The organism is Dyella sp. 2HG41-7, from assembly GCF_021390675.1.
In the GTDB taxonomy this organism is placed as follows: domain Bacteria; phylum Pseudomonadota; class Gammaproteobacteria; order Xanthomonadales; family Rhodanobacteraceae; genus Dyella_B.
The window spans coordinates 2,521,896-2,579,566 of sequence record NZ_JAJEJV010000004.1 but is presented as its reverse complement, the minus strand read 5'-3'; the positions used below and the strand labels follow the sequence as shown (position 1 = coordinate 2,579,566).

Genomic DNA, 57,671 nt, shown 5'->3' with positions numbered 1-57,671 from the left:
CTTGAAGCATGCTCACGAATTCGGCGAGAGGGCGTGTCGCATGTCCAATCGTGTAGAACGGGATGCCGGTCATGCTGGGTTCTATCGGTTCTGAACCCTCTTATTGTGAACGCTCGCCGGTGAAGGTCTTGCAGTGCAAGGAATGTTGGCATCGAAAGGTTGGGGTGGTTTCCCAGAAGGGGACAAGGCGAGGAATCAAGCGCTTATTGCGGCATGGATCTAAGTGAAAAACATATATATTTCAACGAAATATATGATTTATTTAGAGTGATTGTTATTCGGGGGCGTGGGGACAAAGCGCTCCGACCGAAGGGTGGCGCCGCAGAGCGAAGCCAGTGCTTCAAGGCCTAGCGAAAACCGCCGATATCCATGCATATGAATCGCGTTATCTCCACGTCTGTTCCATCCACTTTTCTGGGCGCCTTGGTCGCTACCCTCGGCCATGCGCGCACGTTGGAAGCGTTGGTTCGCCCGCTGCTTGAGCTGCTGCAGTCGGCCACCGGCATGGAATCGACCTATGTGACCAAACTGGATGAATCGGCAGTTGTTCTCCAAGTGCTCTTTGCACGCAACAGCAATCGTCTGACCGTGCCGGAAGGCTTGTCCGCGCCGTGGGAAGAGACGCTTTGTAAACGGGCTTTGGATGACGACCGGTTCTATACCGATGATGTCGCCGGATATTGGAGCGATTGCGCCGTGGCGCGCACGCTGGGCATGGTCACTTTTTTGACTGCCCCGATTCGCGGAAAAAACGGCGAACTTTTCGGTACCCTCTGTGCGGCAAGCGACGAGCGCAAACCGCTGTCCGATATGGCGAACCATGTGCTGACGCTTTTCGCGCAATTGATCGCTGCGCAGATCGAGCGCGATAAATTGATGGCGGCACTGCACGAAGCCAATCATTCGTTGGCGGCAACGGCGTTGACGGACGCGGTGACGCAACTGCCGAATCGTCGCGCCCTGCTCGATGAAATGCAGCGCCGTCTGGCGTCACATCGGGACGAGCAGGCATTGATCGTGGCCTTTATCGACTTGGACGATTTCAAGCCGATCAACGATCGTTTCGGCCACGATATCGGCGATCAATTGCTGCAAACGGTAGCGAAGCGATTTCGACGCATGTTGCGCGATGGCGATATGGCCGCGCGTGTCGGCGGCGACGAATTCGTGGTGCTGGCCGTGGAGCAGCGAGAGCGCGCCGCTGAGGCCGCCTCGGCATTGTCGCGACGGTTGGAGGGCGCAACGCGGGGGCGCTTCAAGCTGGATTCGGTGCTGATCGATTACGACGGTGCGAGTGTTGGCGCGGTCGTAGCGGAACTGCATTGTTCCAATCCTCAAGAACTTCTGAATCGCGCGGACGAGGCGATGCATGCCATCAAGCGCTCGCGTAAACATCACGCCGCCTTGCCGGCTTCATCCATCGCCATCGCTCGCTACGCCTGGCCTGTTATCGAGTAATGCCAACCGTCGGCACATCTCTTCGATCTTTCGCTCGACACTTGTGCAATTGTCATACAATATGATGGGATGACGTCGATATATTTCTGGAGGCTGGACGGATGCGTCAGCGGTTTCGACTCACGATTCGTGTATGGCTCGGTCTGGCCCTTTTTTCGACGCTGTGCGGCAACGCGGTAGCCGAGCAGCAATGGACCGCGGTTTGGAGCGCGGCGCCGCTGCGCAACCCGATTCAACCGAACGTCGAATTGCCGCAACCGCCAACCAATCAATCCATACACGCACAAACTGTGCGCGAATTTGTGCGTCTCGGCGCGGACGGAAGCTCGCTGCGCATTCATCTGGACAATCGCTACGGTGCAAATCCGGTGACGCTGCGGCACGTTACGCTTGCGCGTGGTGCGGGCGAGGATGGCGATGCTATCGATCCTTCTTCCACGGTACCGGTAACGTTCCACGGAATGAATCACGTGGTGCTGCCGGTGGGCGGTGTCGTCGAGAGCGATCCGGTCGCTTTTACGGGACATGCAGGCGAACGTATCGCTCTGAGCTTGTTCGTTCCTGATAGCGTGCAAGCGGCTTCGTGGCACGTCGATGCGCGCTATCGACAATTTCTTTCGGCCTCGGGCGATCACACCAAGGATGCAGTCTTTCAAGGTGCGGAACCGGTTGCCGGCTACGACTGGCTGACGCGCGTCGATGCGTTCGCCAAACCGAGCACGCACGCCATTGTTGCGTTAGGCGATTCGATTACGAATGGTTTTCGCGCCAGCGCGGGGCATGGCTATCCGGAGTTGCTCGCCGCGCGCCTTCGTGCGGCCGGCTGTGTCGATCCGGTTCTCAATGCCGGCATCGACGGTAATCAGGTGGCGGCGGGTTTGGGGAATTTTGGTCAGGGCGATCGCATGATCGATCGCTTGCCGTACGACGTGTTGAATGTCCCTGGTGCACGCTATTTGCTGGTGCTTGGCGGTATCAACGATGTCGGCGAACCAACTATCGCGGCGCGTAATGCCGGCAAACCGCTGCCGGACGCGGATGCGCTCGCACAGCCCGTTATCGCTGCGCTTGGACACATCGTGGAGCAGGCGAAGGCGCACGGGTTACACGTGTACGGTGCGACATTGCCGCCGTTCGGGGGAACTCAAGGCGCGTACTCGCAACAAAGCGAGCAGGCACGCCAGGCCATCAATGAATGGATACGACGTCAAGCGCCCTATGACGCGGTGATCGATTTCGATGCGGTGTTGCGTGACCCCTCGCATCCGGAACAAATGCTGCTGGCTTTCGATAGCGGGGATCACATTCATCCCAACGACGCCGGCTATCGGGCCATGGCCGAGGCGATTCCGCTGGCGCTGTTTCAGTGTTCGGCGAAAGCGGCACTCGGCGAAGCGCCGCTGTTGCCGTCGGGCCCGGATCCGTGGGTGACGCAACGCGATGGTGTTTATTACTACACCAGCACCGAAGGCAATCGCATTTCATTGCGTAAAACCACAGATATGACGCGGCTCGCCGATGCGCAGCCCGTTGTGGCGTGGCGCGCACCGGAGAGAGGTCCGAATTCCACGTCGATCTGGGCTCCTGAACTGCATTATTTGAGTAACAAGTGGTATCTCTATTATTCCGCCGCCGACAAAGCGCACGACGATGACGCGCATCGTCATGTATTTGTGTTGGAGAACGGTTCGCCCGATCCGACGCAAGGCCAGTGGCTGGACAAAGGCATGCTCAAAACGCATCTCACCGGCATCGACGGCACGGTGTTCGATCATGCGGGCAAGTTTTATTTCGTCTATTCCGCATATGTCGGCGATCACAGCGACTTGATCATCGCGCCGATGACCAATCCTTGGACGTTGGGCGAACCGCAAGTGGATATTGCGCATCCCACGTTCAGTTGGGAAATGCAGGGCGGTCGCAAAATCATGGAAGCGCCCGAATTTCTCGAAGGGCCGCGTGGTACGTTGTTCCTCACGTATTCGGCCAGTGCATGTTGGTCGGACGGCTATTCGCTGGGTCTTCTGCAAGCGAATCCCGACGCCGACCTGCTCGATCCCTCGGCATGGCGCAAATCGCCGACACCGGTGCTCACCAGTTCGACCAAGCTTGGTTTCTATGCGCCAGGACACAACGGTTTCTTCAAAACCCCCGATGGAAAGGATTGGATTCTTTTCCATGCCAATGGCGGCCCAGGCTGGAAATGCACGTCGCGACGCGCGCCGTACATCAAGCCGTTTCGCTGGGATGCGCAAGGGCGGCCCGATTTCATGACCGGCGCGTAGCTTGTGCTTGCACAAGCATTTAGATCGTGACAAATTGGCGCTTGTTGCGCCAATGCCGTCGCCGCAGCGGAGGGCTGCCGTGGATATTTTGATCTGGATTCACCACCAGCTCGCCGACTTTTTCGGCTTGGGGCCCGTGTTCGACATGTTCGCGTCGGGCAACTATCAAAAGCTGCTCACGGTGGACGGTTTCGGCAGCACGATCGCCCCAATCGTTCCACTGTTGCTGGTGGTCGAACTCCTGCGCGGCATCTTGCTTCGCAAAGTTAAACGCGAGGACTATCAGGTTCCGCTTTTGACGATGGTGTTGAATCGCATTATCGGCACCTTTCTCACCATCGCCATGGTTGGCTTCTGCATCGGGTTGTTCAACCGCCTTGCGCCGTTCCAGGCCGGGCTTACATGGTACGGACTGCTCTACGGCTATGTGGTGTGGGAGCTGGCTCATTTTGTCTATCACTTTCTGGCGCACAAGGTGCGCTTGCTGTGGTGTTTGCACTCGACTCACCATGCGCCTGTCGCGATGAACCTATCGGTGAATTTCGCGCATATTTTTCTGGAAGGTCCCTATGCCGATTTTGTTCGCACCAGCATTTGCATGCTGTTGGGGGTGAGTCCGCCGCTGCTGATTCTGATCATGATCATCGACAGCTTTTGGGGCAGTCTGATCCATGTAGGAGAGAATGTGCTCAAGGAAGGGAAGCTTGGCGTGTTTTATCGCGTGGTGCTGACGCCGTCGCACCATCGCGTCCACCACGCGCGCAACGTGCTTTATATGGACACCAACTTCTGCAACTTGCTGCCGATCTGGGATCGCATTTTCGGCACGTATATGGAAGTGCATGACAATGAGCGGATCGAATACGGCATCACGCGGCCGGTAAAGCCCTACAGCGTGCTGGACGCTTACTTGGGCGAATTTTGGTTGCTGGGGCGGGACGTATGGCTCGCGCCGGGAATCGGCAACAAGTTGCTGTACCTGGTGATGCCGCCCGGATGGAGCCATGACGGCAACCATCACACCGCCAAAGTCGCCAAGCAGGCGCTACAGATGCAGCAAGCATCTGGAACGCATGCCGAGGCCAGCATCTAGTCCTCGCTAACCCGCATTGGCACTGTTGCTGGCAAGCGAATTGGGCGAAACGTTGCGATAGCAGCGCGCGACAAGCGCTATTGGCAGCGCAACGGCAAGCATGATCAGCGCGTAGGCGACAAAGCCGCGTTCGTCGTGACGTGGCGAGCGATCTACGACGTTATACAGATTGAAGGCGAAATTGCTCGCCGTATGAAAGAGCAGGGCAATCAGAATGCTTTGGCGATTGCTTGCATAACCCCAGACAATCACGATGCGCAGCCCGATGGTAAAGACGATAAACGCCCAGAACGGCATAAACGACTGCGTCAGGCCGGGCGTGAAAAACAGCGGGATGTGCCAGCAACCCCAGATCACGCCCAACACTACGGCGGAGCGAAGCAAACTGCTGCGTTGCTGCAAGCGATCGATCGCGTAGGCCCAGCCGAATTCTTCGTTGACGGAACCGCCGAACAGGAACAGTTCCACATACAGTAGCGGAGCATGGCTTGGCTTTACCTGGAAGGCGAACGGCGGACCGCCGTGACTCGCCAGCCACCACATCGCAAGACCACCCACGACCGGCACAAGCAACATGGCGGCGAGAAAATAGACGGGCCCCATGCGATAGCGCAGGCTTCGTCCGGCGAATTCGCGCACTTCCGGCCAGCGCCCATCGCGAAAAGTCGCGACGAACGAAGCGATAAAAGGCCCAAAGGAGCCGGCGAACAGACACACCAATTGCGCACCTTGTCCCAGTTGCAAGACGCCGCGACTGGCCAGTATCGGAAAAAGCCAGAACACCCATGTAATAGCGAAGGCGAGCGCAAAGTAAAACCACGCCGGTGTGCGAAAAGACGTATGCATGGATGCGCCCTCTTTGCGTTGCTCGCGGACGTGCCCCTGGGCACGACGATGGCTTTCCAATGCAGCTTGTCCCTGCCAACGAAGGAAGACGACTGCCAAAAGACACTCCTGCCAAATGGCATGCCGTGACTTGGCTTCAAACGCATCGCAGATAATCACGCATAATCGTTCGTGTCGATGCAATTCATAAAATCAGCTACGGAAAAAGGGACACCCATGCGCCCCATGCATTTCATATCAGGCTTGCCACGATCCGGTTCCACATTGTTGGCGGCGCTACTGCGACAGAATCCCCGGTTTTACGCGAATATGAGCGGCCCGCTCTCAGGCATGGTCAACGCCATGTTGGGCGAGATGAGCGATCGCAACGAGTTTTCGGTATTCATTACCGATCAGCAACGGCGGCGCGTGCTGCAAAATCTGTTCGAGAGCTATTACGGTCCGGAATACACCGCCGAGGTCGTCTTCGATACCAGTCGCATATGGTGTTCGAAATTGCCGGTGTTATGCGGGCTTTTTCCGAGCGTGAAAATGATCGCCTGCGTGCGTCACGTATCGTGGGTGATCGACAGCGTGGAGCGTTTGGTCCGCAATAACGCACTGCGCCCGTCCTCCATTTTCAGTTACCAAACGGGAGGCACCGTTTATACCAGGGCCGAAGGACTCGCCAACGGCGACGGCATGGTGGGATACGCATATAACGCGTTGAAGGAAGCCTTTTACGGAGAACATGCGCAGCATTTAATGCTGCTGCAATACGAGACGTTGGTGCGAGATCCAGCCAGGGCGATGGCGGCCGTTTACGACTTCATCGGCGAGCCGGCTTTCAAGCACGATTTCGACAGCGTGCAATTCGACGCCGACGAGTTCGACGCGCGCGCCGGTACGCCGGGATTGCACGCAATCGGCAAAAAAATCGTGGCGCAGGAACGCACGACCGTGCTGCCGCCGGATGTCTTTCGGCGATTCGAAAACGACGCGTTCTGGTTGAATGCGCAGGCGAATCCGCAGTCGGTGCGAGTGGTGTAATCGTTCTCAGCGCACGGGCAAGCGGTTGATGGCGTTGCGATGCGTGCTACCCGACGAAAAATGGTTGATGGCGTCTCCGAACTGGATCACGATAGTTGGAGGGGCGCAGACGCATAGCTCGAGCGACGCACATACGCTGACGAACGTTGGCGCGCGAGAGCGTTTCGCTTCAGGGGTTTTATCGGCGGCATCGAATGGCCGCGAATTTCAGTCGCGATCGCTTCTTGCCCGAAGCGATTCGGCGCGCTGCAGGGGAAAATCGAATGAACCGCATTTATCGACTCGTTTGGAATCGGTCGCTGGCTGTCGTGCAGGTGACTTCCGAGCTTTCGCACGCGCCAAGTTCGCCCTCCGGGAAATCCGCCACGCGCGCGCTGCGACGTCATCCGCTTGCGCTGGCGATCGCCACCTTGGCATTCGCCTTTGTGAGCCTGCCTGTGTGGAGTCAAACCTGCACGCCCGCCAATCCATCCGGTTGCGGCGCGGCGGGTGGTGTTGGCGGTCGTCCCGGTCGCAGTCCTGATGGCGGCGCGGGCAACGGCGTCGGCGGCGATGCGATCGTATGGAACCCAAACACCAGCGAAAGTGCCGGCAATACCGCTACCAACGGCGTCGGCGGCAGTGGCGCAAACGGCGTCTTCCATGTGGGTGCGACAAATATCACGGCAAACGGTGGGGCCGGCGGTGGGGTGGGCGCGACAGGTTCGACGGGTGTCGGGGCATCGGTAACCGGCGGCACCGGAGGGGCGGGCCAAGCGGAGTCCGGGTCGAGCATCGTGGGTGGCGGTGGCGGTGGCGGCGGCGCCGGCGTTTACATCAATGATGCCAACTCGGCGCCGATTGTTGGAAGCACGACCACCATCGCTGGCGGTACGGGTGGCAGGGGCGGCGACGCGACAGCCACGGTGTCGAATGGCAACGCGACGAATGGCGATCCTGGTGGTGGCGGCGGCGGCGGCGCGGGCGTGATCATTGCTGCAGGTGCCGGCGGCGTCTCCCTGATCAATAACGGCAGAATGCTGGGTGGCGCGGGCGGCAATGGCGGCAATGGCGGTTATGCCGGTAGCGGCGGCGGCGGTGGCGATGGTCTGCTGGTGCTCGGCGCCGGTACCGCTGTTACCAATAACACCACCGGTTCGATTATCGGCGGACTTGGTGGTAATCCAGGCATTTATCAGGACGGTGGAAATCTACCTGGTGGCTACGGCGGTGGCGGTGCTGGCGTCAATCTTGTTGGTGCAGGTTCGTCGCTTGAAAACGCGGGCACGATTCTCGGCGGCAACGCCAACACGGTTTCTCCGATTCCCAGTGCGCAAGATGGCCAGCCAGGTGTCGGTGTGCGGGGGTGGGGCGGCGTTACCGTTATCACCGACGGCACCATTGACGGCGGCAACAATGGCGACGTGCAGGCGGACTCGGTGCTGTTTTCCGGCGGCGGCAACCAGATCGTTTTGCTATCGGGCGCCTCCTTCGTCGGCAACATTCAGAGCATCAGCGGTTCGACGAATGGCGGCGACATTTTTACGCTCGCCGGTGACGTCAATGGATCGCTCAATGCCGGACTGATCGTTGGGTTTCTCAGCAATACTAAAACAGGCAACAGCAACTGGACGCTGACTGGCGTCGGTAATGCCGGCATCAATTGGACGATCCAGCAAGGCGAGCTGACGGGCACCAGCAGTGCGTTCGACGGCAGCCTGACATTTGTAAGCAATGGTATCGGCACGCCAGCGGTGGATTTCAATCAGACGTCCATTGGCAGCTACAGCAGCACGATCAGCGGTGCGGGCCACCTCATCAAAGACGGTACCGGTTCGCTGACGCTTTCCGGCGACCTGTCCACATTCAGCGGCGCGTTCACGATCAACCAGGGCTCGGTATTGGTGACCGGCACCGGCACTATGCAAGGCGCCGACGTTTCCGATGGCGGTACGTTTGATATCAGCGGCACCAGCGGCGCTACGGGAACCATTGCCGGCCTTTCCGGCAGCGGTAACGTGACGCTCGGCGCGCATACGCTGGTGATCGACAGCGCCGCCAACGACAATTTCAGCGGCGCGATCAGCGGCAATGGCGGCGTTACGCTTAACGGCGGCACGCAGGCATTTTCCGGCAATAACGCTTATCTTGGCGGCACGACCATCAACGGCGGAACACTGCTGGTGTCGGCCGACGCCAACCTCGGCAACGCTAGCGGTGCGGTGACACTCGATGGCGGCGTGTTGGAAACGACCGCCGTTTTTACCACGGCGCGCAGCTTTTCCCTGGCCAACAGCACCGGCGGGACGATACAGGACGATGCCAATTTCACCATCACTGGCAACGTGACCGGTACTGGCCGACTTACCAAAACAGGCACGGGCACGCTGATACTCGCGGGCGCCAACTCCTACACCGGCGGCACCACCATCAGCGCGGGCACACTGCAAGGCGACACGACAAGCCTGCAAGGCAACATTCTCGACAACGCCGCCTTGGTATTCAATCAAGCCACCAACGGAGCTTACGGTGGCGTGATCTCCGGCAGCGGTTCGGTGATCAAGAACGGCACGGGTACGGTCACGCTCAGCGGCGTCGATACGTATAACGGCGGTACGACCATCAACGCTGGCACGTTGCAGGGCAATACCACCAGCTTGCAGGGCAACATCCTCGACAACGCCGCATTGGTATTCAATCAAACCAGCACCGGTCTTTATTCAGGCGTGATCTCGGGCAGCGGTACGCTGACGTCGGCCGGTACGGGGACGCTGATACTCGATGGCGCCAATACTTATAGCGGTCTGACTTCCGTCGCGTCCGGCTCCACGTTGTTGATCGGCGACAGCACGCACACCACGGCGACCGTAGGCGGCGACGTGAGCGTCAACGGCGGCATGCTCGGCGGTTACGGCACGGTCCAGGGTAGTGTCGTGTTGTCCAACGGCGCCGCGCTTGCGGCAGGGAGCGCGGGCGCCATCGGCACGTTGACGATCAACGGCGATCTTACGGTCGGCAACGGCTCGCAACTCGATTTCGATTTCGGTGCGCCGGGTCCTAACTTCAGCACCCCAGGACAAAGCGATCACGTGGTGGTGGACGGCAATTTGTCGATCGGCAGTTCCACGCTCAACGTCAACAACGTCGGCAGCATGGGGCCGGGGTTGTATAACCTTTTCACTTGGGGCGGCACGTTGAGCATCACCGGTGGCGGTTTTGCGCCGCCCAGCGGCATGTCGTTGCAGATTCTCACTGTCAACAAACAGATCAATCTGGTCGACACGCAAAACCTCACGCTGGACGAATGGGATGCGAACGGATTAGCTGGCCCCGGTGTCATGGGCGGCGGTAGCGGTACGTGGTCGGTGACGTCCAACACCTGGTCCGACACCACCGGTCAATTCGTCGGGCCGATGTCGCCGCAACCCGGTTTTGCGATCTTCGGCGGCGCATCGGGCACGGTGACGGTTGACGATAGCAGTGGCAGCGTCGGCGCCACGGGCATGCAGTTTGTCAGCGATGGTTATCACCTTACCGGTGGCGCCATCGATCTTGTCGGGCAGGGCGGCGTTGCGCCGGTGCTTCGCGTTAGCAGTGGCGACACTGCCATCATCGACAATGAACTGGACGGTACCTCCGGCTTCAACAAAACGGATGGCGGCACGCTCGTGCTCACCGGGACCAACCTGTACACCGGTACGACCACGCTAAGCGGCGGCTATTTGTCGGTGTCTTCGGACGCAAATTTGGGTGCGAGCGGCAATCCGCTGGATTTCGAAGGCGGCACGCTCGAAATCACCGGCACCAGTTTCAGCCAGACGGCGCGCAACATTACGTGGGGTGCTCCGGGCGGCGGTTTCGATATCGACGATGCCGCCAATACGTTTACGGTGTCGCAGGCGCTTGGCGGTGCGGGCGGGTTGCTAAAGAGCGGCGCGGGCACGCTCGTGCTTGTCGGCAACAATACTTACACCGGCGACACCATCATCAGCGGCGGCACGCTGCAACTTGGCAATGGCGGCACGGCAGGCGCGATCACGGGCAATGTCGTGCTTGGCGGCGGCAATTCGACGTTGATCTTCGATCACTCAGGCACCGACTTCTTCTATGGAAACATTTCGGGCAGCGGCTCGCTGATCGATAAGGACCACACGCTCGCATTAGCCGGTAACAACACGTTTACGGGCACGACCTATGTCGTTGGTGCGCCGGGTTCTGTATTAGAAATAGGAATGGGTGGCCCAGGCGGCAGCCTCGCAAGCTCCGTATACATTGGCGCGGGCAATAAACTTGCCATCTCGCCAGGCCAACACTTCGGCGCTGTAATGCCAGGAGTTATCAGCGGACCGGGTGCGTTCGACCAGGTGTCCGGCACGACGATCCTTACCAATGACAACACCTACACGGGTGGTACGACCATCGATGGCGGCACACTGCAGCTAGGCGAAAACGGCACGACCGGTTCTATTGCCGGAAACGTTGCGATCAATAGCGCAGGTACCTTGAGCTTTTCGCATTCCGGCAGCGAAACCTTTTCCGGTTCACTCTCGGGCAACGGTAACTTGAATGATTTCGATTCAGGCACGCTTACATTGACGGGCAATAATTCGTTCAATGGAACGACGACCGTCATCTCCGGTACGTTGCAATTAGGAGACGGCGGCACAACAGGAAATATCGCAGGCCCGATTCAACTCCGGTCGGGCACCGCGTTGGTGATCGACCAATCCGGCATCACCAACCAGAACAGCATCATCAGCGGCAACGGCAGCCTGACAAAATTGGGGTTGGGCACGTTGATTATGGATGCTGTCAATACCTATACCGGCGGCACCACGATCAGCGCCGGTACACTGGAAGTGGGCGACAGCAATACACCCAATGCATCGATCGAAGGCGCCGTCGACGTGCAAAACGGCGGCACCTTGCGCGGTCATGGCACAGTCGCAGGCAACGTCACCAATGACGGCATCGTATGGCCGGGCGGCTCGATGGGCACGTTGACCATTCAAGGCAACTACACGCAAAACGCCGATGGCACGTTGCAGCTCGATGTGACGCCGACGCAATCCTCGATGCTTAAAGTCACCGGCAACGCGAGCCTCAACGGCACGCTCGATCTTATTTTCGCACCGGGTACTTACAACAATAGCAAGATCGACCTTGTGCAAGCCGGTTCGGTGATGGGCACGTTCAAGACCGTCAACGGCACCGTGCCTGGGTCGCTCAATTCGCAGGTCAGCTATGACGCTAGCAGCGTCGCGCTGGTGCTGGCGCAGCAATCGGTCACGCCGCTCGGCGGCAGTCTCTTCGGCAATCAGATGCGCAGTGTCGACGTCGAAAATCAGCAGGACATGAACGCCGTTCTCGATGTTGCAATGATACCGCGCGGCACCCAATGCGACGGCGATCGCGCGCCGTCGATGCAGAACGTGACGGCGGCGTGCGGTAGCGGCGCATGGGCGCAATACTCCGGTTCAAACATTGTGTTGGACGGTTCCAACGGATCGAACGGCACTGCCTTCGGTTTCGTTGGAGGCGCCGACTATGAAGTGGGCGATGTCGTTCACGTTGGCCTTGAAGCGGGTGTCGACGAGTTGAACGGTAACAACCGCCAAGGTGGCAACAGTCGCGTCGACAGTGCGCACGGTGGTTTCTACGCCTATGCCGATGCCGGCCCGGCCGTGCTGTCGGCCCTCGTCGACACGACGCACAGCGATTACCACTTCAATCGCGCCACCGGCATTGGCATGGCGACGTCGACGCCGGGCGGCAACCTGTTGTCGGCGGCCATGCAGGCAGCGTGGCCGTTGCAAGTATCGCAATGGCAACTGACGCCCGAAGTCGGCGCGCTGTATCAAAAGCAGACGTTGAGCGGCTTTGCGGAAACGATCAACAGCACCAACCAAAATGCCGCGAGTTTTCCAGTCGATGGCATGCGCACGCGTTACACGGCCTTGCAGCCGTACGCCATCATGGCCATCGAGCGACACTTCGTGGCGCAAGGCGTGACGTATGTGCCCGAAGTGAGCCTGGGTTACCGCTACGACACGCACAGCATTGCAACGCCGACCGTACAAGTCAGCGCGCAAGATGGCACGGTGTTCGATTTGCCGGGCGCCACGCAGGGGCGGGGCATGGGCACCGCCAACGCACGTATCACGGCGGAGGCCGGCGCGTCATGGAGTTTGTATGTGGACTACCAGGGGTTTTTCGGTAGCCATCTGCAGGACAATGCTTTGAGCTTCGGATTCACCAAGCACTTTTAAAGTGCTTGGTGAAATCTTGGAAGCTCAAAGAAACTTGGCGAACGTATCGATGGGACGCACGTTCAAGGCGTCCATATCCCAGGCTAGCAAACGCGCAATGGCAAGCGTGTCTTGATTGATTTGCCGACGGTGCGCCGAGAACGAGCGCAGCATCCGGTCCTGCCATCGCGATTGCGCCTGGAGTTCGAACACAATCACCGTTGCCGCCAGACGCGTGAGATCGGACGTCATGCCGAGGTTGATTGCCGCACGCGCTACCGCCATTAGGCGATCGCGCGAAACCAGTTGGCTTACGCGTTTTTGGATGGAGAAACACGCCGAGCCGCGAAGATCGCCCGGTTCAAGCAACGCGTGGTAAAGCAACGCCTCCAAAACGCGCTCCACGCGACGCGCCAGGCGTTGCTCAAGCGGTTCTTGCTCCACCGCATTCACGCCGAAGGTTTTCACTTGGGCGGGCTGCGCTTGAAACGAAGGATCACTCAATGCTTGGGGGCGATTCCTGGCCGGTCTGAAGGGCACCACGTTGCTCGGGCTGCCGTCCTCCGTTTTGGCCAGGAGTTTGGTGGTCGTCATAGCGTTTTCCAGTCAGTCGGACGTGTTCTCTTACGTCCCTGGAAAGGCTATCGGCCATCGGTGGGGTCACTTGAATTTGGCTTTAAATCGGCCGACCTAGCCGGGTTTGCCGTCCGCGCGCGGCATCAGATAAATCCACAACGAACGCAGCACCCAAGGCAGAAATGCCACCAGCCAGCCGCATGCGGCAATCAGCAGCCAGGTAAGCTGATGGGCGCCGAACTCCGCGCGCACGCGCAAGACGACGACGATTTGCAACAACACGAAGCACAGCCAGGGTATAGCCGTCATTTGCAAAGGTCGCCCGGAGTGACCATGTGTTACACGCGTCACCATCGCCACTAACATCGATCCGAAATAGCCGATGGTCATGATGTGCAGCGGTGCATAACCGAGGATGGCTGTATGGCCGAACATCAACCATGCGCTTTGCACCGCATAAAGCACAAACGCAATGGGCAGCCATGCGAAAGAGAGATGCAACACGGCCAGCAAGCCCGGATGCGTGCTTTTCCACGGTTGCCATGCGCACGCATGCCAAGCGAAGACAAACGCCAACGGCGCGTCCGCAAGCCAACGCCACGCCTGGTGGCCGCGCAGCTCCAAAAACGTATGCGCCAAAAGCAACGCCCACACAAGCGGTATGCTCCATGCAGGGCGCCGCACGACGTAATTCGCCGCGACATTGCCACTGAAAAACGGAATCATGCGATGGCATACGGTGAAGTAGATGGGCAACAACAGGCCGAAAGTGCCCAGGTCGATTGCAATCGGCATAAGCACCGGCGAAGCGCCGAATAAATACGCCAGAAACATCAGCAGGCCTGCGGTACCTACAGTTAGTGCAACCATGCACGACCATGCATGGATAGGGCGTTGTTCGGCCGCGCGCAGCACGTTACCGAGGATCAAGAGAGTGGCAACATAGCCTGCCGCCATCACTTCGATACCGAGGCTCAACGCCCAAGGCCATCCAAGCAGTCCCGCATTCGCAATCAGATAGCCGCCGAATACCGCGCCGGCCACGGGGATGTAGTGCGCGCGCGACAGCGCCGGTCGATTCAACCAACGCGGAAACACCGTCAATAAAAAACCGAATATGAAAAGCGGAAGCATGCCGTATTGCGTCAATATGGCGTGCGCCGATACCGGTGAAATGGGTGGCGTGGGCCATCCGATCCAACCGAAACGCCAAGCGGCGAGCTGCAGCGCCCACCAGCTCATACTGGTCAATACGGCGAGCGCGCCGGCGAAGAACATCAGACGATGCGGTGCGGCGAACAAAGTTGGGAATGGCTCCGTCGACAAATCGACGGCGCGCGGCTGCGGGTCACGCATCATGGGAAATACCTGAAAACAAGGATTAAGCGGCCGTCACTTCGACAGCAGGCTGCGACCGATCGTGCGCAATTGCGCTGGGTTGCGCAGCACCAAGGTGCGACCATCGACATCGATTAACCCTTGCGTGCGAAAACGACTGAGTACGCGACTAACGGTCTCCGGAGCAAGCCGTAGATAATTGGCGATATCGCCGCGCGACATGCTCAATAGGAAATGCGTGCCGGAAAAACCGCGTGCGGCATAACGCTCGCCGAGGTCGACCATAAACGCCGCCATTCTTTCATCCGCACTGTGATCGCCCGCAAGCAGCGTGGCGTTACCAAGTTCCTTGCTGATCAGTCGAAACAAATGATGCTGGATGGCTGGAATGCGCGAGGCGAGCGCACTCATGGCTGGAAACGAAAAACGACAAAACTGCGCGTCCTCTAATGCGACGGCGTCGCACGGGAAATGGTCCGGGTAAATCGCATTGAGACCGATGACTTCGCCGGGTAAATAGAACCCGAGCACATGTTCGCGACCTTCCTCGTCGGTCAGACAGGTTTTTACGGTGCCGGCGCGTACCGCGAAAATCGCTCGGAACGGATCGCCGTTTCGAAAAATAGTTTCGCCTTCGTGATAGGGGCCGAAGTGCTCCACAAGACAATGCAACTGGGCAAGCTCTGGTTTGCCGTAACCTACCGCGAGGCATGCGCCGCTAAAAGCGCAGGTGTTGCAAAAATGCTCGGCATCGCCATCGTCGGCGATCGGATTGTACGTGTCGGGTGACCTGCCGGCTTTGTGTTCCGAACGCATGGGTTTGAATAAACCTGGGTCAGCGACGACTTTCATATGGTACGTGAATTGTTGGCGAAGTGTGGCTGACAACCGCATTAGGTCCCATGCGCATGGTGGTGGTGTTCAACAGATATCGGCGTCGCGGACGCGAGAATCGGTCGGAACAGATATACACGTAGCGAGATGATTCTCAGTGTGAAGGAACTGGCGGGGTGACCGCCTTGATCTAGATCAAGTGGTACGCGAGTGGTGCGGTCAAGGGCGATGCTTGCCATCACGGGCAAGAGAATGCCGCGCGCGGGTGAGCCCTACGCAAATCGGATCAGGCAGAACAATCCTGCTGCGATTTGAATAAAAGCGATCGGCGATTTCTGGATTCAAATGCGAGTCATGCTCATCGACGGATGAATCGTTTCACTTTCACGACGATGGCATAAAGGTTGCCGAACGCATTGAGTCGCATGCATTTGATTTGGATCAAGGCATGCCTCGAACGCCGATGATAAATTTGCGCCGAGGAATTTCGTTAAAAATACCGGTAAAAATCAGGGTGAATAAGGAGTCGGCGTTTTGCGCAATGTGATTTGGACGGCCGTAATCAGTCGATTCAATGCGCAGCTTTCGCCTTGCGACGGCGACCCGATCTTCGTATATTGCGGATTGGGCGATTTCACTGTTGGCGTTGGTCTCACCAATTCACCATTGGTAGAGGGTTGATCCCATGAGGAAGGTCGACTGTCGTTTCAGCGATTTTCTCGCAGCCTCCCGTCGCATCGCCGTCTTTGTCATGATCGCCGCTCTTTTTGCCGTCAGTGGCCGCCTCCAGGCGCAAGCGCAAAGCACCGTCACCGCATCCGATTCGACCGCTACGCGCGTTATGGCCTGCACCGCTTGTCACGGCGAGCAAGGGCGGGGCAGCGGCGACGATTATTTCCCGCGTCTGGCAGGAAAACCGCCCGGTTATTTGTATAACCAACTAGTCGCGTTTCGCGATGGCCAGCGCAAATATCCGCCCATGAATTATTTGCTGGCGTATTTGCCGGATACGTATTTGCGTGAAATGGCGGACTACTTTGCCGCGCAGCAAACACCTTTTCCTGCGATGCCGAAAACCAATGTGGGCGCACAAGTGCTGGCGTTAGGGAAAAAGCTGGTGCTGACCGGCGACGAGGCACGGCATATCCCCGCGTGCGTCGCCTGCCATGGTGTGTCATTGACAGGTGTTGCGCCCGATATTCCTGGCCTGCTCGGCCTGCACAGCAAGTACATCAGTGCCCAGCTCGGCGCCTCCCGTTATGGGACGCGCATTGCCAACAAACCTAACTGCATGCAGACACTGACGAGCCGGTTATCGGAGGCGGATATCACGGCGGCGTCAGCGTATCTTTCGTCGCTTCCCGCACCTGCGAATCCCGCTCCCGCCCCGGCCGGATCGTTGAAGCTGGCGCTTACCTGCGAAGGTACGGAGACGAAATGAGCAAGCTGTCGCCAATTTCGGAACGCCGCGCATTAGGTACGTTTGCGTTGCCATCGCTTCTTTGTTTCATGCTTGCGGTACAACCTGCGAAATCGCAGGACACGTCGACCGTTGCCCAAGGCGAGTACCTTGCGCGAGCGGGTGATTGCATCGCGTGCCATAGCAATCCGGGCGATAAGCCGTTTGCCGGCGGCCGAGCCATGGCGACGCCATTCGGCACGCTTTACTCGCCGAATATTTCGCCGGATGCGGCAACGGGCATAGGCGCCTGGAGCGCGGATGAGTTTTACGCGATGTTGCATACCGGGAAAACGCGATCCGGGGCGTTGCTCTATCCGGCGATGCCGTTTGCGGCCTATACCAAGGTAACGCGCGCGGATTCCGACGCCATTTTCGCGTATTTGAAAACCGTGCCGCCGGTGCATCAAGAAAATCACGAACAGGATTTGCGATTCCCTTACAACAATCGAAACCTGCTACTCGGCTGGCGCACGCTCTATTTTCAGGAGGGTGAATACAAGCCAGATTCCTCGAAATCGAGCGAATGGAACCGTGGCGCATACCTGGTGGAAGGGTTGGGACACTGTTCGATGTGTCACACCGCCATCAACGCACTGGGCGGCAGCTCGCAGGCGCAAGCGTTTCAGGGTGGCCTGATTCCGATGCAGGAATGGTATGCGCCATCGCTGACCTCCAATCGCGAAGCAGGGCTTGGCGACTGGAGCCTCAAGGATATTTCCGATCTTCTTCAAGCCGGTGTATCGACGCGAGGAGCGGTCTACGGGCCGATGGCGGAAGTCGTCTACAACAGTCTGCAGTATTTGTCGGACGCCGATATTCACGCCATGGCGGTATATCTCAAAGCGTTGCCATCCACGGGCGGCACCGCGCCGGCGACGGAAGCGCAAACGCAGGACAAGCTTCGTCTTTATCCCTTGGGTAAAAAAATCTACGCGGCGCAATGCGCGACGTGCCATGGAACGAATGGGGAAGGGCGCGGCTGGGATTTTCCACCGCTTGCCGGAAATCAGTCGATTCAGATGACCTCCTCGGTCAATCCGATTCGAATGGTGCTCAATGGGGGATATCCGCCAGGAACGATCCGCAATCCGAGGCCTTACGGCATGCCGCCGTTTGCGCAAACGTTGTCGGACGAAGAGGTTGCGGCGGTCGTGACCTACATTCGAACGGCGTGGGACAACCGCGGAACGGCTATCACAGCGCAGGATGTCAACGCATTGCGTTCGGCTCCACTCAATTAGCGAGGTGCGAGATACCGATGGTCGAGCATACGGACAAAAACGCACAGGCCGACGATGCGCGCGTCGAGGAGATTGTGCGCAGCGGGCCTCGCGGCGCGCTGATGGTCGCCGGTATCGCTGTGGCCATCGTGATAGCGCTGTGGTTTCTTTTCTACTTTTTGGTTTTTCTCCCGCGTGGCGTGATTCATTAAAAGGGAACGCTCATGGCCCAAACGTTTTCCGGAGAGTCGCACGATACCGCCGCACTGGCGGCGCGGATCGAGCGGCGATGGGCTTTTTCGGTGATCGCCATCATTGCATTGCTGGTTGCGGTCGTTATTTTTACCGGCCTGCATTGGGCGATGATGCCGCCCTCCCGCGTTGAGACGATCGATCCGTCGACCTTGCATGTGTCGGGCGAATTCGTCGAAAGCAACCTTGGGAGCGCCGTCGAACCCGACGGCTCGGTCACTGTGCGTTTGGTGGGCCAGCAATATTCGTTTACGCCGCAATGCATGGTGGTGCCGTCAAAGACGCCGATCGTCTTTCGCGCGACGAGTGCGGACGTGATTCACGGCATGCTGATTACCGGCACCAATATCAATTCGATGGTCGAGCCTGGTTACATCTCGACCTTCAAAACTGAATTTGAAACTACCGGTAATCATTTGATGCCTTGCCATGAGTATTGCGGCGTGGGTCATGAGGCGATGTGGGCGAATGTAAAGGTCGTCGATAAAGAGGCCTTTTTGAAAATGGCCAACAGCACGAGGAGACCCACTTGTGATCTTTAACAAGCGACTCGTCCTTGCTCATTTCTGGCTGGCATTTGCCGTCTTCGGCCTCGCCATTCTCCTTGGCGAGTGGCAGATGTTTATTCGCAGCCCCTTGCATGCCTGGTTGCACAACCCGGATATCTACTATCGATCCGTCACGGCGCACGGCACCGTTATGGGTTACGTCTTTCCGACGCTGGTCGCGATGGGATTCGGTTACGCCATTTGCGAGTTGGCGCTCAAGCAATCGCTGATCGGTGTGCGCTGGGCGTGGGCTGGCTTCTACATGATCATTGTGGGATCTGCTGCAGCCATAGTGCCTGTGGCCCTTGGCCTGGATTCGGTGCTCTATACGTTCTATCCGCCGATGATCGGTAACGCGTTCTACTACATCGGCGTGGTGCTGGTCGTGGTGGGATCGTGGATTTGGGTTGCGCTAATGGGCGTCAATCTCTACGCGTGGAAACGCGCCAATCCGGGTGCGCCTGTTCCACTTGCCATGTTCGCCAATGTGGCCGGCGCTTACCTTTGGGGTTGGACGGCGGTGGGCGCGGCGCTTGAGTTGCTGTTTCAAATATTGCCTGTCGCACTCGGCTTTTCGAGCACAATCAATGCGGGACTTTCGCGCGTCCTGTTTTCGTGGACGCTCCATGCCATCGTCTATTTTTGGCTGATGCCGGCTTACATTGCTTTTTATACGATCGTTCCGCGTGCGATCGGCGGCCGTCTTTACAGCGATACGATGGCTCGAATTTCGTTCGCATTGTTTCTGGTGTTTTCGATGCCTATCGGCATCCACCATTTGTTCGCCGATCCGCAGGTGGGTTCGGGTTTTAAATTTATCCACTCCGTATTTACGGCGATGGTGGCGATACCGACGCTGCTGACGGTTTTTACCATCTCCGCTTCCGTCGAAATCGCCGCCCGGTTGCGGGGTGGAAAGGGCGTATTCGGTTGGCTCAAGGCACTGCCTTGGGATCATCCGCAAATGCTGGCGCTGGCGTTCTCGCTGGTGATGTTGGGCTTCGGCGGCGCGGGCGGCTTGATCAATATGAGCTATCAGCTGGATTCGACCATTCACAATACGCAATGGGTAACGGGACATTTTCATCTGATTTTCGGCGGCGCGATCGTCATCATGTATTTCGCCATTGCCTATGATTTGTGGCCGCAGCTTACAGGGCGGGCGATGCGCGACCTCGGGCTGATTCGTGCACAATTGTGGCTATGGTTCATCGGCATGATCGTCACGACGTTCCCGTGGCACTACGTCGGCATACTCGGTATGCCGCGGCGCATGGCTTATTTCGATTACACAGCGCCTGGAATGTCCGTTGAAGGTATTTCGGTAATCATTTCGACATTTGGCGGCGCGTTGCTCGTCATTTCGGCTGCGTTGTTTCTTCTCGTGCTTATTCGCAACCATTCGACGGGCGCCGTTGAGACGCAGCCGTACACCTTCAGTCGAGCAGTTCACGAACCCACGTCGCTCCCGTTGGCCTTGAATGGCCTGGGACTTTGGGTGGCATTGATGATCGCGCTGACGATTACGAATTACGGCTATCCGATCATCCAGCTTTTGAATGCGCATGGAGGCAAGGTTCCCGCGGTATTTGTCGGAGCGGACCGATGACCGACCAACGGCAGCGTCTTGTATCGCTTCGAAATCCTTGGTTTACGGGGAGCGTCGGGGCGGTTCTCTTATTGTTTGTTTTTTCGGCCTTCGTGGGATTCGTTTGGCTGCCCTCGGCGCAAGACGATGCGTTATTCAAAGGTCTGTTGAATGCCATCTGCAGCGCTGCAGGGGCGCCCAGGGCTTGGCTGAGCGAAACAAGTCCGCCGGTTTTGCCGAAGTCGCCAGTATCGAGCGTGGTGCTGACGCCTAAAATGCTTGGCGGTCGATCCAACGGCACGGCTATCGGTAGGGGCGCGACGTTAGCGCTACGTTGCACCATGTGTCATGGCGCGCGTGGGGTGAGTGCGGCGAATACGCCGAATCTGGCGGGGCAATTCGCGCCTTCGATTTACAAAGAGCTTCGCGATTTCCAAAGCGGCGCGCGTACGAGCGCCGTGATGGCGCCGATGGTGGTCGGCCTCAGCGACCAGGATTTCCGCGACCTGTCGGCGTATTACGCATCGTTGCCGCGCGATCGCGCGCCAGACGCGAATCAGATGCCCGATATCGTCGCCACCGGTTCTCCGATGCGTAACATTGCCCCGTGCGGTTCCTGTCACGGCGACCTGGCGAGCAAGCTGGGCGCGCCGTGGCTTGGTCCGCAGCCTCGTGATTATTTAAAAAATCAGCTCGAATCTTTCGCGAGCGGCAGTCGCCACAATGACATCAGCGCTCAAATGCGAAATGTCGCGCGCCATATGACTGCGGATGAGATCGACGCGTCTGTGAGTTACTACGGGGGAAATAAATAGGTCTCCGAGGGCATCTTGGAGCCCGTTAGGCGGACATTGCTCGTGCGCCATTCTGGCGGGCCACCATTTTGGGCGATGCGATGCAGTGTGCGCTTCCGGTTTGTGGCAGGCTTATCGCCGAATACATGATCCGTATTCGCGAACCTGCCCACTCCGGTCGACCTATTCATCATGACGCTTTCGCCAGATCCGCAATCCGTCGCATCGCCCGTTCAACGGTCGCTGATCGTTATCGCTACAGGCGTGGTGTTTGCGTTGCTGTATTTCGGCAAGGACGTGCTGGTTCCGATTATCTTGGCCTTGATCTTGGCCTTGCTGATGGCGCCGTTCGTTCGTGTGCTGCAGAAGGTCAGGTTGGGCCATGCGTATGCCGTGTTGATCGCGGTTTTATTGCTCGCCACGGTGGCCGCCGGACTTATGACAGTCATCGGCTCCCAGGTCGTGCATTTGGCGGAAAGCCTTCCCCAATATGAAATGACCGTCCAAGCCAAGCTGCAGGTCTTGCACGATCTAACGGTGGCTCGACTGGAAGCGATGAGCGGCGAGGCTGGCAAGGTGTTCAACGCCTTTGGCGGCCAGAGCGGTGCAGGACAGATTCAACAAGCGCCTGTTGTGCCTGCCAATGCCAATGCGATAGACGTTTCGGCGTTCGCCACCCCATGGGGCGCGATACGAAGGGTGTTGTCGTCGCTGTGGAGTCCGCTGGAGACGGCAGGCATCGTGTTGGTCGTGCTGGTGTTTGTGTTGCTCGAATACGAGTCCTTGCGCGATCGTTTTATTCGCGCGATCGGCGGCGCCGATTTGCGCGCCACGACCGCGGCCATCAATGACGCCGGCGAGCGTCTTTCTCGGTTCTTCGTATCCCAGTTTTCCGTCAATTTCGGTGTGGGCATTGCGATATGGCTGGGTTTGGCGGCGATTGGTTTGCCCAACGCGCTGCTTTGGGGCGCGCTGACCGCGGTGTTGCGTTTCGTGCCTTACGTCGGCGTGTGGATCGCCGCGCTGCTTGCGGCGTTGCTCGCTGCGGCCGTCACGCCGGGATGGTCGCTGATGCTGATGACATTGGGTTTGTTTGTCGTTGTCGAAGCGCTGGTGAGTCAGTTGCTCGAACCTCAGTTGTACGGACATGCTACGGGCCTGTCGCCGCTCGCCGTGGTGGTGTCGGCCATCTTTTGGAGTTGGCTTTGGGGCCCGATGGGGTTGGTGTTGTCGACGCCGTTGACGCTTTGCCTCGTGGTCGTCGGAAGGCATGTCAGAGCATTTACGCTGCTGGGCATTCTGCTTGGCGATACACCGGCGCTGACGCTGCCGGAGCGCTTCTATCAACGCGCGCTTTCCGGCGATGCCGATGAAATCATCGCGGCGGCGCGCACGTTTTTAAGGCAATGGTCGTTCGCACGCTACTGCGATGTCGTGCTGCTGCCGGCTCTGCAGCTCGCGCAGATGGATCTGGCGCAAAAAGCGATTGGTCCCGAGCAACTGCTCAAAGCCAGAACGGCAATCGTGAGGGTGCTCGAGGTCGTTGGAAGGGAGACGCCATCGGAGCCGCGTTGGCGCCGACGTGCGTCCGTTTTAGAGGACGATAATCTCGTTCATTACTTGCGTCAGCAACGCGAGCATGTCGCGGGACGTTGGCAAGGTCCGTTGGCCGTGGCGCCGGGAACCATCGTGCTATGCATGGGCAGCGGCAATCGCTATGACGATATGGCGACAGAAATACTGGTGCGCATACTCCGCGAACTTCGCGTCGATGCACGACACGTCTCCGTCAAAGACATCGAAGATTTCGAAGCGGAGCATCATCCGGAAGCGACGCGCAACGCCGTTTCCATGATTCATGTCGTCAATGCATCAGGCGCTGGCGCGTGGGAATCCAGCGACGCTGTCGCAGGGCAGATGCGCGAGCGGGAGCGATTTGCGAATGTGGTGATCGTTGCCGTGTTTCTTCCCAATCTTTTGGAAGCCCAGGAGCCGCCGGAGCTGGGCGAGCATATCGATCGCATCGCACGATCCTTCGAGCAGGCGGCGCAAATCACCCTCGAGAAGTCGGCGAAATAACCGACGGCGAGGCGCAAACATTTCACCAGGCGCGATGCTCTGCGTCGTCCGAAGATGAGACGCCATGGAAGGGCGTGATTTTTCAGCGCCCTAATTCCCGTCGCCGCCATGATTAATTCGAGGCAAATCGCACTTTTTGTGCATGGCCGCATATTTGTCGAATTCTTGAGCAGTTCTTATAAAAATATCATCGTAATATCAATATTATAAATAATATATTGTAAGTCAAATATATATTCTGCGTCGCAAGTTGACACCGGTGACAATGACTCGCAAGCTGATCGCCGTTCCGGTGCGGGGAGGCACAGTGAACGCAGTCATCGACCCTCTGGATCGACCAGCGAGTGTTCCGACGATGCCGTTTCTGGCGGCGGATGTCGGCGGTACCTATGCGCGCGTCGCCTTGATGCGGAACTCGCGGGGCGAGGGCCGCGAGGTCGAAGTTTTGGCCTATCGCAAGTTTGCGTGCGCCGAATTCGGTGGACTGGCCGAACTGTTGCAGACCTTCGTCGACGTCGATGCTCGGACGACGGTTCGTCACTGCGTGATCGCCTGCGCTGGTCAGGTCATGGGCGACGAGGTGGTGAACGACAACTCCGCGTGGCCCATCCACTTGTCGCAAGTTCGCCACGCGATGGCGCTGGACGATATCGCCGTTCTCAACGATTTCGAGGCGCTGGGATACAGCTTCGACCATCACGATCACGGCGACGCGCGTCTTCTTTGCGGACCGGACGTGCAAGTCGATGGCGCGACCTTGGTGATTGGACCAGGAACCGGACTCGGCGCGGCCGTTTATTTGCCGGGTTCTGCGGGTGGCTATGTGCTGGCGACCGAAGCCGGTCAAATGGATTTCGCGCCGAATTCGATTCGCGAACGCGAGGTGCTCGCGCATCTGGCGCCGAAAGGTGGCTACGTGGCGTACGAGCGCATCGTGTCTGGCCCTGGATTGCTGACGTTGTATTCGACGCTGTGCGCATTGCAACGCGCCACGCCAACGCTTTTAACACCCGAGGCCGTCACGGCTGCCGCTGCGTCACGTAGCGACGCGCAAGCCGTGGAAGCGGTGGAAATCTTTTGCGCAACGCTGGGAAGTTTTGCCGGCAGCCTCGCCATGACCTTTATGACATCGGGCGGCGTGTATCTGGCCGGTGGCTTTCTGCATTCGTTGTTCGCTTTGCTTGAATGCAGCGCATTCGAAGAACGATTTCTGCACGGGCGCAGCGCGCGCGCATTTCTCACGCAGGTTCCAGTGTGGGTGACGGAGCACGGCCGCAAAGGCGTATTGGGCGCAGCCAAGTGGTATCTGAGGCGCGGTCTGCATGGGGATGCGGAAGCGGCGAGTAGGCAATAAGCAGTTGCAAAGGAACACGTAGAGGGAGCGGTCGAGACGTGCAGCGTCGCGGCCGGATGAACCGGGATCGGCATGACAACGGTACGCCGCGCAATAGGCGTCACTAGGGCGTACGCGTTGTAGACATCAACCAAGAGGTAAGGCTCATGTACACGCTACATCGCAAGCACCCCTTGTCATTTGCCATATCGATGTCGTTGTTCGCCGTCGTGGCGACATCGGCGATGGCGTCGCAGCCTCAAGGCGCCCAAGACGCGTCAGCCTCCACCACGCAAAACACATCGACGCCGCCGTCGCCCGATGCCAAGAAGGCGGAAGACGAGGCCAAGAAAAAAGCGGCGACGCTGGCGACTGTCAACGTCGTCGGCGTGCGCGCGTCGCAGATGCGCGCGATCGAATTGAAGAAGGATGCCCCGAATATTCAGGACAGCATCACCGCCGAAAGCATCGGCACGCTGCCCGATGTCACGATCACCGACGCGCTGCAGCGCGTAACCGGCGTGCAGATCAATCGCGATGCGGGCGTGGGTACGACGGTGGATGTGCGCGGCTTGCCTGAAGTCGGCACCATGCTCAATGGCGAGGCGTTTATCACCGCGGATCAAATCGATTCGCAACAGCCTGATTTCACCATGTTGCCGGCGACGCTGTTTCATAGCGTGGACGTCATCAAGTCGCCCACCGCCAGCACTACCGACGCCGGCATCAGCGGCTCGCTCGATTTGCATACGTATCGTCCCTGGGATTTGCCGAGCGGATTCACGTACAGCTATTCCGCCGACGGTGAGCGCGGGCGCACCAGCAATGAATGGGGGCCAGAGGCGAACGGTCTTATTTCGTACAACGCGAATGGTCGCTGGGGATTGCTGGTTTCCGCCGATTACTCCGATACCACGCGAACGAATTCGACCGAAGGGCTCGATCAATACGGCGTGGTTTTGAACGGCGAGAATGCGGCCAGCGCGGGCGGTTACAACGGCTTCCTGACACCATGGAACAGCGCGCCGATTCCGTCGCAGATTGTGCAGAACCCTGACGGCAGCGTCGATGTCAACGGTGACGGAAAATCCAACGGCGTGTTTATGGGAAGCCAGGACATCAGCCTGTACGACGTCACCACCGAACGTAAGCGCAAATCCGGTAATGCTTCGTTCCAGATGGATCTTGGCAGCGGGCTCAGCCTCACCAGCGATTACTTCTACTCGCACCAAGCGCAACTCGATCGCAACTTCGGCATCCAGTTCAACTCCACCAACTGGCAGGGCGCAACCTACGTGCCGCTGCAATCGCGCAACACGGGCAGTCCCATTGCCGGTTCGTACGGCACGCCGGAGCCGGGTTGGGACGGCATGCAGTTGTATACGACGCAGGTTTACGAAAAGTGGCCGGGCGACGTGGAATCGTTTTCGCAAATCATGCGAAAAGAATCGTATGCACAGAACTTCAATATGCAGGTGGACTTCGACAACGGCGGGCCATTCACTGGCAGCGTGCGCGGCATTCGCGATACGGCGCGTCAATCGCTGGTCGAAACCGATATCAATATTTCCGACTCGGACGGCGGTTTGTGGCCGAATGTGCTGAACCCTGGGGTGCCGGCCAACGCAGTACCTTACGGCACCTTTATCTATCCCAGCCAACTCGGCGGAAATCGCGTGTTCAATGCGAACGGCGTTCCGCAGAATACCGTTCCGATCATCGCGAATTTCACCGGTCGCGATCTCACGGTAAGCATGCCAGGAACGCTCGCCAGCCAATTCGCCAATCCTTTGGGTTGGACGATGAAGACGCTGGAATCCTCCGGCGATTACGATCGCTCGGTCGGTCTCAACGCGCTTCGCTTCGATGGGCATTACGATTTCGGCGACGGTATCAAGCTCGACTTCGGCGTGCGCAATGCGATTCGCAGCGCGAACAACGTCGGATTCACGTTGGAGACGCCAGTTTACGCCGGGATCGGTGCCAGCGATCCGAACGGTTGCCTGGTGCGATACGTGGGCGCCGACGTGGTGCTCAACAGCGGGTCTTGCACCGCCGGCAATGCATTGGGCTACTACCGCGCGGGCGTGGTATCCGCGTTGCAACTGCCGAACACGCCGGCGCCGCTCGCCAATAACTGGAAGGAATACGCCAACCTGCTTGGATCTGGCATCACCTTCTGGGCGATCGATCCGCACGCCATGGACGACCCAGAGTCGTATTGGAAATCCCTCTATCCCAACACCACGCGCGTGGGCGAGCCAGGCACGACCTGGGGCGTGGGTCTGAAAGAAACGACCGGCTATCTGCAAGCGGATTTCGAAGGGATGATCGGTAGCATGCCGTACAGCGGCAACGTCGGCGCGCGCGTCATAAACACCAATCTAAACGTGACGCAGCATTTGACCGGCGCGCCAGGCGCTTATGGCGACGAACCAGCCGATGCCGGCACGCAGGTGACGCGTCGCGAATATCGCGATGTATTGCCGGCCCTCAATTTCGCGTTGGATCTCACCGATGCATTGAAACTGCGTCTGGCGTATTCGAAGAACATGATGCCGCTCGATCTCAGCACATGGGGCGGCGGCTTGCAGTTGAACTACTCGCTGGTGGAAACGCCGACAGGCCCGCTGTTCCGCGTGTCGGAGGGTACGTCGACGGGTAATCCGAACCTCAATCCGTGGCGTTCCACGAATTACGGCGCGTCGCTGGAGTACTACATCAATCCCACCAGCATGATCAGCATCGCGGGATTCCGCATCAACGTCGAAAGCTTTATCAAAATGGGTAGTGTCATCAATTGCACGCTGCCGGATGAGGATGGCGTGGTTCGCGATCACTGCATCACCATCACCGAGCCGGTGCAGGGCACGGGCAACAGCATTCAGGGCGCGGAGTTCGATTATCGTCAGGGATTCACGTTCTTGCCCGGATTCCTGTCCAAGACGGGTATCGAGCTCAACGCGACATATGCGCCAAGCAATACGGGTGAAAGGGATCTGTCGGGAAGCAAGATTCCCTTCCAGGACAATTCGACGCAATCCGGAAACCTTATCTTGTGGTACCAAAGCGATCGCTTCCAGGCGCGCGTGGCGTACAACTATCGTTCCCGTCGAGCTGTGTCAGAAGATGTCGGCGGCATCACCGGCATGGAGATGTACGAGGCGCCGCAGAAGTATCTCGATGCGTCCGTGTCGTACAAGATCAATAAATACGCCGAGGTCTTCCTGGATGGCACCAATCTCACCAATGAATATCAGCGGTATTACCTTGTGTGGCCCGATCAGCCCGCGCACTCGAATTTTTCGGAGCGCATGTTTATGTTAGGCGTGCGTGGGCAGTGGTGAGATGTAATTTCAAAGCGAGACGTCATTCCGGCGAAGACCGGAATGACGTCGGGTAAGTCCAACTCTGATCAACAATAAGGCTGACATGCTGGACTCCCAATCCACACGTTCCACCCGCGAAGGCGATTTCCGCCGTTCCATCGGCCTGTTCTCGGGAACGGCGATCAATATGACCCAGATGTGCGGCATCGGGCCGTTCATCACGATTCCGATCATGGTTGCCACCATGGGTGGACCGCAGGCGGTGTTGGGTTGGATTGCCGGCGCCATCCTTGCAGTAGCGGACGGTATGGTCTGGGCGGAGTTGGGCGCCGCGATGCCCGGTTCGGGTGGAACGTATGTTTACTTGCGCGAGGCGTTCCAATATCGCACCGGCAAGTTGATGCCATTTCTATTTATCTGGACGGTGTTATTGACAATACCGTTGCTGATGTCGACCGGCATTATCGGCATGGTCGAATATTTGGAGTTCTTCTTTCCGCATTTGGGCTGGTGGCAGGTGCACCTGATCAGCCTTGTGTCCACCGGCATCGTTACCTTGCTGTTGTACCGACGCATCGAATCGATTCGCACGATGACGATCGCGCTGTGGGTCATTATGTTGCTCTCGGTGATAGGCGTGTCAGCGGCGGGCTTTTCGGATTTTCATTCAAGCTTCGCATTTGCGTATCCGGCCAATGTATTCGGCGGTCACTTCTTCGTGGGGCTTGGCGCGGGGCTGATCATCGGCATCTACGACTACCTCGGTTATTTCACCACGGCGTACATGGGCGACGAATTGCGCAATCCGGGGCGAACCATGCCCGGGTCGATCATCATTTCGGTGATCGCAATGATGATTGTGTATCTCACGCTCAATATCAGCGTGCTTGGCGTCGTGCCGTGGCAACAAATCGCGCAATCGCAATCGGTGGCGTCGCTGGTGGTGGAGCATAGCTGGGGACATATGGCCGCTTCGGTCATGACAATCCTTATCATCGTGACGGCGTTTGCGTCGGTGTTCGCCGGGCTCTTGGGCGGTTCACGGGTACCGTTTCAGGCGGCGCACGAAAAAGTCTTCTTGTCCGTGTTCGGCAAGTTGCATGCGAAACACGGGTTTCCGCATGTGGCCTTGCTGACGATGGGCGTGGTGACGGCGATAGGCACGTTTTTCGATTTGACCGAAGTCATCAATATGCTTCTCGCCGCCACGATTATCGTGCAGTCCATCGCGCAGATCGCTGCATTGGTGGTGCTGCGTAAACGCCAGCCGACGCTCTATCGTCCGTACAAGCAGTGGTTGTATCCGGTGCCGTGCGCGATTGCGCTGTTGGGTTGGATTTATGTCTACGTGTCGGCGTCGGCGATGTCGCTGATTCTGTCTGGCGCGTGGATAGCCGTGGGCCTGGCGGTGTTTGCGATCTGGGCCAAGATCAATCGGTCTTGGCCGTTTGCGCCGGTGGAAATTCGCGAAGCCTATCTTGAGAATGACTGACGCCATGCGAATCGTTTTCAAACCGCTGTTGATGGCGATGGTTGCGCTGGTAAGTGCGCCACTTGCTCTTGCTGATGCTGGTTCCGAGTCCACGCAAGTCCACGAGCGCGCGGGTTCCATTACCGCCATCGCCCATTGGCAAATTCAATCCAGTGACAAAGCGCAGCAAAGCGGCGCGGAGATTTCCAAAGCTGGTTTTTCCACCGATGGATGGTATTCGGTAAGTGGCCGCGCCACGGTGATGGCTGGTCTGCTGGAAAACGGTACGTACAAGGATGAGTTCTACAGCGACAACCTGCAGGCGGTGCAGGTGCCCGACGCCAGCGGCAACTTGTTTGTGAATCCGTGGTGGTATCGCACGGAATTCACACTTGCCGAAACACCCCGCGGTGCGCACACGTTGCTGCGCACCAACGGCATGATCGCGAGCGCCGATGTGTGGGTAAACGGACACCTTGTGGCCGATCACGCAAATGTCGCCGGTGCCTATCCCGTGCATGACTTCGATGTAACGCCATGGGTGCGTGCCGGCTCCAATGTTCTTGCGCTAAGCGTGCATCCGGGCGATCCGAGGAGAAGCCTTTCGATCGGTTGGGTTGACTGGAATCCAACGCCGCCTGACAACAATATGGGTCCATGGCGCGGCGTCGATATCGTGCAAACCGGGCCGGTGGCGCTGCGCTTTCCGCACGTGACATCGACGCTGTCGTTGCCGGATCTCTCAAATGTTGCACTAGCCGTGAAGGTGGAAGCGCAAAACCTCGATGCGGTGGCGCGCGAGACGACCATTACCGGCGTGGTCGCAGGCGTTTCGCTGCACAAGACGATTCACCTCGCTCCCAACGAGACGCAGACCGTTGCGTTTACACCGCGCACTGACGCAGCTCTTAATCTGAGTCATCCGAAAATCTGGTGGCCGATTGGCATGGGCGATCACCCCATGTATTCCTTGCAGATGACCGCCACCGTAGACGGCGCAACGTCCGACAAGGTCGAAGCCAGATTTGGCATACGCAGCGTTACATCGCAACTGACCAAGCAGGGCTATCGCCAGTTTTTCGTCAACGGCAAGCCGATCCTGATTCGCGGCGGTGGTTGGGCGCCGGATATGTTTTTGCGCGACGATCCCAAGCGCATGGAGGCCGAATTTCGCTACGTTCAAAATCTCGGCCTCAACACGATCCGCAGTGAAGGCAAGTTGGAAAACGAGCGCTTCTACGACCTCGCCGACCGCTATGGCATCATGATCTTGGCCGGCTGGGAATGCTGCGATAAATGGGAATCTGCCGCCAAAACGGGAGGCTCGCCATGGAGCGCCGAAGACGAACAAGTTGCGAAAGATTCCATGTCGAGCGAGGCCCGTCTGTTGCGCAATCATCCGTCGGTCATCGGTTTCTTGATCGGCAGCGACAATGCGCCGCCTGCGAATATCGCGAAAATGTACGTCGATACCTTGCATGCGGAAGACTGGCCGACACCAATCGTCGCCGCGGCATCGGATCAAGGTACGGCAGAAACCGGCCCATCCGGCATGAAGATGGCCGGACCTTACGCTTGGATTCCGCCGGCATACTGGTACGCCGACAAACTGGGCGGCGCGTTCGGCTTCGATTCCGAAGTCAGCGCTGGCGCCGATATTCCACGTTTGGAAGATTTGACGCGCATGCTTTCGCCGCAGGAGCTGGAAGCGCTGTGGAGATATCCGCAAGTGCGGCAGTATCACGCTTCTGCCGCCTGGTCGCCGTTTTCGCGTATCGATGACTTCGATACGGCACTGGCCGCGCGCTATGGCGCGCCCAAAAATCTCGCGGATTACGTTGCCAAAGCCCAACTCGAAAACTACGATAACGTGCGTGCACAGTTTGAGGCGTTCAACGCACACATGGATGCGGAGAATCCATCGACGGGCGTGATCTATTGGATGCTCAACAACGCGTGGCCATCGTTGCATTGGCATTTGTACGATTACTTTATGAATCCGGCCGGCGCGTATTTTGGCGCCAAAAAAGCCAACGAGCCGGTGCATATCCAATATTCGTATGACACGCGCGCGATCTTGCTCGTCAATCAGACACTCACCGACGAGCACGGTTTGCAGGTAACCATCCGCATGCGTAACTTGGATGGCAGCGTACGTTACGAGAAAAAACTGCATGGCATCGATCTCGAAGGCAATCACACGCGGCAGCTGGAAACGCTGCCGGCGCTGGGCGATTTGTCGCGGACTTACTTCGTCGAGCTTGAACTTGTTTCCGCCGACGAAAAGCCGGTGAGCCGCAACGTGTACTGGCTTTCCACCCAGCCCGACACGCTCGACTGGGCTCATTCGAACTGGTATCTCACGCCCGTGACGCACTATGCGGATCTGACCGCATTACAGTCGTTGCCGGGCGAGAAAACCGAGGTGAGCGCGACGATTGAGCACGAGGATCGCGGCAATGTGGTGACCGTCACGCTAACGTTGCCCGCATGGTCCAAGTCTATGGCGCTTTTCCAGCACGTCTCCATCAGGCGCGCCGACGGCAATCTCGCGCTGCCTGTCCTATGGAGCGACAATGACGTCACACTCTGGCCAGGCGAATCGCTTACTCTGACGGCGCATATTGCGGAGGAGGGGAACGCGCCGCCGGTCATCGAGGTGAGCGGTTGGAACGTTCCCACCCAAAGCGTGCCGGTGTCCGTCGCGCGCCGGAAGGACGCTTCGCAGGAAAAGACTCCATAAATCAGGCTGGATTTGCATGACGCGTGTGACCATCAGCGATGTCGCCCGTACCGTGGGGACGTCGAAAAAAACCATTTCGCGGGTGCTCAACAACGATCCGAACGTGAGCGCGTCCATGCGCGAACGCGTGCTATCCGCGGTCGCTTCGCTCAACTATAAGCCGCTGATGTCGGCGCGCAGTCTGGCGGCGAACCGATCTTTTATGATCGGCCTGCTGTACGACAACCGTTCGCCGAGCTACATCATGGAAGTGCAGGCGGGCGTGCTGGAGGCGTGCGAGGCGCAGCATTACAGCATGATGGTGCAGCCGCTGGTTTCGACGGCGCCGGATTTCGTGGAGCGGGTCGAAGACATTCTGTCGCGACATCAGCCCGACGGACTGATTCTTACGCCGCCGATCACGGATCATCCGCAATTGCTGGAATGCCTGCACAAGAACGGCGTGCCGTTCGCGTCGATTGCGCCGCGCGAACCTGAAGACTCCATCGGAGTGATGTTGCGCGAGCGCGAAGCGGCGGCGGCGATGGTGGCGCATTTGGTATCGCTGGGTCATCGCCGTATCGCACATATCCTCGGCGATCCGGAACATGGCGCCGGCATCTGGCGCTTGGCGGGTTATCGGGATGGCCTCGAACGCGCCGGGCTGAAAGAAGAACCCGCGTACATGGTGCAAGGTCGATTTTCGTTCGAGTCGGGTGTGGAGGCGATGCGTCAATTGCTGGCCTTGCCGCATCGGCCTACCGCCATCTTTGCGGCCGACGACGATATGGCCGTCGGCGCGATCTGGGCCGCCGCGGAAGCGGGCGTGTCGATCCCGCGGGACATGTCCATTTGCGGATTCGACGATACGACGATCGCGACGCAAGTGTGGCCGCCGCTCACCACTATCCACCAGCCTGTGCGCGAAATGGGGCGACGCGCCACGCAGGAGCTGTTTCTGCGCGTGCTCAACAAAGGGGAGGCCAGAATGGTGGAGGTCGACTACAAAATGTGCATCCGCGCATCCACGGCGCCGACACCGCAGCCCTGATCGCGTACCATCGACCGCATCGATCCAGAGGAGAGTGTCCGCATGCCAGCTGCATCCGAGATCGCGAAGCCCGCTCGAAAATTCCATTTCATTTCGGGTATGCCGCGCGCGGGCAGCACGCTGCTGGCCGCCATCCTCAATCAAAATCCGCGTTTTCGCGCCGGTATGACCAGCCCGCTTGCCGACATCATGGGCGTGGTGATCGCCGAGGCGAGCAGCAAAAACGATTTTTCGTTCGACGTCTCCGACGAGCAACGCGTCGCGATGCTGCGCGGTCTCGTTGAGAACTTCTATGAAGGTTACGGCGACGCGAGCCTCGTCTTCGACACCAGTCGGTTGTGGTGCAGCCGGATGCAGTTGCTCGATATGCTATTTCCGCAAGCGAAAGTCATCGCTTGCGTGCGCCAATTGTCCTGGGTGCTGGACAGCATGGAACGGCTGGTGCGAAAGCAACCGGTCGGCGTAAGCAAGGTATTTCGATTCGACACCAACACCACGGTGTATTCGCGCATCGAGGCGTTGACCGATCCGCGCGGCATGGTGGGTTTTGCTTTCCAGGCGACCAAGGATGCGTTCTACGGCCAATATGCGCCGGGTCACTTGATGCTGCTGACCTACGAAAGCCTGGTGCGCAATCCGGCAGCGGCCATGCGTGCGGTTTATCAATTTATCGGCGAACCCTGGTTCGAACACGATTTCGACCACATCGCTTATCAAGCGGACGAGTTCGACGCCCGCGTCGGCATGCCCGGTTTGCACACGGTGCGCCCTAAGGTCGAGCCGGTCGAACGTGCATCCGTCTTGCCGCGCGAAATATTCGGGCGTTTCGTCAACGAATCGTTCTGGATGGATCCGAAGAACAATATCAGTCAGGTGCCGATTGTCTAGGGAGCGTGCGGCTATATTCGCCAGATTCACGCGCCCCGAGGCGACGCGTTGGGCGATTATCGAATATCGAAACAATTAGCCAATCCGCCGATCTGCGAAATAATCCAGCTTATTGTTTGCGCGTGTCGTTTATCGCTGCGCGGATTAATTATGTTTGTCTGACGGCGTCATTTGGTATACAACCATCTGTATGGATTTGACCGGGACCGGACTGCGCCAGGTCCCACGTGTTTCCCTCGCTGAAGCGCCGAGGCATTCATGTTGTCCTTGACCGTAAACGATAAGCCTTATTCGGTCGACGTTCCCGACGACACGCCATTGTTGTGGGTGTTGCGCGATGTCATCGGTTTGACCGGCACAAAATTCGGTTGTGGCATGGCCCAATGCGGCGCGTGCACCGTACATCTGGACGGTGCATCCGTGCGTTCGTGCGTGTTGCCGGTGGCCGGGGCGGTGGGCAAGAAAATCACTACGATCGAAGGCATCGGCGCCACGGATATCGGCAAGCGCGTGCAGCAGGCGTGGCTGGGTATCGAGGTGGCGCAGTGCGGCTATTGCCAGGCCGGACAAATCATGTCCGCGACGGCGTTGCTTGCCCAGAAACCCACACCGAGCGATGCGGATATCGACACCGCCATGGCCGGCAATTTGTGCCGCTGTGGCACGTATGTGCGCATCCGTGCGGCGATCAAGCAGGCTGCAACGGGGCAGGCTACGTTGCCGCAAACCATCGTCTAATCGCGCGACTGTCGCGTTAATCGATTATCGATCGAGAGACTGTCATGACTTCACCTATTCATCACGCTCATGATGAGGTCGATCTGCAAAGCCCTTCGCGCCGTGAAATGCTCAAGCGTGGCGGTTTGGTGGTGGCCTTTATGTGGCTTGGCGGCGCCAGTCGCGTTTGGGGAATGAGCAACGGCGCGCGCATGGATGAAAATCATCCTCTCTTTGCGCCCAACGCGTTCGTGCGCGTGGGCGATGACGGCAGCGTTCACGTGGTGATGCCGAATGTGGAGATGGGGCAGGGTGTTTACACCGCGCAGGCGACGCTGTTGGCCGAAGAGTTGGATGTCGGGCTGGATCAAATCACCGTCGAACACGCGCCACCGGATCGCAAGCTTTATACGAATCCTTTGTTGGGCGAGCAGGCCACGGGCGGATCGACAACCGTCCGCTATTGCTGGACGTCGATGCGCGATGCCGGCGCTGCGGCGCGCTATATGTTGGTCAACGCAGCCGCGCAACGTTGGAAAGTCGATCCGGCGCAATGCACTGTGGCGCGAGGTGTGGTGACACATGCGCCGACCGGCCGCACGCTGCACTATGGTGAGCTTGTCGACGCCGCGGCAAAGGTGACGCCGCCGTCGAAAGCGCCGTTGAAAGACCCCAAGGATTTTCAGCTGATCGGCAAATCGCTGCGCCGCGTGGACACGCCCGGCAAAGTGGACGGTTCGCTGCAATTTGGTATGGATGTGCGCGTGCCCGGCATGAAGATCGCCACCGTGCGTGCATGTCCCGCCTTTGGCGGTCGTGTCGTCTCGGTCGACGATGCACGCGCGCTTCGCATCCCTGGCGTCGTCAAAGTATTGAAGATCGACAATGCAGTTGCCGTGGTCGGCGAGCATTTTTGGGCAGCGAAATTGGGGCTCGATGCGCTGGATATCCAATGGGATCGTGGCGTCAACGCAAACTTCACCACGGAGCAGATGTTCGCCGATCTGGCGAATGCTTCCGAGCACGGCACGCCCATCGTGGCGAAAGAAATCGGTCACCCGGATGACGTGAAAGGAAAAACGATCTCGGCGACCTATCAGCTTCCGCTGCTCGCGCATGCGCCGATGGAACCCATCAACACGCTCGTGCACGTTCAACCCGACAGCTGTGAAATCTGGGTGGGCTCGCAAGTCGTGGCGCGCTGCGCGGATATCGCGGCGAAGGTAACGGGACTGCCGCCGGAAAAAATCACTGTCAACAATCAATACATCGGCGGCGCTTTCGGGCGGCGCCTATTTGAAGAATCGGTGGGGCAGGCGGTCGCGTTCGCCAAGCAGGTCGATTATCCGATCAAGGTGATCTGGACGCGCGAAGAAGATATTGCGCAGGATTGCTATCGTCCGGCGTATTACGACCGCATTTCGGCGACGGTCGACGACAAGGGCAAGCCGCAAGCTTGGATCGATCGCACGACGGGCGCATCGGTGTTGGCTTCGTTCGCGCCTGTCGCCATGGGCAAGAATGGACTCGATCCCGACTTGGTCGAATGCGCGGCGGAGTTGCCGTACAACATTCCCAATTTACGCTCCGAATGGGTGCGACACGATTTTCCGGAAGGCATGAAGGTTGGCTGGTGGCGGGGCGTCGGTCCCACGCATAACGTGTTTGTGGTCGAGAGCTTTGTGGACGAACTCGCGCACGCGGCTGGACAAGATCCGGTGAGTTATCGCCGCGATATGTTGGGTAACGATCCACGCGTGCGCGGCGTGCTCGATCTGGCGACGCAAAAAGCGGGCTGGGGACAGGGAGCGCTGCCTGCGCGGCAAGGACGCGGCATCGCGCTCGCGGCGCCTTTCGGCAGTTATCTGTGCGTGATCGTCGATGTCGAAGTGTCGCCGCAAGGTGAGATCAGCCTCAAGCGCGCCGTCGCGGCGGTCGATTGCGGCACGGTGATTAATCCGAATACGGTCGAGGCGCAAATTCAGGGCGGCTTGGTGTTTGGCTGGAGCGCGGCGCTTTATAGCGGCATTACGCTGAAGCAGGGCGCCGTCGTGCAGCGCAATTTCAACGACTACCGCGTTATGCGCATCAACCAGACGCCGCCGATCGAAGTGCATATTGTGCCGAGCAAAGAACAGCCCGGCGGTATTGGCGAAACTGGCACGGTGATGGCGATGCCCGCGCTGACGAATGCGATATTTGCAGCCACGGGCGTGCGTATCAGGCAATTGCCGATCGATACGTCGATGCTGGTGCAAGACAAGGATGCCCTCAAAGCCGTGCTGTCGGCCGTTTCGCCAGAGAGCAATGCTCCCGCCGATATCGCTCCGCAAGCAGGGAGGGTGTCATGAAAATAGGACGCCTGCTAATCAGGCTTATTGGCGTTGTCGTGGTCGTGGCGATTCTTTTCAGCGCGTACGCGCTGTTGACCGTTACCCACACGGGCGACGAGCAGGCAGCGCAACCGAAAGTGGCGGGGACTCCGATCGATTTAGCGGACAAGGGCGTCGTGGCTCGCGGCGAATATCTCGCGCGCGCAGCGGATTGCGTGGCGTGCCACACGACGCCGGGAGGCGCTCCATTTGCCGGTGGCTTAGCCTTTACCTTGCCATTCGGCACCATTTATTCGCCCAATATCACGGCGGACAAGGACACCGGCATCGGTAGTTGGAGTGACGACGACTTCGTTCGCGCCATGCACGCAGGCGTCGACAAGGACGGTCATCCTTTATATCCGGCGTTTCCCTATACGTCGTACTCGGCATTGAGTCGCGACGATATTCTGGCGATCAAGGCATATCTTTTCAGTCTTCCGGCGGTGCAAGCGCCCGCACGCAAGAACGAGCTGTCGTTCCCGTTCAATCAACGCTGGACGCTCAGCATGTGGAACGCGTTGTTCCTCAAGAAGCAGCGCTTCCAGCCTGAAGAAGGCAAGTCCGAGGCTTGGAATCGCGGTGCGTATCTCGCGACCGCGCTAGGTCATTGCGGCGAATGTCATACGCCTCGCAATGTCGCTTTCGCCATGAGTTCGAGCGAGGTGTTTGCCGGCGAAGAATTGCAGGGCTGGAGGGCGTACAACATCACGTCCGATAAAGAACACGGCATCGGCGATTGGAGCGATCAGCAGCTTGCCGATTATTTATCGAAAGGGCATGCCGCGGGTCGCGGCACCGCTTCCGGACCGATGGGCGAGGTCGTGCAGAACAGTCTTCAATATCTGACGCCATCCGATGTTACGGCGTTGGTGACGTATTTGAGAGATGTCAAACCACAATCCAACGGCATTTCCGTGTCGTCCGGCGCGCCATCGGAAGCAAATCAGCCGAACGCAAGCGCGCAGGCAAGTCTTGGCGAGCAACTGTTTGCAGGTTCATGTTCAGGTTGCCATCTCGACAGCGGTCAAGGGCGGGAGTCGGATTACGCGACGTTGGCGGGTACGCGTGGCGTGCGCGATCCGCACGCCGTCAATGCCACGCAGATCATTCTTCATGGCTCGCAATTGCAGGTTGGCAGTCAACGCGTGTTTATGCCGTCGTTCGGCAGTGCTTATTCGGATGCCGAGATTGCGGCGCTTTCAAACTACGTCGTTAGTCATTTTGGTGGCCAGAATGGTACGTTGAGCGCTTCGGATGTGGCCTCGCGAAGATAACGCGGTTTTTAGCAAAGGACGATGACGATTCGTATGAATCGATGCCGCTTGGTTTACCGGCAATCCGTCCTGCGCAGGCTGGCGTGCGTTGTCTGGATGATTTTGGCGGCGTGCCTGTTGGGGTGCGCATCGAGCGGCGGAGAACGGGCATCCAGCGTTTCCGCACAGGCGCTTATCGATAAAGCGCAGCAATGGCAAACGGATGCGATTCGAGGGCAATCGACTCGGATTCAAGCGGAGGCGTGGCTGCATTGCGCAACGCTCGCGCATCAGGCCATGGCCGCGAGCGAGGCTGCGACGAACACGGCGGCAGGTTTGCTTGCGACGCAATGCAGTCGCGCGTTTTTCGATCTCGTGGCGCAGGGCGGTCCGATCAGGGTATCGATGGGGCAGGTGTCGGTCGACAATATCGCCGTGCGCGTCGAATTACGGGGCATGCCCGAAAGCCTTGGCAAAAGCTTCTATATCGAACCGGCCGACCAAGTGCAGATGGACGCCTTGGATGGCGCTCGTCATCAGCATCCGGGTTTTGGCGTGCCGATCGTGGCGTTCGCGTTGCCGTGCACCGATCGCCCTATCTGCCGACTTTATCCGCCGGAAGGCGTGTTTCGACCGGAGACGATGTGGCTGGAAGCGCCGTCGGGTGGCGATGCTCATGACAACGTGCCGATTCTGGTGCTGCAAAATCCCGTGCTGCAGCCCGATCACGTGACTGGAAACAATAGCTATGCGCTAGCCGAGGACATGTCGGCGCCATTCGCCCAATTGCTGGAGCGAACAGCCCTGAAGCGACTGGCGTGGTGGGGCATGATCGGCGGTGCGGAGGTTGGGAAGCGATCGGGATTGTTTCTGCTAGACGATTATGATCCGAACAAAACGCCCATCATCATGATCCACGGCGTCGCTGGGAGTCCGCTGATCTGGGCGCGATTGAGCAACGCGATCATGGGCGATCCCGAACTTCATCGGCGCTATCAGATATGGCATATCGTGTATCAAAGCAATGCGCCGTTGCTGGTGGAGCGCTATCGCGTTCAGCATTACATCGATAACGCGTGGAGCGTGGTCGATCCGGACGGCCACGCGCCAGCGCGACAGGGTGTCGTATTGATCGGGCACAGCATGGGCGGCGTGATCGCACGATTGTTGTGCGCGCAGAGTACGCCGGAGGTGTGGAATGCGGCGTTTTCCGCGCCGTTCGAAAGCCTGCACGCGAATGCCAGAGATCTGGCGACGCTCAAGAATGTCTTTCAGTTCAAGCCGTATCCAGGCGTCGACGAAATTATCTTTATGGCCGCGCCGCAACGCGGGAGTCCTTCGGCAGAGGGTTTGCTGGGACGTTTGGTTGGGTTGTTAGCCTGGCGACATATCGAAGAAATGACGGGGCTGATGCGCATCGTCGCCGATAATCCGAAAGCTATTCAGCCGGCGCTAGAAGCGATTTTCCGGACCGGTCATATCACCAGCATTACCAGTTTGCGGCCCGAGGAGCCCGTCACGTTGGCGGATGAAAAGTTGATGCCGGCACCCGGCATCCGCTACGACACCATTGCCGGTGTGCTTCCAGGCGTAAAGCCGCCCGGCGATGGCTATGTGCCATTGAGCAGCGCACTGTTTCCAGGCTCCACGACCACGTTGATCGTTCGCTCCGATCACAAAGTGCCGGATCGGCCGGAGGCGATTGAGCATGTGCTGAAAATCTTGCGAGAGCATGGCAGCGCTCACGACGTCGTCAGCAACGCAATGCCTTAACGCGCAATGCCGACTGGGGATTAAGATGCGCGCGTAGCCTCGGTGAGGCGGGAACAGGGCGACTTTGACCGTGACGGTGAATAGGCGGGCAAGTGCGGCAGATACAGGCCGATGGTTTCGGCGTTTCGGCGCGAACTCCGGCGCACGCCGCCGCCTGATTTGTTTTCACCACGCTGGTGGCAGTCCGTCGTTATTCGCGGATTGGCATCGGCATATCACGTTGACGACGGAAGTGTGGGCGGTTGTCTTGCCGGGTCGGGAAACGCGCTTTGCGGAAGCGCCGCTCGATCGCATGGACGAGTTGGCCGCGATGCTGGTGGAGGTTATGCCGCTGGATCTGCCATTTGCTTTTTTCGGTCACAGTCTTGGCGCGGTGATCGGTTTTGAAGTGGCCTCGCAGTTGCGCAGTCGCGGTCTTCCTGAGCCGGCACGTCTCTTCGTTTCGGCGTGCCTTGCGCCGCAGTTGTGTTTAAAGGAACGGTCGCGTGCGACATTGAGCGATGCCGAGTTGTTGCGCGCGCTGGAAGGTTTCGGCGGCACGCCGAAAGAATTGCTCGAATATCCCGAATATTTGGACATGGTGCTTGCGGTGCTGCGTGCAGACTTCAATGTCATCGACACTTACGCAGCGCCTGAAAACAGCGAGCTTCGATTTCCGATCACGGCGTATGCCGGCTTAAGCGATCCGCATATCCCGCCGGAATTGATGAAGGAATGGGAGCGATGGTCGACGCCGGGTTTCACATGTCACAGCTTTGTCGGCGATCACTTTTATCTCAACACGCAGCGCTCGGCGTTGATCGGCCATGTGCTGGCGCGCTGGAACGATTGCGTTATGCCTGGAATGGGTTAGGCGCGCCCATGAACGATCCGGCCAATACGTACGGCGAAACGTGCCCGATTCATATCGTTAGAGCAGCGCCGTCTGCGCTATGGCAGGAGGCGCGGGATGCCTGCGACGACGCACTAGCGCGAGACTATGCTTTCGTGGCGATTTTGCATGGCATGGAAGCATTCGCCGACGATCAGATATTGACTGATAAAGATCGCGAACGCGCTGCGCGTTACCGCCAACCTGGGGATCGCCACAACTTTGTGTTAGGGCGCAATCTTGTTCATCACTTCGTTCGCCCGTGCGGTATATCGACGCCGTGCGAGATCTCCGTTGGTGCGCGTGGCAAGCCTTTTCTGCCCGACGCGCACGCATACAACGTGTCGCACTCGGGGCGCTGGGTCGCATGCATCGTCCATCGCGATGATTCGGTCGGAATCGATGTCGAAACCTTTGTACGGATGAAGAACTATCGCGACCTTATCGAGGTTATTACGCATCCAACCGAACGTCGCTACATCGAGCAGGCGCCAACGGAGCATCGATTGGCGTTGTTTAAGCGCTGCTGGACACGCAAGGAGGCGGTCTTGAAAGCCACCGGTGAAGGTTTACGCGACAACCTGCAAACCATTGATGTAAATCTTGCGCAAAACGAGCCGGTGCTCGATCAGCCGATGCCGTTGCGTGTAATGCATCTGGCGACGGACCAAGACGACGCGACGATTGCGCTGGCGCTAAACCCCTCGGTGCGGGGAGTGGTTGCGATGTTTGTCGGTGAGCCGCGCTGACTGGATAGGTCAGGTCCACCCGCGTAGCCGATACCACCACATTCCCGCATATTCGCGCAGGCAGCGACCGCTCAATCGCAAAGCGGATCGTTTCGGCCACCAAGGATGGGCTTGCCAAGAAGGATAAACCGGGTCGAACGCGGGCGCGGGAATCACGTCGAGCCCCTGATTGGCGAACGCGGCTGCCGCGCGCGGCATATGAAAACCCGATGTCACCAACAAGATGCGAGGCCGCTTCGCCTGCTTGAGCAGGGCGGCGGAAAGTACCGCGTTTTCATGGGTATTGGTGCTGGCGCATTCGGTCTGCATGGCGTTGACCGGTACGCCTTGCGATTGCAGCCTTCGCGCCATGCGCAACGCCTGGTCGCTGCCGGAAAGCAGCACCATGTCCGCGCGCGCGTCGCGGAACAACTGCAAGCCGAAACCGATTCGCGTCGCCAGGCTAAATGTTTCGTCCGCATTCGAGTCCAAGTCGTATCGCGGCAAGTTGCCACCACCCAGAATCACGATTGCATCAGCCTTGGCGTACGTGGATGCGTCGCGTTGCGGATAGCTGCGTTCCAGCGAATCGCGCAAGCGTGTGGCCACGACAGGCGTGGCGCACAACCATAGCCAGCAAATGCCGAACGCAAATATCGCGAAGGCGGCGCGGTAGCGTCGGCGCCATAAAACGCAAAGACCGACGGCGGCAAGAATCGCCGCTTGATTGATCGGATAGACCAGGCTTTCAAACAGATCCATCGACGTCCTCGATCTTCAACTTCCAAATCGTCCATGCACCGCTTTCGTGTATTCGGCGTGGTCGCCAGGGAATGCCCAGGCGGCGGGGTGAAGCCGGCTAAGGAAAGCTCAAAAAGCGTGCCAAATCGACAGCTTTGAAAAAATAAAGTCACCTTTTTGTGAAGGCTGTGTATTGCTTTGGTCACTTGTCAATAGCATATTATGAGACAGGGATCACACTTTTGATCATCGGCCGAGAGAGCTATGAAGAGCCTCAGTCGTTGTTTTTCGCTGTTCCTACCTTTACTGCTCGCCGCCTGCGCGACGACGGGCGGGTCTGGCGACCCCCCTAAGCTCAACCCGGACGTGCAGGCTGTAACCACGTACCACATCGGTGTGGACGATCAGTTACAAATCACGGTTTGGCACAATCCGGACCTTAGCGTGAGCGTTCCGGTCCGCCCGGACGGCAAGATCACGGTGCCCCTGATTGGCGATGTCGTGGCCGGCGGCAAGACCTCGGACGAGGTTTCCGCCGAGATCAAGGACCGGCTGCAGTCGTATGTGCGCGACCCGCAAGTGGCGGTCATTCTTATTGCGTTGCGCAGCAACGAATACCTGTCGCGGGTGCGAGTCACCGGTGCGGTGCGCACGCCGATTTCGATTCCATATCGCCAAGGCATGACCGTGCTCGATGCGGTGTTGGCCGCCGGCGGCATTACCGAATTTGCCGCGCCCGACCGTACCGAGCTGTATCGCAAAGGCGAGGCCGGGAGCCCGGTTTCCTATTCCGTGCATCTGGAAAAAATCCTGCAGCAAGGCGATCTCGCTAACAACTATCCGGTGCAACCGGGCGATGTGATTACGGTGCCGCAACGCGCGTTCTGATCGCGCGCTCAGTGTTTTTGGAACGTTGGATATTAGGGACGAGTAAGGGGGTAGGGATGTCATGGTTGGAGAACTTGCACCTCTAGGCGGCATGCTGCCTGCGTTGGTGACCGAGGCGCGTCGGCGACGCATGGCCTTGGGCATCGCTTTTGCCGTGATTGCCGTCGCCGCTTTGGTGGTCGGCATGTTCTGGCCGAAGAAATACGAAGCGTCCATCACCATCCTGGCGCAGGAAAGCAGCATCATCACGCCGCTGATGGAAGGCGCGGCTTCCGCGACCGCCAACGCCAATCGCGCCGGCATCGCGAACAACGTGATTTTCAGCCGCAAGGTGCTCGATCAGATCCTGGTGACAGGCGGTTGGATGGCGGCGCATCCCACGCCGATTCAACAGGATCAGATCATCGAGGGCATTCGCTCTCGCACCAAGGTGCAGACCTCGCACGGCAATCTGATCACGATCAGTTATTCCGATTCCGACCCGCGGCGCGCGTTCGTGGTGACGCAGGAGTTTGGGCGTCTATTCATCAGCGAAAGCCTCGCTTCGAAACAGCGCGAAAGCCGCGACGCCTACGAGTTCATCAACAGCCAGGTGGAAACCTACCGCCACAAATTGACGGACGCCGAAGACAAACTCAAAACGTATCGGGAATCCAATGCGGACGCGCGGCCGGGCAGCGATGCCGACACCAATTCGCGCATCAGCCAGTTGCGCACGCAAATCGAAAATACGCAATTGGAGTTGACCGAAAAGCGCTCGCAGGCCGCCGCGTTGCAGGCGCAGCTGTCGGGTGAATCGGAGGTCAATGCGGTGCACACCACGCAGGGTATCTACGACACTCAGCTAGCCGATCTGCAGAGTCAGCTCGACAAGTTGCTGCTCACCTACACCGATCAATATCCGGATGTGATTCGCATCCGTCACCAGATACAGGATTTGCGCCAGCAAATGGCCTTGTCCGATCAGCGCAAACAGGCGGCGCAAGCGGCCGGTACGCCGATCCCGTTGGATAGCACGGTGCAAATGAATCCGCTGTATCAGCAGCTGAAGATTCAGCTGGCCGCCACCGAAGGCGATGCCGCAGCAGCTCAGGCGCGCATCGGCGCCAGCGAGTCGATGCTGGCTACTGAGCTCGATCGCAGCAAACGCATTTCCAATTCGGAAAACGTCACCGCCGAGCTGACGCGCGACTACGACGTCAATCGCGATGTCTACCAAGATCTGTTGAAGCGTCGCGAAAACGCGCGCGTGTCGATGAATCTCGACGCCGAGCAACGCGGCCTGGCGTTCTTCGTACAAAATCCTGCAGTGATGCCGCTGGTGCCGTCTGGCTTGCGTTTTATCCATTTCGGCGCGGCGGGTTTGGTGTTGTCGCTCGCCATCCCGTTCGGATTGTTGTTCGCGTTGGTTCGCTTCGATCCGCGGGTGCGTTCACTCGCCCAGTTGGAGCGCGCGATCGGTTCGGGCGTGCTGGCGACGGTTCCGTTCTATCCAACCCCGCGCGATCGTCGACGCGACCGTCTGCATAACGCGACGTTGATCTTGATCGTCGTCGGCGTCGCCGCGTTTTACCTGATTCTGTTCTGGATCCGGCACAAGGGTTGAGTATGAGCGCCAAGGACGAAAGTATTTTTACCCACCGCCGCGACGAGATGCTCGAGGCCGCTGCGCGCCATGCCGAAGATCCGTCTTCGGCCGGTCATTCGATTGCGTTGATGACGGAAGGCGGCCGCGCGCTGGCGCCGGCGCAGCTGGAACAGCGACGTTTGATCCATCGCGAAGACTCGGTGCGTCGCCAGTCCGATGCGTTTCGCGAGATTCGCACGCGCTTGCTGGAGCTGGCGGGCACGCAAAATTTCATCACCCTGGTGGTATCGGTCAGTCCGCATTCGGGCGGCAGTTTCGTGGCACGTAATTTGGCAGCGGCATTCGCGTTTGATGAAGCGAAAACGAGTTTGCTGATCGATTGCAATTTGCGTTATCCGAATCAGCACAAGGCGCTGAGCGTAGATCCTGCGAAGGGCGGCTTGATCGATTATCTCGAGCATCCCATTCGCGGACTCAAATCGATTATTTATCAGACCGGCATTCCGCGCCTTCGCCTGGTTCCGGCCGGCACGTCGCGCGAAAACGGCGGCGAATATTTCTCTTCGTTCCGCATGCGCGCGATGCTCGATTCGCTGCGCTGCCGCTACACCGATCGCTATTTGTTTCTGGATGGTCCGGCCATCAAGGGGTCGCCGGACGCACGCATTCTGTCGGATGTTGCCGACTTCGTGGTTGTCGTCGTGGGCTATGGGCGCGATACGCCGGCCGCCGTCAATCAGGCTGTCGCCAATTTCGATGCGAGCAAGTTGGCAGGGGTGGTTTTCAATCAGTCGACGTAACACCACGCGCGACTGACTTCCAGCGTATTCAACGGACCGCAATCACCGGAGGGAAAACATGCCGGCATCCATCACGCTCGCTCGCGCTATGACGCTTGCGCTTGCCGCTGTGCCGGGTGCGCTGTGGGCGTCGCAGTTCAATTACTCGATCTTTGGAAGCATCGAGCACAGCGACAACATTACGTTGAGCGACAACAACCCAGTCAGCCAGAACGTTTTTACGCCCGGCTTCAACTTCAGCTATTCGCAGTTGGGTTCGATATTGCAGGCCAACGTAAGCGGCACTTTTCAGTACAACGATTACCTGGGAAATCAGTTCGCCAATCAGACGCAGACACAATTGGCAGGACAGGCCAATTGGACCGTGCTGCCGAAGCGTTTGGACTTTACCGTCGAGGATTATGCCGGCGTCGAGCCCGTCGATTCGTTGGCAAGCAATGCGCCGAACAACCGGCAGCAGACCAATGTGCTGTCGCTCGGTCCGACTTTGCATTTGCAGTTCGGTACCGTCATGCGCGCGCAGGTAGAGCTGCACTATCTCAACAGTTACGCGTCGAAGGTTAAGGATTTCAATTCGAGCCGGGGCTCGGCGGCGTTTCGCTTGTTTCGCGACCTCAATCCCACCGATACGCTTTCGCTGAATGCCGAATCGGAGCGGGTGAGATTCGACAACGGCTTTTCTGTCGAATCGGTCGATGGCGTCTCCGAAACGATTCCGACTCCCAACTACACGCGCGACGAGGCGTATGCGCGATATACGAGTACGTTGGCGCACCTCGATATCGATGTGTTGGGCGGCTGGTCGCGGATCGACTTCGATCATGCGCACGGCGACTCCAAGCCCATGGGTAAGGTCAATGTGCAGTGGCAATTCAGTCCACATCAATCGTTGACTGCTTACGGCGCATATCAGTTTTCGGACGCCGCGCAAGACATGTTTCTGCAGCCAGGGCAAAGCGTCGTCAATGTGCTGGACGAAAATCCGACCGATTTCCTCTACAACCCCGGCGGCGGCATCAGCACGGGCAATCTGGTGATCGATTCGGAGGTTTACCTGGAGCGGACGCTTCAGGCGACCTATACGTATCACGACGAACGTCTTCAATTGTCGGTGACACCGTCGTACGACAAGCTCGGGTATCTGAATAATCCAACGTTCGATCAATCCACGCGCGGCGGCACGATCAGTCTCAATTATCGCCTGACGCCCAACACGGCGCTTACCGGCTTTATCAATGCAGAGAAATTGAAATACACGTCGTTTGTGCGTACCGACAAAACTTATCGCTACGGCGTCGATCTTGGACATCAGATGACGCCGCATTGGAGCTGGCACGTCTCCTATATTCGTCAGATCCGAAATAGCGATGCGGTCGCGCAGAGTTATCACGAGAACGAAGTGTTCTTTAGCGTGGTATTCCGGCGATGAGCGCGCGTAACGAGGCCGAGTTGCCGTTTTTCTTCGGGCCTGAGCGTGCGCTGTTTGGTTTATTCCATGCATCCGGCGCGACGGCGCGGAAGGCGGTGCTGTTGTGTCCGCCGTTTGGCCAGGACCAGATTCGATGCCATCGCCTGTATCGGCAGTTGGCGCAGGCGCTGGCGACCGAGGGCATCGCCGTTTTGCGTTTCGACTATTACGGCACGGGCGATTCGGCTGGGGACAGCGTGGATATGGACTGGCAGCGTTGTCTGGCCGACACCGTTGTGGCGGCCGACGAGTTGCGCGCGCGTAGCGGCGCCGATCGCGTGTTTGCGTTTGGCGCGCGCTTGGGCGGAAGCATTGCGCTGGCCGCGGCGTTGCAAGCCCGCTTTGCCGGTGTGGTGGCATGGGACCCCGTCTTGGACGGCCGCACGTACGCCGCGCAGCTCGACATCATGCAATCGGCGCTGTGCTTCGACGACAAGCGCTTTATGGTGCCGCGCGAAGCCGCCGACGCTGCCGCGCAATGGCTTGGCTTTGCAATCAGCGAACGGCTTCGCCAGCAGATCACGACTATGCATGTCGACGGCCCGACCGTGCCGACGCTTCTGCTCGACTCGCTTTCGCCCGATGCGCCGCGTCGCTTGAACGGTTTTATGGTCGACGCCGCGATGACCCGGTCGCTGGATATTCACACGCCTTGGAACGACTCACGCCGGCTCGAGGTGGCGATTCTCTCGCATCCGCTGATTCAAGCCGTGACGCAGCACGTGCGGGAGGCGGCGTGATGGAGGAACAAGCCTTCCGCTTTGGACGTGCGCGGCATTTGGTCGGCATCGCGGGATTGCCGCCGTCGACCGAGCCCAAGACGGTGGGCGTGATCGTGCTGAATGCCGGGTTGGTGCACCGGATCGGTCCGTTTCGACTTCACGTCGAGATGACTCGACGACTGAATGCGTACGGTTATCCCACGTTGCGCTTCGATCTTTCGACGATCGGCGATAGTGCTTCCAGCGGCGAATCACAGACGCGCAAGCAGCAAATTTGCGCCGACGTCGCCGATGCCATGACGTTGCTCGGCGAGCAGACGGCGTGCAAGCAATTCGTGTTGATTGGGCTTTGCTCCGGTTCGCAAAGCGCGCATATGGTGGCGTGCACCGATCCCCATGTCGTCGGCGCGGTGTTTCTCGACGGCTATGCCTACCGCACGCTGGGCTATCGGCTGCGCTATTACGTTCCGCGAGTGTTGGACGTGAAACGTTGGGTGCGCATGCTTTCGCGTCGTAACGCGCAGCAGGCCGGTAGCGCGGAGCCTGCCTTTACGGTGGCGCCCTTGCCGCAAGCGGTCGTACGGGCCGATTTCGCCGGCATGCTCGAACGCGGACTCAAGTTGTGTCTGATCTATAGCGGCGGCATCAGCCAGTATTTCAATCATGCGCGGCAGTTTCGCGAATGTTTCGGTCGGGTCGTGCGGCATCCCGACGTTTTTACGCGTTTTCTGAAGGAAGCCGATCACACGTACATCTTCGCCGGCGATCGCAGTCGTCTGCTGGACAGCGTCGAGCATTGGCTTTCCCAGAATTTTCCCGTCACAGCGGATGGGTCGTCATGAATACAGTCTTGGTTACCGGCGGCGCCGGCTATATCGGCAGTCATGTTGTCCAGCAATTGGTGGCGCGGGGCGAACATGTCGTCGTGATCGACAATCTAAGCACCGGTTTTCGCGAAGCCGTGCGGGGCGCCGAATTGGTGATCGGGAATGTCGGCGACCAAGGTTTAGTCAGCCATGTGATGGCGGTCCATCACGTGGATGCGGTGCTGCATTTTGCAGCGCACACCGTGGTGCCCGAATCCGTTTGCGATCCGCTTAAATACTACGGCAACAACACTTGCAATACGCGCAACTTGCTTGCCTGCTGCGCGGACGCGGGCATTGAAAATTTCATTTTCTCGTCCACAGCGGCCGTCTACGGCGTCACAGACAACGGCGTCGCCGATGAAGACACGCCGACCCGTCCGATCAATCCCTATGGGACATCCAAGTTGATGTCCGAGACCATGCTACGCGATCACAGCGCCACCGGCGCGATGCGGCATGTGATTCTTCGCTATTTCAATGTGGCCGGTTGCGATCCGGAGGGGCGTATCGGCCATTCCACGCCGAACGCGACGCTGCTGATCAAGGTGTGCTGCGAGCATGCTGTGGGACTCCGTGAAAGTTTGTCGATTTTTGGCACCGATTACGACACGCCGGATGGCACGGGTATTCGCGACTATATCCATGTTGACGATCTTGCGGCTGCGCATTTATGCGCGCTCGATTATTTGCGCGGTGGCGGCCATTCGCTAACGCTGAATTGCGGCTATGGGCATGGCTACAGCGTGCGCGAAGTGATTAACGCGGTCGCGCGGGTAGGTGGCAAGCCGCTTAACGTCATCGAGCTGCCGCGTCGTCCTGGCGACATTCCCAGGCTGATCGCCTGTAGCGACCGACTCAAACACGTGATGCACTGGCAGCCGCATTACGACGATCTGGATTTTATCGTCGAGACGGCGCTGCGCTGGGAGCAGCAGCTGCTGTACCGGCGTGCGCCGCTTTCATCGGTGGCTTGAATGGATACAGTGCGATCAATGGCCATCGCGGCGCGGTTCGAACCGGGAGCGATGATCGTGCCTGCTCGCCGCTGCTTGACCTTGGTCATGATGGGTATGGCGATCATTCTGACAAGCGGTACATCGTTCGCTGCCGGTGCGCGCCATGTAGCAGCGGCTCCGCACAAAGCGCCAGTGGACACAACGCCGGATCAACGGATTGTCGTGCAGCGGAATGCTGGCAAGGACGATGATGTGCTCGTGTCCGTCGGGATTCCTTTTTCGCCCGGCGTATTGCGCGACCCACATCAATTGCGCATTCTCGATGAGAGTGGCGCCGAAGTGCCTGCGGCCGTGCAAACGACCTTGCTGTGGTATGCCAAAGACGACAGCATTCGTGCAGTACGCGCACAATTTCATGCGCACCCGGGCGACGCTGCGCAAACGTTTTATTTTTCTATCGGCAAGCCTCGACAACAGGATCTGCCTGGCTGGCCATATGCGAACGGCCTGGTCGTGGGCGAACACGGTTTGAAGGTTGCTGCGGCGTTGGCGACGTTGAGTCCCGTATGGCTGTGCAATTCGTTGATTGCCGGTCCTCAGATTCCGGCGCCGCCGAATGAGGCTTACGCCAATTACGTTTCGACGCAATTCGAATGGGCCAAGCCGTTGCCGGTAAACGATCCGACGGCATGGCTGTTCGACCGGCCGTCGACGCTTTTCAAAGCCTATATCCGCACGGGTCGTTTTGATTATCTGCAGGCGGCCGACCTCAGTTATCACTTTTATATGAAGTACATCCGCCGGGATGGCTTGGCGATAAGCCCGTTTTGCGCCGGCGGATGGACTTACAACAAAAAACCGTGCGACGTGAAATACGTTTATGTCGAGCCTATTTTGCTAGCGCTCGCGCTAACGGGCGACGACAGCGAACACGATCTTGAAACCGTCGATAAAATGATGACGCTGTGGAAGAACGGCGGCTGGGGCAACGAGCCGGGACCTTATACCGCTCCGTCGCAACACTTCACCGAGCGCATGACGGGTCTGGGCTTGCTTGAGACCGTCAGCGCCTATGAGTTGACAGGCGATCACCGTTATCTGGAGCGCGTCAACGATCGCATCGGGTGGCTCTATGACCATCAACGCAGCAATCCGGACGGTCTGGGCAACGATGGTTCTTGGCGCAACAGTTGGGACGTTCACGAAGACGATACGTGGAATCCGTCGAAAGACGTTCGCGGCACGTCGCCATGGATGACGGAAAATATCGTCGATGGTTTATGGCACGCGTGGCTGGTTACCGGCGATTCGCGCATTCCGACCATGATCACCGGATTTGGTCGTTATTTGGAGCAATACGGCTGGATCAAACCGGAGCTGCTGCATTTCGAACACGACTGGCGCAATCCGTGTTCCGGACCGGATGGCCAGATTGCTTGGTACTGGTCGTCGTCGCATGCGGACACCAAAGCACTGTCGCATATCGAGGAAACGGACGGCTGGTATAGCGACGCGCATACGGTTGAGATCGCATTGCCGGTCGCCGCGGCGTATTACTTCGAACAAGATCCCAAGCAAAGCGCGGCATTGAAACATCGGCTTGACGCGCTGGCGTCGTCTTACAACATCGAGTGCGCAAAAGCTGCCGATCCCTTGCGGCGATTCAATTGGAACAATCGCGGCAGCGGCGTCGTCGCGTGGTTGATCCGGCAGCCGGCTGGCAGCGGCGCAACCTCGACATTGGCCAAAAGCGTGACGCCATGAAGCAGCGATTAGCGGTATTGCGAAGCGTCACCCTGGTCTCGGTTTCCACCTACGTCGAATACGCGTTGGGTCTGGTCGTCAGCATCTGGATCGCGCGCACGCTCGGTCCGGCGAACTTCGGTCGGTACGCCTTTACCGTCTGGTTGAGCGGTTGGTTGATGACTTGCAGCAATCATGCGTTGACGACGTCGTCGACGAAGTTTATCGCCGAGGCGGATGGGGCAAGTAGGCCCGATCTGGCGTCGCATATCGCTTATCGATTGAGTCGATACCAGAATCTGAGTTCGCTTATCGTCGTGGTGCTGTTCGTCGCCTCGGTGCTGATGATTCGCCCCTCCGAATGGCAGCAACCGCTTTGGCCGATTATTGTCCTGGTGATTGTCGCAGTCGTTTCCAAAGCAAACTACGCCATGCTGGTGGGTATCGAAAAAGGGCAGGAGAGTTTCGAGCCCGTATCGATTGCGACCGTGCTTTCCGGCGTGATCAATGTCGCCCTGATTACCGCGGCGACCATGGCGCACGCGGATATGGTGTCGTTCTTCGCGCTGTTTGCCGTAGCGTGCCTGATGCTGAACTTGATCAATCGACTCGCCTTTCATCGGTATTGCAGGCCGTTTTCCAAGGGCCCCATTCCGGAGGACGTCAGCAAGCGGCTCACGCGGCATCTGCGTTTGACAGCGGCGCTGGTCTTGCTGATTTCGCTGCGCTCGAGCACGATCGAAGTGTTTCTGCTGAATACGTTCGCGACGTCTACCGCGGTCGGGTTTTTCGCCATTGCCACCACCCTGACGCGTGGCGCGGTCGAACTACTTTCCGTTGGTCTCACCACCACGTTGCTGCCTTATATGGCCAAGTCGTTCGGCAAGGGCGGCACGGAGCAGGCCGCGCGCCTGCTTACGGAGGCGGCGCGGTTTTACTGGGCCATGGGTTTGATCATCGCCGGTATCGGTCTGGTCACTACGCCCGAAATCGTCACCTTGATGTACGGCAACCGTTATGTCGGGGCGATTCCAACCATTGAAGCCATGCTCGTGCTTGCCGGGTTGCTGTTGGTCAGCAACAGCATCGGCGCTTTTCAGATCGTCGTCGATCGCCAGGACGATCGTGTGCGCATCTCGATACTTGCGTTGGCCGTCAACGCGTTGCTCGGCATCGCACTGGTGCCAAGCTTCGGCCTGGCCGGCGCGATGATCACTTACGCAGGCACGCGCTTCGCCGAGTTCGGCTTGGCGATTTTCTATCTGCGCAAAGCCACCAGTGGCCGATTGCCCGTTGTACCGATGGCACGCTTGTTTGCCGCCGCACTGGTCGCAACGGCTACCGCGTGGCTGGTGGTGGATGTGATCCATAGTCGTTTCGGCTTTATCGCCGGTGGCTTGATCTTCGTGGGTATTTTCCTGCCCGCGAGTTTTCTGGTGCGGTATTGGAGCGACGAAGATTATGAGTTGATGACGATGGTTACCAATCGTCTCGGTCCTGCGGGGCGCACGTTGATGCGAGGCTTAAGCAGCCTGCACGGCGCGACCGCAAAGGCGTCTTCCTGATCGGCGCGGACACAGGGGTCCTGTCATGCATTGGAAGGCCAAAGCAACACTTCAAAACGCGGTATCGCGTTTGCCGTCGGAGTCTTCGTACGCGACGTACTATTGGCTCCAGCGTCATTTCGGTGGATTGCGCCGTATCAATCCGGTGGCGCGGTTGAGGGCGGGGATTGAAACGTGGCGACAAATCGAAAAGCTTGGCCGCGATCCATTCGATAGAACGTTTTTTGAAGTGGGGACAGGGCGCGTACCCATGACTCCCTTGGCGTATTGGTTGATGGGCGCCAAGCGTGTCGTGACCATCGATCTGAATCCCTATATGAAAGAAGAGCTGACAAAGGAGTGTCTGCAATACATCGCCAGCCACGCTCAGGAAATGCAGGTGCTGTTCGGTCCGAGACTTAATCGAAATCGATTCGAAGCCTTGCTCGACTTGCAGCGTCAGGATGTTTTTGAGCTACAACATCTGCTCGATCTTTGCCAGATCGTTTATATCGCGCCCGGCGATGCGACGCGAACCGGCCTGGACGCTGGGGCGATCGATTTTCATACGTCCTTCAACGTATTCGAGCATATTCCGCGCGACGTGTTGTTTGCGATCCTTCTCGAAGGCAATCGGATCATCAGCAATACCGGATTATTTGTTCATCGCGTCGATTACTCCGATCATTTTTCGCACTCGGATATGCGGATATCGCCGATTAATTTCCTGCAATATTCCGACGCGCAGTGGGATCGCTACGCGGGAAATCGCTATATGTACATGAACCGTTTGCGCCACGACGATTTCCTGGCGCTGTTCAAATCGGCGCGCCACAGCATTTTGGCAGCCGAGCCGACGATCGATGAGCCGTCGCTGCAATTGCTGCGCAACGGGCGAATGGCCGTAGACGCGCGGTTCGGTGGAAAGACGGACGAAGTATTGGCGACGACGGAATCGTGGATTGTTTGCGCCAAGTCGGAGAAGGCGGCCGCTTGATAGCGCTCCTGCGTGTGTTTAGATGGCGCGACGTTTTAGCACTGCGTGTTGCACGTATCGGGCCATAAAGTATGCCGATTGCATCATTCCCAGCTTTGCGACGTTGCGATAGATATCCCATTGCCAGGACGCGGCGCGCAATTTATTGGCCGATAGCGAACTTTCGCGCACCAGATACCACGCCAATGGCTCGGGCGATTCCACACACACAGCGCGGCCGGCGCGCCTAACCTGCTCGAGCCAAAACACATAGTCCTCATGACCGATGCGCTGAAACGTCGCGTCGCCAAGCCGTCGCGCGTACATGCCGGTCAAATTGCCGATGAAGTTGCTCGCGAGCATATCCTGCCAATCCACTTCGGCAGGTGGCGTCACCTTACTGAGCACGTGGCCATCTTCGGCGACGCGCCAGTACGAGGCGTAACTGATCAGGGCATCCGATTTGCGCATCGTGACCAATTGGCGCTCCAACTTGGCCGGATGCCACCAGTCGTCGGCGTCGAGAAACGAAATATAGTCGCCATGCGCGGCAAGGATGCCGGCGTTGCGCGCCGCCGCTACGCCGCCGTTGGACGGTTGGCGCAAAACACGCACCCGTGCGTCGATGTCTGCAAAGGCTGCCAACAGTTCCGGTGAGCGATCGCTAGACCCATCGTCGACGGCGATCAGCTCCAGACGAGTGTAGCTTTGTACGAGTACGGAGTTGATGGCGCGTTGCAGCCAGGCGTCGGCGTTGTAGACCGGCATGATCACGCTGACGAGGTCGTTGCTCATGGCGTTACGTCACGCGGTTTGCGCTTGGGCGGCGATTACGGTGCCGGGGCGCGGCAGTTCGTAATCGCGATAGTCGTGCGGATTTCCGGTCAAGCCTGCTTCCGCGGCTTTGATAATGTTGTAAACCTCGCGCGCGGTGACGTAGTGCAGCACGTAGCGCCGTCTGTCGTTGTACGTGTTTTCCAGGTAACGGTGCATGCGATCGGTGGCGTCGCCGAGCAGCGTATCCATGTCGCGCTCCTGCGTGCCGTGCGTGTGTATCTTGACGAAGATCCATTCGGGACGTCCTTCGACGTGCACGCTGGTGTCGATCCATGCATCCACGCGATCCGGCGTAGGCGGACAGGCGTGACGAATATCGGCATTCTCGATACGCGGAATGATGCCAAAACGACGACTGCGCCAGTTCAAGCCAAGCGGACCTTGCACGATCATCAGGTCGCCGCTTGGCTTGCCGCCAACGCGGACAAGCTCGCCGGTGTTGTGCGACTTAGGTCGGGTAGGATCGTCCTTGGCGTAATAGATCGCGTTGATCATACGTGTCTGCGTTTCGCTCGGCGCGGAGGGCAGGGTGAAGTCGGCGTAACAACCCAGTTCGCGCAGCAGGATCAACTCGTTGTTGATGCCACACCAACGCCCGTCGGCGCGCGAATTATCCAGGCACCAGTTGCCGTGAATAAAGCCGAATCGCAATTCACCGGTTTTGGGATCGCGCGGCAGAGCATGGTGGCGCTCGTGCAAAACCTTGTTGAAGCGGTCGATCGTCACGCGAAAGTTGTCGGGTGTGTCATTGTCGTGATGCAGGTGAACTTCGATTTCGCCGAAGCCGTCTGCGCACAACGTTGCGAGCTTTTGCAAATGTTCCTCGAGGTATTCTTCCTCGGGATAAAAGAAGGTGTGTTGTGGCGGACGTCCGTCGGCGTCGCGATGCGTGTTGGCTAGTTTGCGGTAATCGTTGCACCAGCGATCGACACGCGCGCGTTGCGTAGCCAGATCCGCCTTGCCCCAGGCCGGTTCGAAATGATCGACAAAGCAGAACATCACATGGACCGGCTTATCGGTCACACGTGGCGGCCGGCGTCGAAGATAACTTCCGATCCAGATTTGCATATTGCGTGCACGCAAGGCGAAGGCGATGGAAATCGCCAGCATCAACACCAGCGCAAGCGCGGTCAGTAGTGCGATCGTCCACATCAGCGTGCACCCTCCGCCGGTAAAAGCGTCAGCAATTGCTCCGCATTGTTGCGCCATTGGCGTTCGCGCTGGATGTAGCGTCGCGCGGCGTCGCCCACTCTGCGGTGCTCGTCCTGCTGGGTGGCCAAGTCGAGCACGCGCTGCACGCAAGCGGCTATCTCGCCGCGCGGGAACAGCCAGCCGGTATCGCCATCGCCGATCACTTCGGCGACAGGCGCGTAATCGGGCGCAACTACCGCGACACCCATGCCCATCAATTCGAACAGCTTCATCGGCGAGCCGTAGTGGTTGGAGTTGGGCAGCACGGCGTAATCCATGCAGGCGATCCAGCTTGCGATCTCGTCGTGCGCAACGCGGCCGGGTAGCAGCACGCGGTCCGATAATCCGCGTTCCGCGACGAGCTCGCGCACCGCCGGCAATGTTCGCCCGTCGCCGACAAACACCAAGGCCAGTTGGGGCACTTCGGCCAAACGTGCGGCAATGGCTTCGACAAACGCATCGACGCCGTGCCAATGTGCGAAAACGCCGATATGTCCGCAAACGATGCGGCCCGTCAGTCCACGCTCGGCGCGCAACGCCGCAACGTCATAACGCGAAGGATCGAACCGGGAAAGGTCGACCGCGTTGGGTGTCACCACCGATGGTGCGATCTGTCCGTACGCGGCTTGCGCCTGATCGCGGAAGTAGCTGGATATGAACACCAGTCCGGTGCAATGACGCAGGCACCAGCCTTCGATGCGCTTTGCCAAACCTTTCAAACGCAACGGCCGTACCCGATCCACCAAGGCCGAATCGTTGATTTCCAGCACCAGCGGAATGCCGCGCCGCCGCGCCAGCCAGACCGTGGCGAACAGAAACAATGAATAGCGCTCGTAGATAAGCTGGGGCCGCTGCCGGCGAATCGCGGCGCCGACGCGGAAGAAGGTGACGATGTTGTAGGCCAGTTCGAAGCATTCGAACAAGACGCCGGGCAATCGCGTAATAGCAGTGGCGAGGCGACCGCGTTTCGAACTGCCTTGCGCGGTCGCCTCATGTTCGGGGTCGGCTCCGGGAAACGACATGATCGAGACGTTGTGCCCCAAGACGCGCAAGGCGTGCACGATGCCGCGGATATGTACGCCTTCGACATGGCGACCGCGCGTGCGATGGTGATACAGGATTCTCATAACGCACCCTGTGGCAGTGCGCTGAAAGTGAATCCATTGGACAGCCATTCCGGCAACATCACGGCGAGCGCCTCGCGTGCA

44 protein-coding genes (2 of these 44 cut by a window edge) are annotated in these 57,671 nt (G+C 58.6%); 34 read left to right on the top strand and 10 right to left on the bottom strand.

Annotated elements, in window-relative coordinates; translation table 11 throughout:
• Positions 1–73, bottom strand: partial view of a DUF488 domain-containing protein gene (locus tag L0U79_RS12860; RefSeq protein ID WP_233842669.1) — the start only. The gene continues 512 nt to the left of window position 1, outside the view; only the first 73 of its 585 coding nucleotides appear in the window; its start codon is at positions 71–73; its stop codon lies beyond the left edge, outside the window.
• Positions 74–369: 296 nt separating this feature from the next.
• On the opposite strand from L0U79_RS12860, the gene L0U79_RS12855 reads away from it, so the two are divergent.
• The 3 genes from L0U79_RS12855 (at position 370) to L0U79_RS12845 (ending at position 4,836) form a co-directional block, all read left to right on the top strand.
• Complete coding sequence (locus tag L0U79_RS12855) at positions 370–1,458, top strand: sensor domain-containing diguanylate cyclase (protein ID WP_233842668.1); 1,089 nt, start codon at positions 370–372, stop codon at positions 1,456–1,458.
• 101 nt (positions 1,459–1,559) lie between these two features.
• Positions 1,560–3,743 carry a family 43 glycosylhydrolase gene (locus tag L0U79_RS12850; RefSeq protein ID WP_233842667.1) on the top strand — a complete coding sequence of 728 codons (2,184 nt, stop codon included), beginning with the start codon at positions 1,560–1,562 and terminating at the stop codon, positions 3,741–3,743.
• A gap of 79 nt (positions 3,744–3,822) precedes the next feature.
• Entirely contained in the window at positions 3,823–4,836 is a 1,014-nt protein-coding gene (locus L0U79_RS12845) for a sterol desaturase family protein (protein WP_233842666.1), read from the top strand.
• A gap of 6 nt (positions 4,837–4,842) precedes the next feature.
• Here the strand turns inward: L0U79_RS12845 and L0U79_RS12840 are convergent, their stop codons facing one another.
• On the bottom strand, positions 4,843–5,682 hold the full coding sequence (locus tag L0U79_RS12840; RefSeq protein ID WP_233842665.1) for a CPBP family intramembrane glutamic endopeptidase: 840 nt from the start codon (positions 5,680–5,682) through the stop codon (positions 4,843–4,845).
• A gap of 216 nt (positions 5,683–5,898) precedes the next feature.
• Here L0U79_RS12840 and L0U79_RS12835 point away from each other — a divergent pair, with 216 nt between their 5' ends.
• Together L0U79_RS12835 and L0U79_RS12820 are read left to right on the top strand one after the other, a co-directional pair.
• The gene (locus L0U79_RS12835; protein WP_233842664.1) at positions 5,899–6,711 is read left to right on the top strand and encodes a sulfotransferase; all 813 of its coding nucleotides are present in this window, start codon (positions 5,899–5,901) and stop codon (positions 6,709–6,711) included.
• Between the two features lie 263 nt (positions 6,712–6,974).
• Positions 6,975–12,959: an autotransporter-associated beta strand repeat-containing protein gene (locus tag L0U79_RS12820; protein ID WP_304488655.1), complete on the top strand. Its 5,985-nt coding sequence runs from the start codon at positions 6,975–6,977 to the stop codon at positions 12,957–12,959.
• A gap of 24 nt (positions 12,960–12,983) precedes the next feature.
• On the opposite strand, the gene L0U79_RS12815 is transcribed toward L0U79_RS12820, so the two are convergent.
• The 3 genes from L0U79_RS12815 to L0U79_RS12805 all read right to left on the bottom strand — a co-directional run bounded on the left by L0U79_RS12815 (position 12,984) and on the right by L0U79_RS12805 (position 15,668).
• Entirely contained in the window at positions 12,984–13,532 is a 549-nt protein-coding gene (locus tag L0U79_RS12815; protein ID WP_233842663.1) for a hypothetical protein, read from the bottom strand.
• 96 nt (positions 13,533–13,628) lie between these two features.
• Entirely contained in the window at positions 13,629–14,873 is a 1,245-nt protein-coding gene (locus L0U79_RS12810; RefSeq protein WP_345778434.1) for an NnrS family protein, read from the bottom strand.
• 33 nt (positions 14,874–14,906) lie between these two features.
• Entirely contained in the window at positions 14,907–15,668 is a 762-nt protein-coding gene (locus L0U79_RS12805) for a helix-turn-helix domain-containing protein (protein ID WP_233842662.1), read from the bottom strand.
• Positions 15,669–16,371: 703 nt separating this feature from the next.
• Between L0U79_RS12805 and L0U79_RS12800 the strand changes: the two genes are divergently transcribed.
• The 19 genes from L0U79_RS12800 to L0U79_RS12710 all read left to right on the top strand — a co-directional run bounded on the left by L0U79_RS12800 (position 16,372) and on the right by L0U79_RS12710 (position 42,161).
• Positions 16,372–17,127, top strand: a complete 756-nt coding sequence (locus tag L0U79_RS12800) for a c-type cytochrome (RefSeq protein WP_233842661.1) — start codon at positions 16,372–16,374, stop codon at positions 17,125–17,127.
• Positions 17,124–18,389 (top strand): c-type cytochrome, encoded by a 1,266-nt coding sequence (locus L0U79_RS12795; protein ID WP_233842660.1) that lies wholly within the window; start codon positions 17,124–17,126, stop codon positions 18,387–18,389. The genes L0U79_RS12800 and L0U79_RS12795 overlap by 4 nt, the downstream gene beginning before the upstream one ends.
• Before the next feature lie 17 nt (positions 18,390–18,406).
• Complete coding sequence (locus tag L0U79_RS12790; protein WP_233842659.1) at positions 18,407–18,580, top strand: hypothetical protein; 174 nt, start codon at positions 18,407–18,409, stop codon at positions 18,578–18,580.
• Between the two features lie 12 nt (positions 18,581–18,592).
• Positions 18,593–19,162 (top strand): hypothetical protein, encoded by a 570-nt coding sequence (locus tag L0U79_RS12785; protein ID WP_233842658.1) that lies wholly within the window; start codon positions 18,593–18,595, stop codon positions 19,160–19,162.
• A complete protein-coding gene (locus L0U79_RS12780) occupies positions 19,152–20,777 on the top strand; it encodes a b(o/a)3-type cytochrome-c oxidase subunit 1 (RefSeq protein ID WP_233842657.1) in 1,626 nt (541 codons plus the stop codon). Before L0U79_RS12785 ends, L0U79_RS12780 begins: the two co-directional genes overlap by 11 nt.
• The gene (locus L0U79_RS12775) at positions 20,774–21,571 is read left to right on the top strand and encodes a c-type cytochrome (protein WP_233842656.1); all 798 of its coding nucleotides are present in this window, start codon (positions 20,774–20,776) and stop codon (positions 21,569–21,571) included. Before L0U79_RS12780 ends, L0U79_RS12775 begins: the two co-directional genes overlap by 4 nt.
• A gap of 171 nt (positions 21,572–21,742) precedes the next feature.
• Positions 21,743–23,629, top strand: a complete 1,887-nt coding sequence (locus tag L0U79_RS12770; RefSeq protein WP_233842655.1) for an AI-2E family transporter — start codon at positions 21,743–21,745, stop codon at positions 23,627–23,629.
• A 307-nt stretch (positions 23,630–23,936) separates the two neighbouring features.
• A complete protein-coding gene (locus L0U79_RS12765) occupies positions 23,937–24,983 on the top strand; it encodes a glucokinase (protein WP_233842654.1) in 1,047 nt (348 codons plus the stop codon).
• A 146-nt stretch (positions 24,984–25,129) separates the two neighbouring features.
• Positions 25,130–28,309, top strand: a complete 3,180-nt coding sequence (locus L0U79_RS12760) for a TonB-dependent receptor (protein ID WP_233842653.1) — start codon at positions 25,130–25,132, stop codon at positions 28,307–28,309.
• Between the two features lie 85 nt (positions 28,310–28,394).
• Entirely contained in the window at positions 28,395–29,783 is a 1,389-nt protein-coding gene (locus L0U79_RS12755) for an APC family permease (RefSeq protein ID WP_233842652.1), read from the top strand.
• 4 nt (positions 29,784–29,787) lie between these two features.
• Positions 29,788–32,505: a sugar-binding domain-containing protein gene (locus L0U79_RS12750; protein WP_233842651.1), complete on the top strand. Its 2,718-nt coding sequence runs from the start codon at positions 29,788–29,790 to the stop codon at positions 32,503–32,505.
• Between the two features lie 16 nt (positions 32,506–32,521).
• Entirely contained in the window at positions 32,522–33,535 is a 1,014-nt protein-coding gene (locus L0U79_RS12745; protein ID WP_233842650.1) for a LacI family DNA-binding transcriptional regulator, read from the top strand.
• Between the two features lie 42 nt (positions 33,536–33,577).
• Positions 33,578–34,423, top strand: a complete 846-nt coding sequence (locus L0U79_RS12740; protein WP_233842649.1) for a sulfotransferase — start codon at positions 33,578–33,580, stop codon at positions 34,421–34,423.
• 258 nt (positions 34,424–34,681) lie between these two features.
• Entirely contained in the window at positions 34,682–35,161 is a 480-nt protein-coding gene (locus L0U79_RS12735) for a (2Fe-2S)-binding protein (RefSeq protein WP_233842648.1), read from the top strand.
• Between the two features lie 44 nt (positions 35,162–35,205).
• Positions 35,206–37,491, top strand: a complete 2,286-nt coding sequence (locus tag L0U79_RS12730; RefSeq protein ID WP_233842647.1) for a xanthine dehydrogenase family protein molybdopterin-binding subunit — start codon at positions 35,206–35,208, stop codon at positions 37,489–37,491.
• Positions 37,488–38,789, top strand: a complete 1,302-nt coding sequence (locus tag L0U79_RS12725; protein ID WP_233842646.1) for a c-type cytochrome — start codon at positions 37,488–37,490, stop codon at positions 38,787–38,789. Before L0U79_RS12730 ends, L0U79_RS12725 begins: the two co-directional genes overlap by 4 nt.
• Positions 38,790–38,810: 21 nt before the next feature.
• Positions 38,811–40,541 carry an alpha/beta hydrolase gene (locus tag L0U79_RS12720; protein ID WP_233842645.1) on the top strand — a complete coding sequence of 577 codons (1,731 nt, stop codon included), beginning with the start codon at positions 38,811–38,813 and terminating at the stop codon, positions 40,539–40,541.
• Between the two features lie 70 nt (positions 40,542–40,611).
• Entirely contained in the window at positions 40,612–41,394 is a 783-nt protein-coding gene (locus L0U79_RS12715) for a thioesterase domain-containing protein (protein WP_233842644.1), read from the top strand.
• 8 nt (positions 41,395–41,402) lie between these two features.
• Complete coding sequence (locus L0U79_RS12710) at positions 41,403–42,161, top strand: 4'-phosphopantetheinyl transferase superfamily protein (protein WP_233842643.1); 759 nt, start codon at positions 41,403–41,405, stop codon at positions 42,159–42,161.
• A gap of 9 nt (positions 42,162–42,170) precedes the next feature.
• Here the strand turns inward: L0U79_RS12710 and L0U79_RS12705 are convergent, their stop codons facing one another.
• Positions 42,171–42,902 (bottom strand): YdcF family protein, encoded by a 732-nt coding sequence (locus tag L0U79_RS12705; RefSeq protein ID WP_233842642.1) that lies wholly within the window; start codon positions 42,900–42,902, stop codon positions 42,171–42,173.
• A gap of 243 nt (positions 42,903–43,145) precedes the next feature.
• On the opposite strand from L0U79_RS12705, the gene L0U79_RS12700 reads away from it, so the two are divergent.
• The 10 genes from L0U79_RS12700 to L0U79_RS12655 all read left to right on the top strand — a co-directional run bounded on the left by L0U79_RS12700 (position 43,146) and on the right by L0U79_RS12655 (position 54,456).
• Complete coding sequence (locus L0U79_RS12700; protein WP_233842641.1) at positions 43,146–43,769, top strand: XrtA/PEP-CTERM system exopolysaccharide export protein; 624 nt, start codon at positions 43,146–43,148, stop codon at positions 43,767–43,769.
• A 61-nt stretch (positions 43,770–43,830) separates the two neighbouring features.
• Positions 43,831–45,375 (top strand): XrtA system polysaccharide chain length determinant, encoded by a 1,545-nt coding sequence (locus L0U79_RS12695; RefSeq protein WP_233842640.1) that lies wholly within the window; start codon positions 43,831–43,833, stop codon positions 45,373–45,375.
• A 2-nt stretch (positions 45,376–45,377) separates the two neighbouring features.
• The gene (locus L0U79_RS12690; RefSeq protein WP_233842639.1) at positions 45,378–46,157 is read left to right on the top strand and encodes a polysaccharide biosynthesis protein; all 780 of its coding nucleotides are present in this window, start codon (positions 45,378–45,380) and stop codon (positions 46,155–46,157) included.
• 58 nt (positions 46,158–46,215) lie between these two features.
• Complete coding sequence (locus tag L0U79_RS12685) at positions 46,216–47,586, top strand: outer membrane beta-barrel protein (protein WP_233842638.1); 1,371 nt, start codon at positions 46,216–46,218, stop codon at positions 47,584–47,586.
• Positions 47,583–48,365 carry an alpha/beta fold hydrolase gene (locus L0U79_RS12680; protein ID WP_233842637.1) on the top strand — a complete coding sequence of 261 codons (783 nt, stop codon included), beginning with the start codon at positions 47,583–47,585 and terminating at the stop codon, positions 48,363–48,365. The genes L0U79_RS12685 and L0U79_RS12680 overlap by 4 nt, the downstream gene beginning before the upstream one ends.
• Entirely contained in the window at positions 48,365–49,189 is an 825-nt protein-coding gene (locus L0U79_RS12675) for an alpha/beta hydrolase (protein ID WP_233843901.1), read from the top strand. The genes L0U79_RS12680 and L0U79_RS12675 overlap by 1 nt, the downstream gene beginning before the upstream one ends.
• On the top strand, positions 49,186–50,190 hold the full coding sequence (galE, locus tag L0U79_RS12670) for a UDP-glucose 4-epimerase GalE (protein ID WP_233842636.1): 1,005 nt from the start codon (positions 49,186–49,188) through the stop codon (positions 50,188–50,190). Before L0U79_RS12675 ends, galE begins: the two co-directional genes overlap by 4 nt.
• Positions 50,191–51,936: a hypothetical protein gene (locus tag L0U79_RS12665; protein ID WP_233842635.1), complete on the top strand. Its 1,746-nt coding sequence runs from the start codon at positions 50,191–50,193 to the stop codon at positions 51,934–51,936.
• A complete protein-coding gene (locus L0U79_RS12660; RefSeq protein WP_233842634.1) occupies positions 51,933–53,480 on the top strand; it encodes an oligosaccharide flippase family protein in 1,548 nt (515 codons plus the stop codon). The genes L0U79_RS12665 and L0U79_RS12660 overlap by 4 nt, the downstream gene beginning before the upstream one ends.
• Positions 53,481–53,730: 250 nt before the next feature.
• The gene (locus L0U79_RS12655) at positions 53,731–54,456 is read left to right on the top strand and encodes a hypothetical protein (RefSeq protein ID WP_233842633.1); all 726 of its coding nucleotides are present in this window, start codon (positions 53,731–53,733) and stop codon (positions 54,454–54,456) included.
• An 18-nt stretch (positions 54,457–54,474) separates the two neighbouring features.
• Here the strand turns inward: L0U79_RS12655 and L0U79_RS12650 are convergent, their stop codons facing one another.
• The 4 genes in view from L0U79_RS12650 to L0U79_RS12635 are tightly spaced (at most 9 nt apart) and all read right to left on the bottom strand, a layout consistent with a single transcriptional unit that may run on beyond the window.
• A complete protein-coding gene (locus tag L0U79_RS12650) occupies positions 54,475–55,230 on the bottom strand; it encodes a glycosyltransferase family 2 protein (RefSeq protein ID WP_233842632.1) in 756 nt (251 codons plus the stop codon).
• A 9-nt stretch (positions 55,231–55,239) separates the two neighbouring features.
• Positions 55,240–56,424, bottom strand: coding sequence for a hypothetical protein (locus L0U79_RS12645; RefSeq protein ID WP_233842631.1), 1,185 nt, complete (start codon positions 56,422–56,424; stop codon positions 55,240–55,242).
• Positions 56,424–57,590 carry a glycosyltransferase family 4 protein gene (locus L0U79_RS12640; RefSeq protein ID WP_233842630.1) on the bottom strand — a complete coding sequence of 389 codons (1,167 nt, stop codon included), beginning with the start codon at positions 57,588–57,590 and terminating at the stop codon, positions 56,424–56,426. Before L0U79_RS12640 ends, L0U79_RS12645 begins: the two co-directional genes overlap by 1 nt.
• Positions 57,587–57,671, bottom strand: partial view of a polysaccharide deacetylase family protein gene (locus tag L0U79_RS12635; RefSeq protein ID WP_233842629.1) — the end only. Its footprint extends 557 nt past the window's final position; 85 of the gene's 642 nt are visible here — the last part of the coding sequence; its start codon lies beyond the right edge, outside the window; the stop codon is at positions 57,587–57,589. Before L0U79_RS12635 ends, L0U79_RS12640 begins: the two co-directional genes overlap by 4 nt.

Excerpts from the sequence above, each read along its gene's own strand:
- L0U79_RS12855 (WP_233842668.1), top strand. The coding sequence starts at position 370 with ATGCATATGAATCGCGTTATCTCCACGTCTGTTCCATCCACTTTTCTG.
- L0U79_RS12850 (WP_233842667.1), top strand. The coding sequence starts at position 1,560 with ATGCGTCAGCGGTTTCGACTCACGATTCGTGTATGGCTCGGTCTGGCC.
- L0U79_RS12840 (WP_233842665.1), bottom strand. The coding sequence starts at position 5,682 with ATGCATACGTCTTTTCGCACACCGGCGTGGTTTTACTTTGCGCTCGCC.
- L0U79_RS12835 (WP_233842664.1), top strand. The coding sequence starts at position 5,899 with ATGCGCCCCATGCATTTCATATCAGGCTTGCCACGATCCGGTTCCACA.
- L0U79_RS12820 (WP_304488655.1), top strand. The coding sequence starts at position 6,975 with ATGAACCGCATTTATCGACTCGTTTGGAATCGGTCGCTGGCTGTCGTG.
- L0U79_RS12815 (WP_233842663.1), bottom strand. The coding sequence starts at position 13,532 with ATGACGACCACCAAACTCCTGGCCAAAACGGAGGACGGCAGCCCGAGC.
- L0U79_RS12810 (WP_345778434.1), bottom strand. The coding sequence starts at position 14,873 with ATGATGCGTGACCCGCAGCCGCGCGCCGTCGATTTGTCGACGGAGCCA.
- L0U79_RS12805 (WP_233842662.1), bottom strand. The coding sequence starts at position 15,668 with ATGCGTTCGGAACACAAAGCCGGCAGGTCACCCGACACGTACAATCCG.
- L0U79_RS12800 (WP_233842661.1), top strand. The coding sequence starts at position 16,372 with ATGAGGAAGGTCGACTGTCGTTTCAGCGATTTTCTCGCAGCCTCCCGT.
- L0U79_RS12795 (WP_233842660.1), top strand. The coding sequence starts at position 17,124 with ATGAGCAAGCTGTCGCCAATTTCGGAACGCCGCGCATTAGGTACGTTT.
- L0U79_RS12790 (WP_233842659.1), top strand. The coding sequence starts at position 18,407 with ATGGTCGAGCATACGGACAAAAACGCACAGGCCGACGATGCGCGCGTC.
- L0U79_RS12785 (WP_233842658.1), top strand. The coding sequence starts at position 18,593 with ATGGCCCAAACGTTTTCCGGAGAGTCGCACGATACCGCCGCACTGGCG.
- L0U79_RS12775 (WP_233842656.1), top strand. The coding sequence starts at position 20,774 with ATGACCGACCAACGGCAGCGTCTTGTATCGCTTCGAAATCCTTGGTTT.
- L0U79_RS12770 (WP_233842655.1), top strand. The coding sequence starts at position 21,743 with ATGACGCTTTCGCCAGATCCGCAATCCGTCGCATCGCCCGTTCAACGG.
- L0U79_RS12760 (WP_233842653.1), top strand. The coding sequence starts at position 25,130 with ATGTACACGCTACATCGCAAGCACCCCTTGTCATTTGCCATATCGATG.
- L0U79_RS12755 (WP_233842652.1), top strand. The coding sequence starts at position 28,395 with ATGCTGGACTCCCAATCCACACGTTCCACCCGCGAAGGCGATTTCCGC.
- L0U79_RS12750 (WP_233842651.1), top strand. The coding sequence starts at position 29,788 with ATGCGAATCGTTTTCAAACCGCTGTTGATGGCGATGGTTGCGCTGGTA.
- L0U79_RS12745 (WP_233842650.1), top strand. The coding sequence starts at position 32,522 with ATGACGCGTGTGACCATCAGCGATGTCGCCCGTACCGTGGGGACGTCG.
- L0U79_RS12740 (WP_233842649.1), top strand. The coding sequence starts at position 33,578 with ATGCCAGCTGCATCCGAGATCGCGAAGCCCGCTCGAAAATTCCATTTC.
- L0U79_RS12735 (WP_233842648.1), top strand. The coding sequence starts at position 34,682 with ATGTTGTCCTTGACCGTAAACGATAAGCCTTATTCGGTCGACGTTCCC.
- L0U79_RS12730 (WP_233842647.1), top strand. The coding sequence starts at position 35,206 with ATGACTTCACCTATTCATCACGCTCATGATGAGGTCGATCTGCAAAGC.
- L0U79_RS12725 (WP_233842646.1), top strand. The coding sequence starts at position 37,488 with ATGAAAATAGGACGCCTGCTAATCAGGCTTATTGGCGTTGTCGTGGTC.
- L0U79_RS12720 (WP_233842645.1), top strand. The coding sequence starts at position 38,811 with ATGACGATTCGTATGAATCGATGCCGCTTGGTTTACCGGCAATCCGTC.
- L0U79_RS12710 (WP_233842643.1), top strand. The coding sequence starts at position 41,403 with ATGAACGATCCGGCCAATACGTACGGCGAAACGTGCCCGATTCATATC.
- L0U79_RS12705 (WP_233842642.1), bottom strand. The coding sequence starts at position 42,902 with ATGGATCTGTTTGAAAGCCTGGTCTATCCGATCAATCAAGCGGCGATT.
- L0U79_RS12700 (WP_233842641.1), top strand. The coding sequence starts at position 43,146 with ATGAAGAGCCTCAGTCGTTGTTTTTCGCTGTTCCTACCTTTACTGCTC.
- L0U79_RS12695 (WP_233842640.1), top strand. The coding sequence starts at position 43,831 with ATGGTTGGAGAACTTGCACCTCTAGGCGGCATGCTGCCTGCGTTGGTG.
- L0U79_RS12690 (WP_233842639.1), top strand. The coding sequence starts at position 45,378 with ATGAGCGCCAAGGACGAAAGTATTTTTACCCACCGCCGCGACGAGATG.
- L0U79_RS12685 (WP_233842638.1), top strand. The coding sequence starts at position 46,216 with ATGCCGGCATCCATCACGCTCGCTCGCGCTATGACGCTTGCGCTTGCC.
- L0U79_RS12680 (WP_233842637.1), top strand. The coding sequence starts at position 47,583 with ATGAGCGCGCGTAACGAGGCCGAGTTGCCGTTTTTCTTCGGGCCTGAG.
- L0U79_RS12675 (WP_233843901.1), top strand. The coding sequence starts at position 48,365 with ATGGAGGAACAAGCCTTCCGCTTTGGACGTGCGCGGCATTTGGTCGGC.
- galE (WP_233842636.1), top strand. The coding sequence starts at position 49,186 with ATGAATACAGTCTTGGTTACCGGCGGCGCCGGCTATATCGGCAGTCAT.
- L0U79_RS12665 (WP_233842635.1), top strand. The coding sequence starts at position 50,191 with ATGGATACAGTGCGATCAATGGCCATCGCGGCGCGGTTCGAACCGGGA.
- L0U79_RS12660 (WP_233842634.1), top strand. The coding sequence starts at position 51,933 with ATGAAGCAGCGATTAGCGGTATTGCGAAGCGTCACCCTGGTCTCGGTT.
- L0U79_RS12655 (WP_233842633.1), top strand. The coding sequence starts at position 53,731 with ATGACTCCCTTGGCGTATTGGTTGATGGGCGCCAAGCGTGTCGTGACC.
- L0U79_RS12650 (WP_233842632.1), bottom strand. The coding sequence starts at position 55,230 with ATGAGCAACGACCTCGTCAGCGTGATCATGCCGGTCTACAACGCCGAC.
- L0U79_RS12645 (WP_233842631.1), bottom strand. The coding sequence starts at position 56,424 with ATGTGGACGATCGCACTACTGACCGCGCTTGCGCTGGTGTTGATGCTG.
- L0U79_RS12640 (WP_233842630.1), bottom strand. The coding sequence starts at position 57,590 with ATGAGAATCCTGTATCACCATCGCACGCGCGGTCGCCATGTCGAAGGC.